60 protein-coding genes and 2 tRNA genes (1 of these 62 only partly in view) are annotated in these 57671 nt (G+C 35.7%); 21 read left to right on the top strand and 41 right to left on the bottom strand.

Translation table 11 applies throughout. The annotated features are described in order from the left end of the window. Window positions 1-91: 91 nt before the first annotated feature. The 15 genes from I7X29_RS01665 to I7X29_RS01595 all read right to left on the bottom strand — a co-directional run bounded on the left by I7X29_RS01665 (window position 92) and on the right by I7X29_RS01595 (window position 11823). On the bottom strand, window positions 92-961 hold the full coding sequence (locus I7X29_RS01665; protein WP_009751078.1) for a mechanosensitive ion channel family protein: 870 nt from the start codon (window positions 959-961) through the stop codon (window positions 92-94). A gap of 138 nt (window positions 962-1099) precedes the next feature. Beyond that, window positions 1100-2569, bottom strand: coding sequence for an IMP dehydrogenase (guaB, locus tag I7X29_RS01660; RefSeq protein ID WP_198472568.1), 1470 nt, complete (start codon window positions 2567-2569; stop codon window positions 1100-1102). A 173-nt stretch (window positions 2570-2742) separates the two neighbouring features. Next, window positions 2743-3615 carry an outer membrane beta-barrel protein gene (locus I7X29_RS01655; RefSeq protein ID WP_198472567.1) on the bottom strand — a complete coding sequence of 291 codons (873 nt, stop codon included), beginning with the start codon at window positions 3613-3615 and terminating at the stop codon, window positions 2743-2745. A gap of 7 nt (window positions 3616-3622) precedes the next feature. Further along, window positions 3623-3964 carry an arsenate reductase (glutaredoxin) gene (gene arsC / locus I7X29_RS01650; RefSeq protein WP_198467018.1) on the bottom strand — a complete coding sequence of 114 codons (342 nt, stop codon included), beginning with the start codon at window positions 3962-3964 and terminating at the stop codon, window positions 3623-3625. Window positions 3965-3994: 30 nt separating this feature from the next. Beyond that, entirely contained in the window at window positions 3995-4759 is a 765-nt protein-coding gene (locus I7X29_RS01645) for a DeoR/GlpR family DNA-binding transcription regulator (protein ID WP_198467019.1), read from the bottom strand. A 172-nt stretch (window positions 4760-4931) separates the two neighbouring features. Beyond that, window positions 4932-5192, bottom strand: a complete 261-nt coding sequence (locus I7X29_RS01640; protein WP_009751073.1) for a hypothetical protein — start codon at window positions 5190-5192, stop codon at window positions 4932-4934. 338 nt (window positions 5193-5530) lie between these two features. Further along, complete coding sequence (dnaX, locus tag I7X29_RS01635; protein WP_198472566.1) at window positions 5531-6622, bottom strand: DNA polymerase III subunit gamma/tau; 1092 nt, start codon at window positions 6620-6622, stop codon at window positions 5531-5533. A 2-nt stretch (window positions 6623-6624) separates the two neighbouring features. After that, the gene (locus tag I7X29_RS01630; RefSeq protein ID WP_088594335.1) at window positions 6625-7143 is read right to left on the bottom strand and encodes a hypothetical protein; all 519 of its coding nucleotides are present in this window, start codon (window positions 7141-7143) and stop codon (window positions 6625-6627) included. A gap of 55 nt (window positions 7144-7198) precedes the next feature. Next, entirely contained in the window at window positions 7199-7534 is a 336-nt protein-coding gene (locus I7X29_RS01625; protein WP_088594336.1) for a 2Fe-2S iron-sulfur cluster-binding family protein, read from the bottom strand. Further along, complete coding sequence (locus tag I7X29_RS01620) at window positions 7535-8644, bottom strand: RHS repeat domain-containing protein (RefSeq protein WP_009751068.1); 1110 nt, start codon at window positions 8642-8644, stop codon at window positions 7535-7537. A gap of 42 nt (window positions 8645-8686) precedes the next feature. Beyond that, the gene (locus I7X29_RS01615; protein ID WP_198472565.1) at window positions 8687-9745 is read right to left on the bottom strand and encodes an NAD(P)/FAD-dependent oxidoreductase; all 1059 of its coding nucleotides are present in this window, start codon (window positions 9743-9745) and stop codon (window positions 8687-8689) included. A gap of 63 nt (window positions 9746-9808) precedes the next feature. Beyond that, on the bottom strand, window positions 9809-10423 hold the full coding sequence (locus I7X29_RS01610; RefSeq protein WP_198472564.1) for a DUF4230 domain-containing protein: 615 nt from the start codon (window positions 10421-10423) through the stop codon (window positions 9809-9811). A gap of 11 nt (window positions 10424-10434) precedes the next feature. Then, window positions 10435-10809, bottom strand: coding sequence for a fluoride efflux transporter CrcB (crcB, locus tag I7X29_RS01605; RefSeq protein WP_088594339.1), 375 nt, complete (start codon window positions 10807-10809; stop codon window positions 10435-10437). Continuing rightward, window positions 10806-11234 carry a hypothetical protein gene (locus tag I7X29_RS01600; protein WP_198472563.1) on the bottom strand — a complete coding sequence of 143 codons (429 nt, stop codon included), beginning with the start codon at window positions 11232-11234 and terminating at the stop codon, window positions 10806-10808. The genes crcB and I7X29_RS01600 overlap by 4 nt, the downstream gene beginning before the upstream one ends. Next, window positions 11215-11823 (bottom strand): NUDIX hydrolase, encoded by a 609-nt coding sequence (locus I7X29_RS01595; RefSeq protein ID WP_088594341.1) that lies wholly within the window; start codon window positions 11821-11823, stop codon window positions 11215-11217. The genes I7X29_RS01600 and I7X29_RS01595 overlap by 20 nt, the downstream gene beginning before the upstream one ends. Window positions 11824-11829: 6 nt before the next feature. Between I7X29_RS01595 and pyrE the strand changes: the two genes are divergently transcribed. From pyrE to I7X29_RS01545, 10 genes are all read left to right on the top strand, one after another. Further along, a complete protein-coding gene (gene pyrE, locus I7X29_RS01590) occupies window positions 11830-12471 on the top strand; it encodes an orotate phosphoribosyltransferase (protein WP_198472562.1) in 642 nt (213 codons plus the stop codon). A gap of 313 nt (window positions 12472-12784) precedes the next feature. Then, entirely contained in the window at window positions 12785-13558 is a 774-nt protein-coding gene (locus I7X29_RS01585; protein WP_198472941.1) for a DUF695 domain-containing protein, read from the top strand. Window positions 13559-13600: 42 nt separating this feature from the next. After that, on the top strand, window positions 13601-13993 hold the full coding sequence (locus tag I7X29_RS01580) for an SRPBCC family protein (protein ID WP_198472561.1): 393 nt from the start codon (window positions 13601-13603) through the stop codon (window positions 13991-13993). Next, the gene (gene aroC, locus I7X29_RS01575) at window positions 13993-15051 is read left to right on the top strand and encodes a chorismate synthase (RefSeq protein ID WP_198472560.1); all 1059 of its coding nucleotides are present in this window, start codon (window positions 13993-13995) and stop codon (window positions 15049-15051) included. Before I7X29_RS01580 ends, aroC begins: the two co-directional genes overlap by 1 nt. A gap of 76 nt (window positions 15052-15127) precedes the next feature. Next, the gene (gene fbaA, locus I7X29_RS01570) at window positions 15128-16195 is read left to right on the top strand and encodes a class II fructose-bisphosphate aldolase (RefSeq protein WP_002678943.1); all 1068 of its coding nucleotides are present in this window, start codon (window positions 15128-15130) and stop codon (window positions 16193-16195) included. Between the two features lie 105 nt (window positions 16196-16300). Beyond that, on the top strand, window positions 16301-17086 hold the full coding sequence (locus I7X29_RS01565; RefSeq protein WP_198472559.1) for a Bax inhibitor-1/YccA family protein: 786 nt from the start codon (window positions 16301-16303) through the stop codon (window positions 17084-17086). Window positions 17087-17227: 141 nt separating this feature from the next. Beyond that, a complete protein-coding gene (locus tag I7X29_RS01560) occupies window positions 17228-18367 on the top strand; it encodes an AAA family ATPase (protein WP_198472558.1) in 1140 nt (379 codons plus the stop codon). After that, window positions 18364-19452: a CapA family protein gene (locus I7X29_RS01555; protein WP_088594347.1), complete on the top strand. Its 1089-nt coding sequence runs from the start codon at window positions 18364-18366 to the stop codon at window positions 19450-19452. The genes I7X29_RS01560 and I7X29_RS01555 overlap by 4 nt, the downstream gene beginning before the upstream one ends. Window positions 19453-19474: 22 nt before the next feature. Continuing rightward, window positions 19475-21544: an alpha-L-fucosidase gene (locus tag I7X29_RS01550; protein ID WP_198472557.1), complete on the top strand. Its 2070-nt coding sequence runs from the start codon at window positions 19475-19477 to the stop codon at window positions 21542-21544. A gap of 4 nt (window positions 21545-21548) precedes the next feature. Further along, complete coding sequence (locus I7X29_RS01545) at window positions 21549-22430, top strand: CPBP family intramembrane glutamic endopeptidase (protein ID WP_198472556.1); 882 nt, start codon at window positions 21549-21551, stop codon at window positions 22428-22430. Here the strand turns inward: I7X29_RS01545 and I7X29_RS01540 are convergent. Together I7X29_RS01540 and I7X29_RS01535 are read right to left on the bottom strand one after the other, a co-directional pair. Beyond that, window positions 22420-23076 carry a potassium channel family protein gene (locus I7X29_RS01540; protein ID WP_009751053.1) on the bottom strand — a complete coding sequence of 219 codons (657 nt, stop codon included), beginning with the start codon at window positions 23074-23076 and terminating at the stop codon, window positions 22420-22422. The genes I7X29_RS01545 and I7X29_RS01540 overlap by 11 nt on opposite strands. 3 nt (window positions 23077-23079) lie before the next feature. Beyond that, window positions 23080-24408: a TrkH family potassium uptake protein gene (locus I7X29_RS01535; protein WP_198472555.1), complete on the bottom strand. Its 1329-nt coding sequence runs from the start codon at window positions 24406-24408 to the stop codon at window positions 23080-23082. Window positions 24409-24699: 291 nt separating this feature from the next. Between I7X29_RS01535 and pta the strand changes: the two genes are divergently transcribed. The 4 genes from pta (at window position 24700) to I7X29_RS01515 (ending at window position 29595) form a co-directional block, all read left to right on the top strand. Continuing rightward, the gene (gene pta, locus I7X29_RS01530) at window positions 24700-26775 is read left to right on the top strand and encodes a phosphate acetyltransferase (RefSeq protein WP_198472554.1); all 2076 of its coding nucleotides are present in this window, start codon (window positions 24700-24702) and stop codon (window positions 26773-26775) included. Between the two features lie 63 nt (window positions 26776-26838). Next, window positions 26839-28044 carry an acetate/propionate family kinase gene (locus I7X29_RS01525; protein ID WP_009751050.1) on the top strand — a complete coding sequence of 402 codons (1206 nt, stop codon included), beginning with the start codon at window positions 26839-26841 and terminating at the stop codon, window positions 28042-28044. Window positions 28045-28913: 869 nt separating this feature from the next. Continuing rightward, window positions 28914-29339, top strand: coding sequence for a hypothetical protein (locus tag I7X29_RS01520; protein WP_225883638.1), 426 nt, complete (start codon window positions 28914-28916; stop codon window positions 29337-29339). A gap of 182 nt (window positions 29340-29521) precedes the next feature. After that, window positions 29522-29595, top strand: a tRNA-Met gene (locus tag I7X29_RS01515). A gap of 91 nt (window positions 29596-29686) precedes the next feature. Here I7X29_RS01515 and I7X29_RS01510 read toward each other — a convergent pair. From I7X29_RS01510 to bshA, 20 genes are all read right to left on the bottom strand, one after another. Continuing rightward, window positions 29687-30259: a DUF3109 family protein gene (locus I7X29_RS01510; RefSeq protein WP_009751048.1), complete on the bottom strand. Its 573-nt coding sequence runs from the start codon at window positions 30257-30259 to the stop codon at window positions 29687-29689. 110 nt (window positions 30260-30369) lie between these two features. Then, window positions 30370-30894: a tetratricopeptide repeat protein gene (locus I7X29_RS01505; RefSeq protein ID WP_198472553.1), complete on the bottom strand. Its 525-nt coding sequence runs from the start codon at window positions 30892-30894 to the stop codon at window positions 30370-30372. Window positions 30895-30953: 59 nt separating this feature from the next. Then, window positions 30954-31706, bottom strand: coding sequence for a tRNA pseudouridine(38-40) synthase TruA (truA, locus tag I7X29_RS01500; RefSeq protein WP_198472552.1), 753 nt, complete (start codon window positions 31704-31706; stop codon window positions 30954-30956). A 94-nt stretch (window positions 31707-31800) separates the two neighbouring features. Next, window positions 31801-33057, bottom strand: coding sequence for a tetratricopeptide repeat protein (locus tag I7X29_RS01495; protein WP_198472551.1), 1257 nt, complete (start codon window positions 33055-33057; stop codon window positions 31801-31803). 172 nt (window positions 33058-33229) lie between these two features. After that, window positions 33230-34177, bottom strand: coding sequence for a DUF4421 family protein (locus tag I7X29_RS01490; RefSeq protein WP_009751044.1), 948 nt, complete (start codon window positions 34175-34177; stop codon window positions 33230-33232). A gap of 100 nt (window positions 34178-34277) precedes the next feature. After that, complete coding sequence (locus I7X29_RS01485; protein ID WP_198472550.1) at window positions 34278-35669, bottom strand: type III PLP-dependent enzyme domain-containing protein; 1392 nt, start codon at window positions 35667-35669, stop codon at window positions 34278-34280. Window positions 35670-36121: 452 nt separating this feature from the next. Then, the gene (gpmA, locus tag I7X29_RS01480; RefSeq protein WP_009751041.1) at window positions 36122-36868 is read right to left on the bottom strand and encodes a 2,3-diphosphoglycerate-dependent phosphoglycerate mutase; all 747 of its coding nucleotides are present in this window, start codon (window positions 36866-36868) and stop codon (window positions 36122-36124) included. Between the two features lie 23 nt (window positions 36869-36891). Beyond that, complete coding sequence (locus tag I7X29_RS01475; RefSeq protein ID WP_198472549.1) at window positions 36892-39570, bottom strand: AsmA family protein; 2679 nt, start codon at window positions 39568-39570, stop codon at window positions 36892-36894. A 54-nt stretch (window positions 39571-39624) separates the two neighbouring features. Next, complete coding sequence (locus I7X29_RS01470) at window positions 39625-40191, bottom strand: NfeD family protein (protein WP_198472548.1); 567 nt, start codon at window positions 40189-40191, stop codon at window positions 39625-39627. A gap of 23 nt (window positions 40192-40214) precedes the next feature. Then, window positions 40215-42935 carry a hypothetical protein gene (locus tag I7X29_RS01465; RefSeq protein ID WP_198472547.1) on the bottom strand — a complete coding sequence of 907 codons (2721 nt, stop codon included), beginning with the start codon at window positions 42933-42935 and terminating at the stop codon, window positions 40215-40217. A gap of 155 nt (window positions 42936-43090) precedes the next feature. Further along, window positions 43091-43618, bottom strand: coding sequence for a 50S ribosomal protein L9 (gene rplI, locus I7X29_RS01460; RefSeq protein WP_198472546.1), 528 nt, complete (start codon window positions 43616-43618; stop codon window positions 43091-43093). An 18-nt stretch (window positions 43619-43636) separates the two neighbouring features. Next, window positions 43637-43915, bottom strand: coding sequence for a 30S ribosomal protein S18 (gene rpsR, locus I7X29_RS01455; RefSeq protein WP_198472545.1), 279 nt, complete (start codon window positions 43913-43915; stop codon window positions 43637-43639). Between the two features lie 4 nt (window positions 43916-43919). Continuing rightward, entirely contained in the window at window positions 43920-44261 is a 342-nt protein-coding gene (gene rpsF / locus I7X29_RS01450; protein WP_002679068.1) for a 30S ribosomal protein S6, read from the bottom strand. A gap of 123 nt (window positions 44262-44384) precedes the next feature. Continuing rightward, a complete protein-coding gene (locus I7X29_RS01445; protein WP_225879504.1) occupies window positions 44385-44924 on the bottom strand; it encodes a hypothetical protein in 540 nt (179 codons plus the stop codon). A 5-nt stretch (window positions 44925-44929) separates the two neighbouring features. Further along, entirely contained in the window at window positions 44930-45862 is a 933-nt protein-coding gene (locus I7X29_RS01440; protein ID WP_198467046.1) for a leucine-rich repeat domain-containing protein, read from the bottom strand. Continuing rightward, window positions 45863-46306, bottom strand: coding sequence for a hypothetical protein (locus tag I7X29_RS01435; protein ID WP_198472544.1), 444 nt, complete (start codon window positions 46304-46306; stop codon window positions 45863-45865). After that, entirely contained in the window at window positions 46303-47046 is a 744-nt protein-coding gene (locus tag I7X29_RS01430) for a class I SAM-dependent methyltransferase (RefSeq protein WP_198472543.1), read from the bottom strand. The genes I7X29_RS01435 and I7X29_RS01430 overlap by 4 nt, the downstream gene beginning before the upstream one ends. A gap of 18 nt (window positions 47047-47064) precedes the next feature. After that, the gene (locus tag I7X29_RS01425; protein ID WP_198472542.1) at window positions 47065-47400 is read right to left on the bottom strand and encodes a cell-division protein; all 336 of its coding nucleotides are present in this window, start codon (window positions 47398-47400) and stop codon (window positions 47065-47067) included. Window positions 47401-47402: 2 nt separating this feature from the next. Next, on the bottom strand, window positions 47403-48317 hold the full coding sequence (locus I7X29_RS01420; RefSeq protein ID WP_198472541.1) for an NTF2 fold immunity protein: 915 nt from the start codon (window positions 48315-48317) through the stop codon (window positions 47403-47405). Between the two features lie 6 nt (window positions 48318-48323). Next, the gene (gene bshA / locus I7X29_RS01415; protein WP_198472540.1) at window positions 48324-49448 is read right to left on the bottom strand and encodes an N-acetyl-alpha-D-glucosaminyl L-malate synthase BshA; all 1125 of its coding nucleotides are present in this window, start codon (window positions 49446-49448) and stop codon (window positions 48324-48326) included. A 99-nt stretch (window positions 49449-49547) separates the two neighbouring features. Between bshA and I7X29_RS01410 the strand changes: the two genes are divergently transcribed. The 3 genes from I7X29_RS01410 to I7X29_RS15290 all read left to right on the top strand — a co-directional run bounded on the left by I7X29_RS01410 (window position 49548) and on the right by I7X29_RS15290 (window position 50736). Further along, entirely contained in the window at window positions 49548-49973 is a 426-nt protein-coding gene (locus tag I7X29_RS01410) for a hypothetical protein (protein WP_088594387.1), read from the top strand. Window positions 49974-50295: 322 nt separating this feature from the next. Next, window positions 50296-50460, top strand: a complete 165-nt coding sequence (locus I7X29_RS15295; RefSeq protein ID WP_225883637.1) for a hypothetical protein — start codon at window positions 50296-50298, stop codon at window positions 50458-50460. Window positions 50461-50472: 12 nt separating this feature from the next. After that, window positions 50473-50736 carry a hypothetical protein gene (locus tag I7X29_RS15290; protein ID WP_225883636.1) on the top strand — a complete coding sequence of 88 codons (264 nt, stop codon included), beginning with the start codon at window positions 50473-50475 and terminating at the stop codon, window positions 50734-50736. 66 nt (window positions 50737-50802) lie between these two features. Here I7X29_RS15290 and I7X29_RS01400 read toward each other — a convergent pair. Further along, window positions 50803-50887, bottom strand: a tRNA-Ser gene (locus tag I7X29_RS01400). Window positions 50888-51043: 156 nt separating this feature from the next. Then, window positions 51044-52705, bottom strand: a complete 1662-nt coding sequence (gene rho, locus I7X29_RS01395) for a transcription termination factor Rho (RefSeq protein ID WP_198472539.1) — start codon at window positions 52703-52705, stop codon at window positions 51044-51046. A gap of 220 nt (window positions 52706-52925) precedes the next feature. Here rho and I7X29_RS01390 point away from each other — a divergent pair, with 220 nt between their 5' ends. Continuing rightward, the gene (locus tag I7X29_RS01390; RefSeq protein WP_198472538.1) at window positions 52926-53900 is read left to right on the top strand and encodes a deoxyhypusine synthase family protein; all 975 of its coding nucleotides are present in this window, start codon (window positions 52926-52928) and stop codon (window positions 53898-53900) included. Between the two features lie 40 nt (window positions 53901-53940). On the opposite strand, the gene I7X29_RS01385 is transcribed toward I7X29_RS01390, so the two are convergent. After that, window positions 53941-54450 carry a hypothetical protein gene (locus I7X29_RS01385; protein WP_198472537.1) on the bottom strand — a complete coding sequence of 170 codons (510 nt, stop codon included), beginning with the start codon at window positions 54448-54450 and terminating at the stop codon, window positions 53941-53943. 112 nt (window positions 54451-54562) lie between these two features. Here I7X29_RS01385 and I7X29_RS01380 point away from each other — a divergent pair, with 112 nt between their 5' ends. The 3 genes from I7X29_RS01380 to I7X29_RS01370 are packed head-to-tail and all read left to right on the top strand — an operon-like array spanning window position 54563 to window position 56691. After that, window positions 54563-55162 carry a SprT-like domain-containing protein gene (locus I7X29_RS01380; RefSeq protein WP_198467054.1) on the top strand — a complete coding sequence of 200 codons (600 nt, stop codon included), beginning with the start codon at window positions 54563-54565 and terminating at the stop codon, window positions 55160-55162. A gap of 27 nt (window positions 55163-55189) precedes the next feature. Then, a complete protein-coding gene (locus I7X29_RS01375; RefSeq protein WP_009412093.1) occupies window positions 55190-56263 on the top strand; it encodes a mannose-1-phosphate guanylyltransferase in 1074 nt (357 codons plus the stop codon). Further along, on the top strand, window positions 56248-56691 hold the full coding sequence (locus I7X29_RS01370) for a retropepsin-like aspartic protease (protein WP_009412094.1): 444 nt from the start codon (window positions 56248-56250) through the stop codon (window positions 56689-56691). Before I7X29_RS01375 ends, I7X29_RS01370 begins: the two co-directional genes overlap by 16 nt. Window positions 56692-56763: 72 nt before the next feature. Here I7X29_RS01370 and I7X29_RS01365 read toward each other — a convergent pair whose 3' ends face one another. Further along, a protein-coding gene (locus I7X29_RS01365; RefSeq protein ID WP_088594393.1) for a TolC family protein crosses the window boundary here: on the bottom strand, window positions 56764-57671 show its 3' portion. 439 nt of this gene lie beyond the right edge of the window; 908 of the gene's 1347 nt are visible here — the last part of the coding sequence; its start codon lies beyond the right edge, outside the window; the stop codon is at window positions 56764-56766.

Below are 57671 nucleotides of genomic sequence, written 5' to 3'. Positions count from 1 at the left end.
TTTGTAGGAATAGAAAGTTTATAGAGTGCAACACAAGAGAAATTTAAAAACTTTATAGAAGTTCAAAGATTTTTTAACATTGGGTCTATTTTTATTGTTTATCCATCTGAACAGTGCGAATAGGAAATGGTATATTTATATTATGTGCATCAAAACACTTCTTGATAGCCATTATAGCTTCTGATTTATACAGAAAAGACTCAGAAAGTTTCTTGGAAGGAATGGTAAAATATACGCTAAAATTGATAGCACTATCTGCGAACTCAGTATAATAAAAAGAAATAGCCGTATCAAGCTCTTTTTGTTGCATCATCTTCCGAATAGTAGTCTCAGTGAGTATTTTCACCTGTTCTAAATCCGATTCATAACCTACACCACAAGTTACTAATACATTGGCTGTATCACTTTCAGAATAATTTTTCATAGGATTATCTACTATAAGCTTATTGGGTATAGAAACATAGTTCCCGTCAGCCATTTTAAGCTTGATAGTACGCAAATTTATATCTTCAATAGTTCCTGTATAGCCCATAGTTTCAATTTGATGCCCTATACGAATGCTCTTGCTAAAAGATAAAGTAATGCCTGAAAAAGTATTGCTAAGCGTTCCTTGTAAAGCCAAACCGATAGCTAATCCAGCTACTCCAGCCCCTGCCAAAATGGTTTTGAACATATTTTCGAGATCTAAAATATTTAGCGAAAACATAAAGAAGGTAATAACTACTAAAACAGAAATAATATTACCAAGCATTATGCGCGAAGAAGGTTTTACACCGCGCCTTTCTAAGATACGAATGGCTATTTTTTTGATAAGTCTAGAAAGATAAAAGCCCAAAATAAAAACTAATAAAGCTATTACAATATTAGGTGTTTTATCGATGAAGAGTTGAATCCATAGATGTATTTTTTTAGTGAATACTTCTATAATATTAATATAATCATTTACTATTCCGTTTTTCATTGAGTCTAATGAGTTTATTTTATCAGCTGGCAAAAGTACAAAATATATTGTTGATAGTCACTTTTTTGTTATTTATTACATAAATGAGGCTGTCTGAAAAGATTAGACAGCCTCATTTATGGAAGTTATATTCGTTTATTAACGTGAATAATTAGGAGCTTCTTTGGTGATGGTAATATTATGGGGGTGGCTTTCGGTAATTCCGCTTGCAGTGATGCGCACAAAGCGACTCACGGCTTGCAACGTTTCGATATCCTTGGCACCACAGTATCCCATACCTGCGCGCAAGCCTCCGATGAACTGATGCATACTTTCTTGTAGTTCGCCTTTGTATGCCACGCGCCCTACAATGCCTTCGGGGACAAGTTTTTTGATGTCGTCTTCTACATCTTGGAAATAGCGGTCTTTACTACCTTGGTTCATCGCTTCTACCGAGCCCATACCGCGATAAGATTTGTATTTTCTGCCCTCAAAAATGATAGTTTCCCCCGGTGATTCCTTAGTGCCAGCAAGCAGAGAGCCAAGCATCACACTATTGGCACCTGCGGCGATAGCTTTTACGATATCGCCGGTGTAGCGAATGCCTCCGTCGGCAATCACAGGGATTCCTTTGCCTTTAAGAGCGTTTGCAACGTTCATCACCGCTGATAATTGAGGATAACCCACGCCTGCCACCACTCTGGTAGTACATATAGAGCCTGGACCTATGCCTACTTTCACTGCATCGGCGCCATTTTCGGCTAAATAAAGGGCGGCCTCGGCTGTGGCAATGTTTCCTACCACTACTTCTAAGTCGGCAAACTTGCTTTTTACGGCATTAAGAGCATTCACTACGCCTTTCGTATGTCCGTGAGCTGTATCGATAACTACGGCATCAACTCCTGCTTGTACAAGGGCTTCGGCGCGGTCTACCACATCGGCAGTAACACCTAAGGCTGCTGCTACGCGCAAGCGCCCTAAGTTATCTTTGTTAGAAATAGATTTTTTTTGCAAGTTGGCAATGTCTCGGAAAGTAATAAGACCTACTAATTTGTAGTTTTTATCTACTACGGGGAGTTTTTCTACCTTACTGCGTTGTAAAATACCCTCAGCCTCCTTCATAGAAGTGCCTTCGTTGGCAATCACGAGGTTTTTAGAGGTCATTACTTCAGTTATAGGGCGATTATTATCGTGTTCAAAGCGTAAATCGCGGTTAGTTACAATGCCTTTTAAGATTCCGCCGGCATCAACAATGGGGATACCACCAATATTATTTTCTTTCATACAGCGTTTTGCATCACTCACCTTGCTGTTTAAGGGAAGCGTAACAGGGTCGATAATCATACCGCTTTCGGCGCGTTTTACTTTGCGTATTTGTTTGGCTTGCTCCTCAATAGTCATATTTTTGTGGAGCACCCCTATGCCTCCTTCACGTGCCATAGCTATAGCCATAGCAGCTTCAGTTACAGTGTCCATTGCCGCTGAGATAATAGGCACATTCAGGGTGATGTTACGGGTAAAACGTGAGATTATCGATACTTCACGAGGTAATATCTCAGAATAATTGGGGATAAGAAGGACATCATCATAGGTAAATCCTTCATTAATAATTTTATCTTGGAAATTCATTTTAAAAAAGAGAATTTAGTTGCGTGCAAATGTACTTCTTTTTTTATATACGAAGCAAATTTTTTCTGAGTATTTTTCTTTTATTGACTGTTTTTTGGTAAGAAAAACACCTATCAGTTTCGGTAAACTTTTAACTGATAAGTGTTTTGTTATATGATAATGAAGAAAATTTTTTAAAAAGTATAGGTTACTCCAAAATGAACTCCTATAGATGAGTAAGGCGCATCAGGAGCTCCCTTGCCTTCCCAACTATAAGTATCTTCCAATAGAGGTGATATTTGAGTTGCTAATTGTTTCAACGCTACTGTTTGAGGAGATGCTGGAGCATTTTGTAGAGTTACCATATAACCTTTGAACTCTTGAAGACTAATTGTAGAAGTAGTGCCTGCTATAGTGCGAGTAGCTGAGAAATCTTTTAGTTTAGATTCCTTGCGAGGTACATTGATGTTAAGATATTCTCCTTCTACAAAAAAAGCTACTTTATCAGCTACTTTAAAACGATAGCCTATTCCTCCTATAAAACCAAAAGGCATTTTTCCGTGGAAATTATTATTAAAATCAGCTTTCATATCTACCATAGTTGTTGAAGGAGCCATTGGGTTAAACATTCTCAAAGGTAATTTAGCATTAAGTTCTGTTTGTATTTCGGTTTTACCACCTATTTTGGTAACACCTCCAGCACGTACATACAAATTATCAGTAATATTGAATACTAATGAAAGGGAAGCTCCATAAGCACGACCGTGTCCCTTCATATTCAATATTTGGTTTTTATTGGTAGGCATATCCTCACCGTAGAGATAACCTAAAGCTAATTCAGCTCCCCAACGTTTATGGAAGAAATAACCTCCGCGCAATTGCGCTTGATAACCTTCTCCATAACTTCCTTTTAAATCGGTGATAGCAGTAGCATTAGTAGCGTCTCTACCTAATGTCTTTTCATGAGCTTTAAATCCATACCCACCACTCACTGAAATGTATGCTTGTGAGTAGATAGCTGTTGCTCCCCAAACGAAAGCAATGACACATAATAATGTTTTTCTCATTTGTTAATTATATAATTTCATTTATTTTTTCAGTAGGGCGCCCTATTACAGCTTTATCCCCTACCACAACAATAGGGCGTTCAATAAGCTGAGGGTATTCTACCATCGCTTCTATAATTTGTTCATCAGTAAGTGTTTTTTCTTTAAAATGTTCTTTCCAAACATTTTCTTTAGTACGAACTAATTCAATAGGAGATAGTTGTAATTTAGTAAGTAGTTCTTTAATTTGTTCTTTAGAAACACCTTCTTTGAGGTAATCTACTACTTTATATGCCTTATTAGCTTCTTTTAAAAGCTCCAAAGCACAACGTGATTTGGAGCATTTAGGATTGTGATATATTTGTATCATAAACAATTTATTGATTTGTGAATTTGCTAATTAGCAAATTACTACTTCTACCCCTCTTTTTTCGAGTTCTTCTACAAACTCGGGGTCTACATTATTATCAGTGATGAGCATATCTATTTTTTCGACGTAACAGATGAAGCCAAAACCGCGTTTATGTATTTTTGAGGAATCGGCGAGGACGATAGTTTTATCTACACGTTCCATCATTTTTTTGTTAAGATGAGCTTCTCCTACATTGGTAGAACTCAATCCATAATCGAGATCTATACCTTCTATTCCTAAGAATAAAGTAGTACAAGAGAAGTTGCTAAGAGTTTCTTCGGCGAGTACACCTATAGTAGAGGTAGAGTTTTTGCGTACCTCACCTCCTAAGTGGATGGTGTTTACATTAGGGTTTTTACATACTTCTAAGGCAACCCTTAATGAAGGGGTTAACACAGTAAGATTACGGAAACCATAAAGTTTTTGAGCTAATAAATTAACTGTAGTTCCTGATGAAAGTATGATAAACTCATTTTCTTTGATAAAGTCTAACGCTTTAGTAATAATACGCGTTTTTTCCTCTACATTTTGAGTTTCTTTCTCAGTTATTGTTTGATCAAACACATAGCGCATTTGTTTGCTAGCACCTCCGTGAGTACGGTGGAGGTAACCTTCTTGTTCTAAGAGCGTTAAGTCTTTACGTATAGTAACTACCGAAACTTTAAGCTTTTCACTCAGTTCATTTACGCTGATGTACTTCTTGGTTTCTAAGCTCTCCAAAATCTTAGACTGTCGTTCATTAAGTACTTTCATATTTTATAATTTTATTAATATTCGTGTTGGAAAAAGTTCATTTAAAAAAGTCTTATATTAACATTTTTGGGGCAAAATTAAACATTATACTGAAAAAAACAAAAGTTTTAGAAATAAAAAAATGCTATTGCACTTAAACACAACAGCAATAATATTTTTATAATACAGATAATTAAGGTTTTAACATTAAGCTAAAAGCATTTCTAAAATCTTGTAACAGAGGGTTTTCTTCTAATAATCGTTCATATTTATCCTCAGGACTTACTGCTATTTTTTTAGCAATTTCTTCATTCACTTTTATTTGAATATTCATATCATAGTTGCGTAATGATCTATGTAGATAATCCAACAAATGATGTTCTATATTCAATATTCCTGTTTTTGCAGTATTACTTGATACTTCTAAATCAATAGTAGTTCCTTCTAATTTCAAATTAGCTATTTTTAGAATGGAGGCTTGTATACGCTCTCCTTTTGCAAGTAATTCTTCTATATAATTATCCCAATAGTGTTGAAAAGTTTCTTGAGTAAATGTTTCTTTAGGTAAAGAATTAGGGTCTATTATAATCTCTTTATTGTTCTTTTGGTGTTCCGTTTTTACGTGTACACTTTTGATAGAAAATCCAGAAACTACATTATGTCGTTGTTCTTTACTAATAGAAGGAATATTAGGAATAGGAGAAGCGGTAGTTATAGTAGGCTGTGATGGTTGGACTACTTTTGTAACCTCATTAGAGGGTTGTTCTTGTCTATTAAAAACGTAAGCCGGAATTACGAAGCGTCCATCATTTTTTTTTTATCTCCTTGGTAGGTTATAGAGGCAAGTTGCATTAAAGCTATTTCTACCAATAGCCGCTGGTTCTTGCTGGTGCGATATTTCAGATCGCAATCGTTTGCAATAGCAATGGCGTCCATTAAGAAAGGAACAGTAGCACGAGCACTTTGCTCGGTATATTTTTTCTGAGTCTCCTCTCCTACTTCCATTAGAGTTATGGTAGTAGGATTTTTACATACCATTAAATCACGGAAATGGCTTGCTAAACCAGCTATAAAGTGATTGCCATCAAACCCTTGTGCTATCGTATCGTTGAATGCTACTAACAACTCTGGAAGTTTATTGTCTAAAATAAGGTCGGTTACTTTAAAATAGACTTCATAGTCGAGTACATTTAGTATTTCGGAAGTAGCTTGTCGAGTAATTTTATCTCCTGAAAAACTCACTACGCGGTCAAAGATAGAAAGGGCATCACGCATAGCTCCGTCAGCTTTTTGTGCGATGATTTGTAATGCTTCATCTTCGGCTTCTATTCCTTGTTGTTGGGCTATATACTTTAGATATTCTCGAATATCATTAATTGTAATGCGTTTGAAATCAAATATTTGACAACGTGATAAAATGGTAGGGATAATTTTGTGTTTTTCCGTAGTAGCAAGGATGAAGATAGCGTGTTTAGGTGGCTCTTCTAAAGTCTTTAGAAAAGCGTTGAAAGCAGAAGGAGATAACATGTGTACCTCATCAATAATATATACTTTGTATTTGCCTACTTGCGGAGGAATGCGTACTTGTTCAATGAGTTTGCGTATATCGTCTACACTATTATTAGAAGCAGCATCGAGTTCAAAAATATTGAAAGCAAAGTCATTTTCATCTTCCATTCCAGAAGTTTGCTCATTTATTTTTTTAGCTAAAATACGTGCACAAGTAGTTTTTCCTACACCACGTGGTCCTGTGAAAAGAAGTGCCTGTGCCAAGTGATTGTTTTCAATGGCGTTGAGGAGGGTATTGGTAATCGCTTGTTGTCCTACCACATCACGAAATGATTGAGGACGATATTTGCGTGCTGATACTACAAAGTGGTTCATTGTTATTGTTTGTTAGTTTGATAAGTACCAAAGATGAGGTTAGATTCCACTAACTTATTACCATCTTCTTTTAGGAGTACTAAGTTACTAATTGTTATTTGATGATCATAACGCAATAAAGTCCCTGTATTTTCGTTGTAAATAGGACGAGTTGCGATAGTAACTGTTCCTCCTGTAGCTTCGCTATTAAAAGTAATCTGAGGAGAAGCTGGGTATATGGTATTACAAAAATAACTACTGTTTACTGCATCACTAAAGGTGCGGTAATAGAGCTTATAGTTATTGGGTATTGTACCTGTAACTGTTTTTTCTTTATTTTCTAAGACACCTGCAGGAATTGTGAGATAAAGAGCTTGTTTTTGATTATACTTATACAGAAAATCAACAGCGGTATCATTTGCTCTACAAGAAAGAACATCAGAATTTTCAAAAGAGATAGATTCGACCTCCATATCACCATCGTTGCAAGCCATCGCGAAAAGCCCTATTATAAAAGCAAATAAAAGTATTTTTCTATTCATTCAAGTTTAATATTTTGGCAAAGATATAAAAAAATAATATATAAAAGCCTATTATTTAAGAAAAAGGAGCTAACACAACTTCTAACCCGTTGATTTCAGGGGTAATAGGTATTTGACATCCTAACCTACTATTAGGTTTTACGTGAAAAGCTTCAAAAAGCATTGCTCGTTCTTCTTCACCCATTTCAGGTAGTGTAACTTCGTTTTCATTTTGTACATAACACTGACAAGAAGCACACATTGCCATACCTCCACAAATACCTATTTCGCCATCTTGAGCGATTTCATAAGCACGCATTACTTCCATTAGGTTCATATTCATATCGGTAGGGGCTTCTATTTCGTATAGAAGCCCCTCGCGATCGGTTATTTTTAGATGTATTTCGTTCATTTATTTAGCAAAGTATTCTATTTTGCGAACACGGGCACAAATTGGTTTATCATTTTCAAACATTAATATTTGAGTCCAATTTCCCATTTTGTCAAAAGTATAACGATACTTATAGTTAAGTTCTTTTGTAATATATGAGGTGAGTAGATTATGTTCATCATATACTTTAGTAGAGGCTACTTCTGTACGGGTTTTTATTACTTGAGTTTCTCCAGATTTATTGAACATATAGTTGGTTTCTATATAAAAATTGGGGTCATCGGTAGCAGTACAAATTGATTGGATAAGACGTCCTGCTTTATTATATTTATAAGTACAGATAGTTTCTTGACTTGAGGCGTTCAGGAATTTAGCTTTAGAAAGTAACCCTTCTTTGTTGTATTCGTTTTCGGTTTTCAAATACACATTTTTGTTTAGTACTTTATCCTCTGTTTCAGAGACTTTATTAAGTTGGTTGTACTTGTAAGATTTTTCACGTGTATACTCTGGACGTATTTTCTTTTCTAACACGAGATTTTTTTCTTCATACAATTGTATATCTTTTTCTAAAGCTGAATTACTCGCTACTTTGTTTCTCTCAATACAATTGCCTAAATCATCATATTTGTAGGTAATAGTAATGAGCCATTCATTGGTATTGCCGTCAGTTTCATCTATTTTTACTAATCGGTTTTTCTCGTTGTAAAAGTATTGTCGGTTTACTAAAAGTTCACCATCTCCTAAGGAAAAAGAGGATTGACTTTTGTTTACTCTACCTTTCTTATCGTAGTAAAATCGCATTCCACCAAAAGGTTGATTCTCGGCATTGTAAGTGATTACTTCGAGATTGCGACCTGTATTGTCGAAAATATAGGCAATATTGGTTTTAGAGAATTTATTTTCATCTTTTTCTATATTCCAATCTTCGGCATAAGGAAAAACGCTATAAGTTTTTCCATCGAAAGTTTTAGTACCTTTAGGGTCAGGGTCGAGAAAAAAAGAATAATCTTCTACTTTTTTAATTTTGCCTTTCAATAGTAATGTTTTGCTGCTAATTGTATCAATTTGGGCATTTAGCGAAGCAGAAAATGCTAAAAAAGTGCTTGCTAATAGTACATTTATACTCTTCATTTTATTTAGTTATTAGTATTTACTATAAGATATATTCACTGTTTAAATTGCTTTTACCACAGCTTTTTCGGCTTCTTTTCTACTGCCATCAAAGCCGTCAATTCCGACTACAGTAGTGTACTTTAATACATATTTTTTATTAGGATAAATTCGGTTGTATATACTTTGGCACATTAGGGTTGCTTCGTGAAAACCACAGAGGATGAGTTTAAGTTTTCCTGGGTACGTATTCACATCACCTATGGCATATACCCCCTCTATACAAGTTTGGTAGTCTAAAGCATTATTTACCTTCACAGCGTTTTTTTCGATCTCTACCCCCCAAGTAGCAATAGGTCCTAATTTAGGAGTAAGACCAAAGAGTGGAATAAAAGCATCGGCTATAAGAGTTTCTTTATTACCTCCTTCTTGCTCTAACACTAATGATTCCAAATGCCCATTTCCTTCTAATCCTACTACTTCATAAGGAGTTTTTAAATTGATTTTACCAGCCTCTTTTAACGCTCTTACTTTCTCAACTGAATCTAAAGCTCCTCGAAATTCATTGCGACGGTGTACTAAAGTAACTGAAGCAGTAGCTACTTTTTCAGCTAAATAAATACTCCAATCTAAAGCAGAGTCCCCTCCTCCTGCAATTACGACGTGCTTACCTGTATAGTTTTCTGGATTTTTGACAAAATAAGTCACCCCTTTATTTTCATATTGTTCAATATTAGGTAATTCAGGCTTACGAGGTTTAAAAGTACCTAATCCACCAGCTATAGCTACGGCTTTTCCTTTTATTTGGGTACCTTTTTCTGTAGTTACTATGAATGTATCATCATTATTTTTGGTGAGTGTCATTGCAGTTTCTCCAAGAGTAAATTCAGGTTGAAACTGCTTAATTTGCTCCATTAGGTTATCTACTAATTCAGAAGCTCCTACAGTAGGATATCCTGGTATATCAAAAATAGGTTTTTTAGGGTATAATTCAGTAAGCTGTCCGCCTACTTGTGGGAGTGTATCTATCAAGTGGCATTTTAAACGAAGGAGCCCTGCCTCAAATACTGCAAAAAGCCCCGTAGGTCCTGCCCCTATAATAATGATATCTGTTTCTTTCATTTATTGCTATTTTGGGGGCAAAGGTACAAAATAATTAACAATTAGCAAGTAACAATAAACAAATTATGGTTTCAGAAGTTTAAAATCATCTTTGTTTTCAATAGGTGTGTTTTGGTATTCTAAAGTCCAACCTACGGCACGGGTAGCAAAGATAAGGTTAGAAAGCTCAGTAAGCAGTCTGTTTTGGGCATTGCTCTTCAAAGTAGAAGCATCTACCTTGCGCTGTAATTCTGCTTTCACTTTTTTCTGTATTTTTTCTACATCATCAGGGGTAAATGGGTTTACTTGACTCTGACTCACATCGTAATACTTCATTGTAGGGTAAATCTTCACCTCAGCTTCTGGTAACGATTTAATGATAACTTTTTTTTGTTCTTCGTTTACTTCATAGTCGATTTTGTGTAAGTCATAAGCTACTGTTACATCGGCATTTACTACTGTAAGGATTTTCTTATCAAACGATAGCAAATCCATAAAGTACTTTTGAGTATCGGTATACGAGAGCACTTCGGCAAAATGCCCTTCGGTAACTACCAATTTGCTCACATTTGCGATTTGTGTTTGTATTAGGGTTGTATCAGCCTCTAATCGTTCTTGACTTTCTTTTTTATCGCTAAAATATTTTATAAGTAGCAATACAGCGACCGCTACGACTACTCCTAATAAAAATTTCTTCATTTTTTTATACTTTATTTATTACCTACAATACACCCCAAAAAGCACGCCAAAATACCAATTCCTACACTAACTATTACATAAAGAATAGCTTTTAGTAGTTCATTTTGTTGATATAACTGCAGTACCTCCAATGAAAAAGTAGAGAATGTTGTAAAACCTCCCAAAACACCTGTCATCAGCAATAAGGGTAAAAGGCTCTCCCCTACTCTATTCTTAAAATAGCTATACAATACACCTATAAAAAAGCATCCTAATACATTTACTACCAAAATGCCTATCGGGAATGTACAAGTGCGCACTATCTTGTTGAAGGCTATTGAAAGCATATAGCGCAATGTACCTCCTATAAAGCTACCAAGGCCAACTATTAGTATATCTTTTATCATATCAACGCAAAATCAGCACAATCTTCATACGATATATATAGAATCCACTTCATACTTTCAGATAAAAAGTAATGATGTTCAGGTATATTATCTAATATATCTACAATGACTTTGTCTAAATATTTAAATGAGAATATATAGGTTAAGTTCGATACATTATCTCCTAAATAAACTACTTTTTCATCTGGCTCTATCCCCACCTCCATTGCAATACTCTTTACAAAAGCTACAACGGCTTCGTTCTCATCAAAAAATATTCTTTGATGCTTATCCAATAGCTCAAAATAAACTCTACTTCCAGCAAAAGGTGAATTAGCATTCACCTTATCAACATAAATATCAGAGTTTATTATTTGAAAATCTTCATTTTCTATATGCTCTTCTAATATTTTGATAAGCTCTAAATCATAAAAATTCTTTTCCATTTCTAACACCTAACACCAACTGAATATTCTTATACGAGTTCTTCACCAATTCCTTTGCCTCTGCCTCATCTTTCCAACATACTTTCTCTATATCCTCCTCTGTTTGAGGCACTAACTTTTTCTTGTAAGCCGTGGTCATATCATACCAATAGGTTTCTTTCAAAAAATAGTGTCCATCGCGTTTGAATAGGTGGTAAGTAATCGTCCTAAAACGCTGTATTAGGAGCTTTTTTACCCCCGTTTCTTCCTCCACTTCACGCAAGGCACAAGTAGCAATATTTTCACCCTTTTCTTTCTTTCCTTTGGGCAAATCCCACTTGCCGTGTCGCTTGATAAGCAGTACTTTTCCTTCCTCATTATACACCACGCCTCCTCCCGCTTTTATAGTGGGTACAAGTTTCTTAAATTTCTTCATAAGTTTCTCTTCCTTAGGATGATAGAGATATATTCTACTTACCTCTTTACGACCTAATTCCTCGATGATTTCATCAAAGGTTACATCTTTTAATGGAAAATATTTGACGTTCTCAATATTTTCTCGTACATTTGTCAAAATAATCGACTTATCGTCTAAAAAAATTTCATACATAAGCTTATGATTTTAGATAACATTACGGCACAACATACTGCCGAATTTTTACTGCAAATTAACGCAATAAAATTGAATTCTGAAAATTATTTTACGTGGGCAAGCGGTTGGAAATCGCCTATTTATTGCGATAATCGTATAATCCTCTCATTTCCAGAGGTTCGCAATTACGTAGCCAACACTATGGCTACCTACATAAAAAGCTATTATCCCACTGCTGAGGTGGTAGCTGGGGTTGCTACAGGGGCTATCGGAATGGGGATGTTGGTAGCCAATGCTCTCGATTTGCCCTTTGTCTATGTGCGTCCTGAACCTAAAAAACACGGTCGCCAAAACCAAATAGAGGGATTACTCTCTGCAGGACAGCAAGTAATCGTTATAGAAGACCTCATCAGCACTGGTATGAGTAGTCTCAATGCTGTAAAAGCCCTTCGCGACTTCGGTGCTGAAGTTTTAGGCATGGTGGCTATCTTCTCGTATAACTTTGAGGTAGCCAATGCCAATTTTGCTTCCGAAAAACTCTCCCTTCATACCCTCAGCGACTACGACCATTTGCTTATCAAAGCCTTAGCTATAGGCTACATCAGCGAGTATGAACTGGATACTCTCAAAGAATGGCGCAAAAGCCCCAACACATGGCGTAATTAACAAATCGGTAAATTATTAGTCAAAACATTGCGAATCTTTCAATAAATTCTCTAATCGATAAATGGGTAAATCAATAAATTAAATAGCTTGATAATCAGTGTTTCACTTTACTACCTTTCCTTTTTTCCACTGAAGGAACAATATAGAAAAAACGAAGGAAGAGCGAACACATACTGAACACAAAGCGAAGATAACACGATACAACACTAACAATCAATAGCTTAAATACTTTATCTTATAATTGAAAAATTCGCAATAAAAACTAAAAAATATTAACAATTTTGCAAAATAGATAAATCGACAAATAAATATGATTCAAAAAACAGAAATCCCCGAAAACTGGGCAGTCTATATCGGTAGAGTGGAAGATAAGCCCGCTGTGTTTCGCGTCAATTTAGGTATAGGCGAAACCGATTCCCCTATAGAGGGTTATACCCAATGCGTAAGGCTAAACCTTGTCCTTAAAGCACCCGATGAGTATGGTTTTACTACCAATGAGGAAAGAGAACGTCTCTATAACATTGAAGATATTATAATGCCTTCACTAAAAGAGACCGATTTTTTAGCAGGAGTTGTAACTTATCAGGGCAATACAACTTGGTTTTACTACACTCAAGAGGCTCCTCTATTGGTAGCTAACATCGAAAAGGCTTTCACAAATATCACCGACTACGAACCTGAAATACGTATCGTAGATGACCCTAATTGGGAAATATACTCCGACTATCTTTACCCCAATATCTACGAACATCAAAGCATCAAAAACAGTGCAGTACGCCGCCATTGTGAGCAGTCTGGTGACCATACCGATCAAGAGCGCCCTATAGACCACTGGTTGTATTTCAACACTGAAAAGGATATGGCAGAAGCTATCGATAAGATGAAAGCCTTAGGCTATGAAATACAAGAAAGTCGCAAAATAGAACCCGAAGAAGGCGATGACCCTAACGAAGATTTAGGCTACCAATTGATAATTACCAAAGTAAATACTGTAGAGGCTATCGACCCCGACACTTGGGACTTGATAGATGTAGCTCTCGATACCAACGGCCAGTACGACGGCTGGGAAACCATTTTAGTAAAATAACAAATTGCCCGTGCGGCTCGTACCAAATTGACAAATTATCCAATGAATTTAGAAACCCAAAAAACAATTATCCCCAAGAGTGCTAAAGACCTCTTTACTCTCTTAGAAAAAGTAGAAACCTTTGAACGCTTGATGCCCGAAAACATCAGCAAATTTGAAAAACTCAGTGACACTTCTTTTGTGTTTGCCTTAAAAGGAATGCCTGAGATTTATTTAGAAAAGAAAAGTAGTACCCCCCATAGCCAGCTGGTATTAGGAGAAGCTAATGGGAAAATCCCATTCCAACTCACTACTAATATTACTGAAATATCAGATAATGAGAGTGAAGTACAACTACTCTTCAAAGGGGATTTTAACCCCATAATGGCAATGATGGTCAAAACGCCCATCAGCAAGTTTATAGAGGTATTAGTAACAAAAATGAAAGACTTATAATGGCAGGCAATAGCTTTGGCACACTTTTTAGGCTTGCCTCCTTTGGTGAGTCGCACGGCGAGGCATTAGGAGGCATTATTGATGGCTGTCCTCCTAATATTCTTTTAGATTTTGAAGCCATACAGCACGAACTCGACCGCCGCCGTCCGGGGCAGTCAGCTATTGTTACTCAGCGAAAAGAGGGCGACAAGGTACGTTTCCTTTCGGGTATTTTAAACGGCAAGACTACAGGTACCCCTATTGGCTTTATCATTGAAAACGAAAATCAACATTCAGCCGATTATGCCCATATAGCCGAAGTATACCGTCCCAGCCACGCCGATTATGTATATCAACAGAAATACGGTATTCGTGACTATCGTGGAGGCGGACGCTCTTCAGCACGCGAGACCGTAAGCCGTGTGGTAGCAGGAGCTATTGCCAAACAAGTACTCAAAGGAATACAAATCAACGCTTATGTATCGAGCGTAGGCGAGCTTTCCCTTACTAAACCCTATACCGATCTCGATTTAGCCATAGCCGAAACCAATGCCGTGCGCTGTCCCGACCCTATCTTAGCAGAACAAATGGAAGCTTATATCAAGGCTATTCGTAAAGAAGGCGACACAGTGGGCGGAGTAGTAAACTGTGTAGTAAAAGGAGTGCCTATAGGTTGGGGCGAACCTGTGTTCGACAAGCTCCACGCACAGCTCGGCAAGGCGATGCTCTCTATCAATGCTGTAAAAGGCTTTGAATATGGTAGTGGCTTTGCAGGTACTACAATGCGCGGTAGTCAGCACAACGACCTTTTCAACCCCGATGGCTCTACACAAACCAACTATTCAGGCGGTATACAAGGGGGCATCAGCAATGGTATGGATATTTATTTTAGAGTAGCTTTTAAGCCCGTAGCTACCCTTATGCAAGAACAACCTGCCCTCGATAGCAAAGGCAACATAGTAACTATGCAAGGTAAAGGCAGGCACGACCCCTGTGTAGTACCCCGCGCTGTACCTATTGTCGAGGCAATGACCGCAATGGTACTATTAGATTTTTGTTTGTTAAATAAAAAACACTAAATTATTTTGATAGTTCAATAGATTTTTTATATCTTTGCGGTCTCAATTTGAAAACTAATTATATCTTAATAAAGAAATGGCACATAACATTAAAAAAGGCGTAATTCTTGGAAAAGAAGTACAAGAAGTATTTAAATACGCCAAAGAAAAAGGCTTTGCTCTTCCTGCAGCCAACGTTATCAGTTCTAACTCTATCAATGCTGCTTTAGAAACCGCTGTAGCAGTAAACGCCCCAATGATTATCCAATTCTCTAATGGCGGCGCTCAGTTTATGGCTGGTAAAGGTCTCTCTAACGACAACCAACGTGCTTCTGTTCTTGGAGCTGTAGCTGGAGCAAAACACGTTCACCAACTCGCCGAAGCTTATGGCGCTTCTATCATCTTGCATACTGACCACTGTGCTAAAAAATTGCTTCCTTGGTTAGACGGTATGCTCGAAGCTTCTGAAAAACACTTCAAAGAAACAGGAAAACCTCTTTTTAGCTCTCATATGATTGACCTCTCTGAAGAGCCTATCAAAGAAAATATTGAAACTTGCAAACGTTACCTTGAACGTATGAGCAAAATGGATATGACTTTGGAAATCGAACTCGGTATGACTGGTGGTGAAGAAGATGGAGTGGATAACTCTCACGTTGATAGCAACAAACTCTTTACACAACCTGAAGATGTAGCTTTCGCTTATGAAGAACTTTCTAAAGTAAGCTCTCAATTCACTATCGCTGCCGCTTTTGGTAACGTTCACGGTGTATACAAACCTGGTAACGTAAAATTAACTCCTAAAATCTTAAGAGATTCTCAAGACTACGTTTCTAAAAAATACAACTTAGGTCATAACGCCCTCGACCTCGTATTCCACGGCGGTTCTGGATCTACTCTCGAAGAAATCCGCGAGGCTATTTCTTACGGTGTTATCAAAATGAACATCGATACCGACTTGCAATACGCTTTCACCGAAGGTGTTCGCGACTATATGAAAGCCAAAGCTGCTTACTTGCAAGGTCAAATAGGTAACCCTGAAGGTCCTGAAGCTCCTAACAAAAAATATTACGATCCTCGTGTATGGCTTCGTGAAGGTGAAAAAACTTTCGTTACCCGCTTGAAAAAAGCTTTCGAAGATCTTAACAACGTAAATACTTTATAGTATTCCCCTTGATAAACTTTGCCAAAAGGCTACTCAGTATCAGGGTAGATCTTTTGGCAAAGTTTTTGATTTACTAAAAAACAAATACTTTTTAAATAGAATTTTATGAGCAACAACAATTACAATCTAAACAACAATAGTAATAGCAATAATGGCTATAACTTAAATTTCAACAACAACTACAATACTAACTATCTGAACAACAACGCTCCTGAATTAGTATCGTATGCAACTAATATAGAACAAGCTACTTTCTATCGTAAAACCTACTCTCACGTAGCAATAGCACTTTTGGCCTTTATAGTAGTAGAAGCTATTTTGATAAATACAGTGCCTGAAAGTTTAATTTTCTCTATGGTTAGTAGTCCTTTCGTATGGTTATTTATTTTAGGCGGGTTCTGGTTAGGCTCTATGCTTGCTAATAAATGGACTCAAGCACAAGATAAAAGTACCCAATATAGAGGCTTAGGCATTTATGTACTTTTAGAAGCAATCATCTTCTTACCGATGATTTATATAGCAATAGATCTTAGTGATGGCTTAGCTATCATTTCTCAAGCGGGTATCATTACCTTGTCATTATTTGCGGGACTTACCGCTGTAGTGTTTCTCACTCGTGTAGATTTCTCATTCTTGCGTACTATATTGGTAGTAGGTGGTTTTTTAGCCTTAGGATTAATCGTTGCAGGAGCTTTGTTTAGGTTTGACTTAGGACTTTGGTTTTCAGTAGCAATGGTAGCTTTAGCTGCTGGAGGAATTCTATACGAAACCTATAACATCAAAAACGTATATAGCACCGACCAATATGTAGCTGCAGCCTTACAATTGTTCTCATCAGTAATGTTACTATTCTGGTACGTATTGAGAATCTTACTATCAAGAAGAAACTAAGAATTAGCCAATTTGCTAATTTGCTAATGAAAAACAACTTATTGAAACTTTGCTGAAGGTCGTCCTTTAGCAAAGTTTTTGTTTTATAAAGTTTGCTAATTTATAAATTATATACTACTTTTGCACCTTATTATTTTGCTTATGAAAATAAAAGAATCTAAATATTACCACCCTGTTAATATCCTACAACTCGATAATGACGACCATATAGATGTATATGATAAATATCGCCTCCTTACTTTTTCAAATCCGTTTCGCTCTTTGCTCGATGATTTGATGGCTCACATCTATCTGGGAAGTGATGATTTAGTAATCCAACGTGATAAACTGAAACATTTTGAAAAATGCACAGATTATTACACTATAGACTATGCCTCTAAACAAAATGAACTTTACGAATCCGAAGAATGCTATTATCATCCTGACTTAGAAGTTTTTCTATTGATTGACAAAAATCTTTCTAATGAGTATGACAATCAGATTTTTGAAGATGGACTCTACAGAGTGAGTTGTGTACATTACCAAAATACCAATCCTAAAGCAAAGGAACATCTCAACGCCCTGTTTTCTGAATATATCGAAAAATATGTTTCTAAAGATTCTAAGGTATCTATCTTATTAAAAACCCAAGTGGGGCTCGAAGTGAGAACACATACTATCAAGCCTTATCGCATCGACTTTGAAACGATGTATAATGATGATTTCTTTGAGGTACACAATAGAGTGAAAAACGCCCTTACCAATGAGAATAAAGGAGTCGTACTCTTTCACGGAATTGCAGGATCAGGAAAAACTAATTATATCAAATGGCTTACAAGTCAAATCCCTAATAAGAAATTTATCTTTGTGCCTACCTCAATGATTGGATCTCTTACCGACCCTGCCTTTATCGGTTTGCTAATAGACAATAAAAATTCAGTATTAGTACTCGAAGACTGTGAAAACTACATAGCCGAACGCACTGCTCTCAATAGCAATACCGATGTCGTATCCTCTATCCTAAACATTGCCGATGGTATGCTCTCCGATGTCTTGGAATGCCAATTGATATGTACTTTCAATTCCGATATTTCTAAAATAGACTCTGCCCTATTGCGCAAAGGAAGATTAATAGCCGAATATAAATTTAAAGAACTAACAGTCGAAAAATGCAATAAGTATTTACAATCTACTGATAGAGAATTCATTGTAGATAAACCTTATTCTTTGGCTGAACTCACCAATATAGATGTAAAAGAACTAAAAGAACAAAACAAACAAACTAAAATAGGTTTTAAATGATACGCATATTACTCACTTTTCTCTTCTTTTCAATAACCTTTGCTCAAGAAACTGGCAGCCGAATGTCGTTGCTCTTTATGGGGGATGTAATGGGGCATATCCCTCAAGTAGAAGGAGCTTACAATGCTGATACTAAGCAATATGACTATATGCCCGTGTTTGACAAAATTAAACACAAATTCGCTCAAGTAGACTTTGCAATTGCCAATCTGGAGGTTACTTTAGCAGGAAAACCTTACAAAGGATACCCTCAATTCTCCTCTCCCGATGCCTTGGCTGCCGCCTGTAGAGATAGCGGGATAGATGTGTTAGTAACTGCTAACAATCACACCTGTGATAGAGGTAAAAAAGGAATCATCCGCACTTTAAATGTGCTCGACTCTCTTAAAATAGCTCATACAGGCACTTTCCGCAACAAAGCTGAGTTTGATAAAAAAAACCTTTTAGTGCTTTCTAAAAATGGCATTTCAGTAGGTATTCTCAACTACACCTATGGTACTAATGGCTTACCCGTCCCCGAACCTACTGTCGTAAACCGTATAGACTTCAACCTGATGAAACAAGACATCGAGAAAGCTAAAAAAGCACAGCTCGACAAACTGATAGTAGTGATTCATTGGGGAATAGAATACCAACAAAAACAAAACAAAAATCAAGAAGAAGTAGCTCAATTCCTTTTTGATAACGGTGTAGATATCATCATAGGTGGGCACCCTCACGTGCTACAACCTATGTACTATTATCCACAAACAGGACTTCATAAGGAACAGCTTGTTGTCTATTCTCTCGGTAATTTTATATCTAACCAACGTAAATCCCCTTCCGATGGAGGCGCTATGGTAGAACTAACTCTCTTTAAGGATGCGCGAGGCACTCACATCGCCGATAAAGGATATTATTTAGTTTGGGTGAATCGTACCCTTAAAACTAATAAAAAATACCTTTTTGAAATATTGCCTTGCAAAGAATATGAAACAGCTTCCTACAAAGAGCTCTCCGAGACTGCCAAAGATAGTATGAATATCTTTATAGACAACTCGCGTAAACTATTTAAAAAGAATATTTTTATCAACGAAAAAGAATAATCATCATCAATCATTCACAATTATGAAAAAATTTTTATTTTTAGCATCAGCACTTTGCTTGATAGCTTGTAAAAATCCTGAAGCTCCAAAACCTGTGGGAGCTCTTCCTCCTTCATATCAATTACCTTGGCACGAAATGGAGTACTACGCTTTTATCCATTTCAATATGAACACTTTCACCGATATGGAATGGGGTACAGGGGGTGAAGATCCTGCCTTGTTTAACCCCACAGTGTTAGATGTAAATCAATGGGTGAAAGTAATTAAAGATGCTGGTATGAAAGGGGTTATTATTACCGCTAAACACCACGATGGCTTCTGCTTATGGCCATCAAAATACACAGAGCATTCTGTAAAAAACTCCCCTTGGAAAAACGGTAAAGGCGATGTAATTAGAGAACTTTCCGATGCTTGCAAAAAAGCAGGACTCAAGTTCGGTGTATACCTCTCCCCTTGGGATAGAAACCACGCCGAGTATGGCAGACCCGAATATGTAACCTATTTCCATAACCAACTCCGAGAATTACTCACCAATTATGGCGAAATATTTGAAGTATGGTTCGATGGAGCTAATGGCGGTTCTGGTTATTATGGTGGTGCTAACGAAACCCGCACTATCGATGCTCATACATATTACCAATGGGATAAAACATTCGCTATAGTACGCGAATTACAGCCCAATGCCACTATTTTTGGCGATGAAGGTCCTAATATTCGATGGATAGGCAATGAGTTAGGCTATGGTACACCTACTAATTGGAATCCTTTTACCTCTAACCCTTCCTTACAAGGAAAAGACCACTTACATCACTTAGGCGAAGGCGATGAAAATGGCATCAATTGGATTCCCGCTGAAGCCGATGTGTCTATCCGCCCAGGTTGGTATTACCACGCACGTGAAGACCACCAAGTGCGCCCCTTAGAAAAAATGGTTGATATATACTACGCTTCAGTAGGTCGTGGTTACAATTTATTGCTGAATCTCCCTGTTGATAGACGCGGTTTAGTACACGAAAACGACATCAAGAGATTAATGGAACTCAAAAAAGTTATAGAAGCAGATTTTGCACATAACCTCGTAACTGATGCCTCTATAACGGCTTCTAATATTCGCGAAAATCACAAGTTTTTCAGCGCTGAAAAAACTATTGACAACGATAAAAATACCTATTGGGCAACTGATGAAGGCCTAACCAAAGCTTCCATTGATATAAACTTTACCAAGCCTACAACCTTCAATCGATTTATGGCTCAAGAATACATCCCATTAGGACAACGCGTAAAAAAATTCAAATTAGAATACCAAAAAGATGGAAAATGGGAAACTATAGATGAACAAACTACTATTGGCTACAAACGCTTATTGCGTTTTCCGCCTGTAACAGCTACTAAAGTACGCTTTACAATATTGGACGCCAAAGCCTCTCCTCTCATTAGCAACATAGGGTTGTATAATGCTCCTGCCCTATTAGTAACACCTCAGTTCAGCCGTGATAAAAACGGACAAGTAACTCTTACCCCAGCCGATGAATCTACCGAAATTTTCTACACTTTAGACGGCAGTAAACCTAATGATAAATCGTTGCGTTACACTACTCCTTTCTCTGTTACTCATCCTACAACTCTCAAGTTTGTAGCCTACGACCAAAGTAAAAAATTGTATAGTGAAGTAGCTTCTTATTCCTTAGATATTCCTAAAACAAAATGGAAAGTACTCTCTACTATCAATGATATTCAAAAAATAGTAGATGAAGACCCCATTTCTTGGTTTATCCAAGAAAAAAGCAAAACTCCTACAGCTGTTACTATTGATTTAGGAGAACTTTTAAACCTAAAAGGATTTATCTATTTACCTTCACAAGACCGTTGGGCAGAAGGAACTATCAGCCATTATATTTTTGAAGTAAGTACTGATAATATTCATTGGAAGAAAGTAAGCGAAGGAGAGTTTGGTAATATAAAAAATAATCCTATTGAACAACGTATTACATTTGCTGAAGAAAAAGCTCGTTACATCAAACTCACAGCTGTAAAAACAGTCGATGATACCAATAGAGTATCGTATGCCGAAATAGGAATCATTACACAATAAAGTTATGTATCTTACAAACGGAAGATTATCACAAAGCCCAAAATGGCTTTATATTATAGTTCCAACCCTGTTCTTTGCTTTTACAGGGTTGAACTTTTTTGTAGCACAATTTTTAGACACTACAGCACTTATCCAGCAAGAAATTTCTCAAAAAGGAGAATTACAATTCTTATTTGAAAATTTAGTAGTCTTTGCTATTTTCTTAGGATTATTATTGTTATGGGTAAAATACGTTCATCGTCAGCCGTTAGTAGCCCTCATCACCGCCCGACCAAGCATCAGTTGGAAACGATTTTGGTTTGCTTTTGGATTATGGGGAAGCATAACCATAGCAACGACTTGTATAGACTATTTATTCATCAGTCCCAATGATTATATTTGGAACTTCCAATGGATACCTTTCTTAAAATTACTTGTAATAGTAGTATTGTTCATCCCTTTACAAACAAGTTTTGAAGAAATATTCTTTAGAGGCTATTTAATGCAAGGCTTAGGACTTGCAACGCGCAGTGCGTGGTTTCCGTTGCTTTTCACCTCTATTACTTTTGGTTTAATGCATATAGCCAACCCCGAAGTAGAAAAATTAGGCTACAGTTTACTTATTTATTACATCGGTACAGGTCTGTTTTTAGGTATCACAACCCTAATGGATGACGGTTTAGAATTAGCCTTAGGGTTTCACACCGCTAATAACCTTTTTACTGCCCTTTTAGTCACCTCCGATTGGACAGTATTTCAAGTACCTTCTATACTACGCGATATTTCAGAACCAACCTTAGGTTTCAGTATTTGGATGCCTTTAATATTGTGTTTCCCCCTTTTATTGTATATCTATGCTAAGAAATACAGTTGGAAAGAATGGAAAAAGAAACTTTTTAATCCTTAGTAACTCTGTCGATTACATTTTCATTAGAGAGTATAATCAAAAGGTCATCTTTATTGAGTTTAACATTAGGGTCAGGGGTAACATTCATTTTGCCATCAGAATGTTTTACCGCAAGAATATTTATCTCATATTTGTGCCTCAAATTGAGTTCCATCAACGATTTTCCCACGTAACTTTTCGGTACTTTTACTTCGTAAATAAAATAATCTTCAGCAAATTTAAAATATTCTATAATGGTAGGTCTCAAAACCGAATAGGCTACTTTTTCGCCCATTAATTCTTCAGGAAATACTACTTGTGTAGCACCTATTTTGTATAAAACCTTTTCTTGGGTGTGGTTTACAGCTTTGCAAATCACATTCTTCACTCCCATTTCTTTCAACTGTAGTGTGATGAGAATACTTGCCTGAATATTATCACCTACACTTACAAAAGCAGTGTCAAAATCGTCTCGCACCACTTTTTTTAAAGCTATCTCATCTGTAGCATCTAAAATGATTGCTTCTTCAATCATTCCCTCGTTGAGAGCTTGTTTGATTACGCCTTCACGCGAATCTATTGCCAATACCGTGGCTTTGTTTTTATAGAGCGTTTTAGCTACCGATTTGCCAAACTCTCCTAATCCTATAACTAAAAAATTTTTCATAATCTATCCTATTAAAATATTTTCTTTGGGATATTTGTAATTTCCTTCAGCACGTGGTCTTGAAAAGGCAAGCATAATAGTAAGAGGCCCTACCCTACCAATAAACATCGTAAAAATCAATATTAACTTAGAAAAAGTACACAATTCTGGAGTAATTCCCGTTGAAAGCCCACAAGTACTAAATGCCGAAATAAGCTCAAAAGCTATTTTGGTAAATTCTATGTTAGGTTCTAAAGCGGTAAGAACGATAGTCATCGTTAGCACATACATCATCGCTATAAAAACAAGAGCTGAAGCTTTGTTAAAAAGTTTCCAAGAAATACGCCTTTTAGAAAATTCAATATAATTCTTGTTAAACAACGCTGTTTTTATCCCTAAAAACAAAATACCAATAGTAGTAGTTTTAACCCCAGAACCTGTTGAATTAGGTGAGGCTCCTATAAACATAAAAGTTACACAAAATAGAATAGTAGCACTACTCAAATGTTCTAACGGAATGGTATCAAAACCTGCTGTACGCAAACTCACCGAATGAAAAAAACTAATAAGCAAACGATTGAAAGTACTCTTACCATATAAAGTGTAATAATTACTGTATTCCAAAGTAAAAAACAGAAAAGTCCCCGCTAAAAGCAATATAATTGTAGTAATAATCGAAAACTGTGAATTGATATCCAACCTCCGACGCTTTTTGCGTAAATATTCATACGATTGAATAATAGTAGTAAAACCTAAACCTCCAAAAATAATGAGTAAAGCAATCACCCCATTCACAAAAATATTATAGGTATAGCCCTCAAAACTATTAGAAAATAACGAAATCCCAGCATTACAAAATGCCGAAACCGAGTGAAATACCGCCATAAACAATGCCTGCGCAAAGGAATAGTCCTGAATAAATGAACAAAACAAAAATAACGCCCCTACAGCCTCAAAAAGTAGAGTTATAAGCACTACACGCTTAGTAATCGCATAAATATCATAAGTCTTGTTGTGGTTGAGCCCTTCAGCAACCAAACGTTTAGTATAAAATCCAATACGTTTAGCTATAAGTAACACCAAAACAGAAGAAATAGTAAGCACTCCCAATCCTCCAAACTGAATGAGCACTAACAAGATAAGTTTTCCCCAAATAGTAAATGTAGCCCCAATATTTATCACCGAAAGCCCTGTAACTGTCACTGCCGAAGTAGCTGTAAAAAATGCCTCTAAAAAAGATAGGTCTTTTTCTGCTATATGTGCAAAAGGCATCATCAGCAGTAAAGCTCCTAACACTATCAAAGCAAAAAAGGAAAGCATTATTAGCGTATAAGGGGATATTCTTTTTAACATCTGTTACATTTATTTTCAGCAGGCAAAAGTACAAAATAATTTCAAAACACAAGACTAATTTGTTAATCAATAAGTTATTTTTACTAATCTTCTATTCAAGATACCAACTGTAAAATGTTAGTTAACTAAAGTAAGCAAGTGTTTTTCAAAAGAAAATAACAACTATCTCTATCCAAAATAAAAATGAATTATTTAGGTATTAAAAATAAAAATACCTTTTTCGCTTGTTTTCTTAAATTATATTATTACCTTTGCAACTTATAACATTTAACACTAAAAAGTAAATAAAAAATGAATAAATCTGTTTATGTCATTGCTGCAAATACCCATAGTGGTAAGTCGGTAGTGAGTTTGGGAGTCTTGCAAATGATTATGCGCAACACTGCCAAGGTAGGTTACTTTAGACCTATTGTAGAAAGTAAATCTAAAAAAGATACTTTCATCGATACTGTTTTAGAACATTTTAAACTCGATATGAGTTATGATGATGCCTATGCCTACACACGTCAAGAGGTTATCGCTCTTAAAAACGAAGGTAATATAGGCGAAGTGTATGATACTATCATCAAAAAATACAAAGCCTTAGAAAGTAAGTTTGACTTTGTATTAGTCGATAGCTCAAGTGCCGTAGACGATAGCTATTTCGATGCAAACTTCAACGCTTCAGTAGCTCAAAGTCTCAATATTCCTGCATTGGTTGTTCTTAAAGATAATTTTTCTTCAGAAGATGAACTCACTAACCAAGTACAAGCTACACTAAACAATTTTATAGAAAAAGATGTTCGCGTACTCAGTGTGTTTGTAAACAAAGCTACTAATGCTACTGCTGCTACTATTAGCCTTTTAGAACAACGTTTCAACGATACTACTTTTACCGTTATTCCGCGCAAAGAAGAACTCTCTCGCCCTACCATTCGCGAGATTGCTAACGCTCTCAATGCCGAATTCCTTTATAAAGGTGATAATATCGACGTTACCACCAAACGCACTATTGTAGGGGCTATGCAGTTATCTAACTATTTAGCTAAGCTAAACGAAGATACTTTGGCAGTACTCCCTATCGACCGCATCGACCTCATAGCAGGTTCTTTGGTAGCTAACTATTCTAACTTCTCTAACATCAAAGGGGTAGTGCTCTACGGCGACCTACCTCTCAACCCTTCTATGAGTAAGATTTTCGACGGTATCCAAAAGAATATCCCTATAATGGTAGCTAAAACTGATACTTTCGAAACTGCTAATATCATCGGTAATACCCAAGCTCATATCTACCCTGAAAATACTGAAAAAGTAAAAATGCTTCTTCAACTATTTGATGAAAATGTAGATGCCGAAAAACTCAACAACAGTATCGCTTCTTTCAAATCAGAAACTATTACCCCTCGTATGTTCCAATACAATATGGTACAGAAAGCTCGTGCCGGACAAAAACGCATCGTGCTCCCTGAGGGTACTGACGACCGTATTCTTACAGCTGCCTCACAATTAGCCGAAGATGAACTCGTTTACCTCACTATCTTGGGAGAACCCGAAGCCATTAAAACTCGCGCTAAAAACATTTTGGGCTTAAAATGGAATGAAGAACGTATCAATATTATCAATCCCGCCGAGAGTGATAAATATGAGGCGTATGCCGAAAAACTATACGAATTGCGCAAGAGCAAAGGTTTGGAACTTTCACAAGCTAAAGATCTAATGCTCGATGCATCTTATTTTGGTACAATGATGGTATTCCTCGGTGATGCCGATGGTATGGTATCAGGAGCAGTGAATACTACTGCTCACACTATCCGTCCGTCTTTGCAATTTGTAAAAACTAAACCAGGGGTAAACACCGTTTCCTCTGTATTCTTTATGCTCTTGCACGACCGTGTATTGGTATATGGCGACTGTGCCGTAGTGCCTAACCCTACCGCTGAACAGTTGGCTGATATTGCTATCAGCTCTGCCGACTCTGCTATTGCCTTTGGCATCGAACCTAAAGTAGCCCTCCTCTCCTACTCTTCTGGTAATTCTGGTAGTGGTGCCGATGTTGATAAAGTGCGTGAAGCAACAGCACTTGTAAAAGAACGTCGCCCTGAGTTACTCGTAGAAGGACCTATACAATATGACGCTGCGGTAGACCCTAAAGTAGGAAAACAAAAAATGCCAAATTCACCCGTGGCAGGACAAGCCAATGTGCTTATTTTCCCAGACCTTAACACCGGTAACAACACCTATAAAGCGGTGCAACGTGAAACAGGAGGTTTAGCCATAGGTCCTATGTTACAAGGTTTGAAAAAACCTGTAAACGACCTTAGTCGTGGGGCTCTTATCCCTGATATTTACAACACTGTACTTATCACTGCAATACAATCGGAATTTTAGTATATCCTCCCTACCCCCTCTTTTAGAGAGGGGGAAACTAACGACTAATAACAAAAGACTAAAATGGAAATATTAATCATTAATTCAGGGAGTTCATCTCTCAAATATCAGCTTATTGACTCTAAAACAGGAGAATCAAAAGCAAAAGGAATTGTAGACCGCATCAATATTAACGGTAGCTACGTGAAATATGTAGCTGTGAAAAACGGCAAAGAAGTAGAAGTAAAAAAAGAGCAACCTATCCCTACTCACGAAGTGGGTATGAATTTGGTAGCTGAACTTCTTACAGACCCCGAAGTAGGCGTTATCCACAACCCTAACGAAATCAAAGGGGTAGGACACCGAGTAGTACACGGAGGTGAAAATTTCGTACAACCTACTGTAATTACCGATGAGGTAGTAGCCGAAATCAAACGCCTTATTCCTCTATCTCCTTTGCACAACCCAGGACATTTAGAAGGAATACGCGTAGCACAAAAACTTTTTGACAAAGCTACCCACGTAGCCGTGTTTGACACTGCTTTCCACCAAACTATGCCTGCTAAAGCCTTCCGCTATGCCATTCCTAATGAATACTATGAAAAATACGGATTGCGCGCTTATGGATTCCACGGTACCAGTCATAAATATGTAGACGCTCAAGCTCGTAAATACCTCAACAACCCACATATCAAAAACATTACTATTCACTTGGGAAATGGAGCGAGTATGGCAGCTGTAAACGAAAAAGGACAATGTGTAGATACCTCAATGGGACTTACTCCACTCGATGGACTCATTATGGGAACTCGCACTGGGCAGATAGATGCCTCTGTAGTTTTCTTCTTGGGACAAGAATTAGGTATGAACTATGAAGAAGTGAAAACACTCTTTAACAAGAAGAGTGGTATGCTTGGGCTCACAGGACATTCTGATGCTCGTGATGTAGCAGCTCTATATCGTTCAGGTGATGCCAATGCAGCTCTTTGCTATGAGATGTACGGCTACCGCATTCAGAAGTTTATAGGCGCTTATACAGCAGCTCTTAATGGTTTGGATAGCATTGTATTTACCGCAGGTTTGGGCGAAAACGATGCTCTTACCCGTTCATTTGCTTGTAAGAATATGGATTTCTTCGGAATCAAACTCGATGAGAAGAAAAACGAAGAGCTCAATCATCCTACTAAACCCGTAGAGATTCAAGCTGCTGATAGCCGCGTGAAGATACTTATCATCCCTACTAATGAAGAATTACAAATAGTAAATGAGATAGTAAATTTGGTTAAATAACAAAAATAACAAATCATTAGACTATACTGAGGCTTACTAAAAAGTCTCAAAATTGCCTTTACGACACTAAACTTTGCCAAAGTGTAAAACTTTGGCAAAGTTAATTATACTGATAATCAATTATTATTAGTTATATTATAGAGGGTTAGCAAATCGCCCTCGCAAAACAAAACTCTTCGAATAGCCTCTTTTTTTATTAAATGTTTAAGCCATTATAAAAATACTCCTATTTTTCAACGATTCTTATAAAGATTAGCCATCTGAAGTTGACTTAAGAAATTAATTCATATTTTCTCTTCTTCTACACAAAACTTTATAAGTCTTATTACTTTTAGGTATAGTAATACACCACGAAAACTTTCGCGATTACTTAGTATAGTAAAAAAGTAGGTTCCAACAAGAAAAATGTTTAACATATATGCTGTCAGAATAGCTATCAACTATATTCTATTAAGCTTAATGCAATTGAAAAAAGATATTAGTTGTATAAAAATGTAATTATCTTAACACGTAGCTGATTGTTTTATTTGCAATATAAACAAAATATATTCAAGTACATTCGACTAAAAATCAATATAACTTACTAATAATTAGCTGGTTAAAAAGGATTTCTTTTTTTAACAGAACAGTAGTAGACTTTATTATATATAAAACCTAATTTTTTGTTAAAATATTTTTTCCATCGTATAATAATATTTCATATCTTTGCAACCGATATATTAAATAACGTCAGTTCAATATAACAAAACACTGATTTACAACTATGAAAATCAATAAATTACTCACATTGAACTCACGTTAAATAACAAAAGGCGATAACCCGAAAAGCCTTTAACAGAGTAGGGAAGTAATTTTAATTTTCAGTTTTTATGGAAGAAAATACAACTTCAACACAAGAGCAAACAGTATCTCAGGCACAGCAACAAGCTCAACAAGTTGCTAAAGAAAACAATCCTCCTACTATCATTATCCAAAATACCCATTCTTCTAATAGTAATGGGATAGGTACAGCTGGTTTTATATTAGCTTTAATAGCTATCTTTTTAGTATGGGTTCCTTTCTTAGGATGGATCGTTTGGATTTTAGGACTTATTCTATCAGGAATAGGCGTTACCAAAACAATTAGCTATTGCAGGACTTGCTATTTCTCTAATAGGTCTTATTTTCCTTATCCTTTTAGCTACTTTTTTTGTAGCAAGTACTGCTGTTTCTTAACTTATACTCAAACTAAAAATACCTCCAAAATTCAAATTTTGGAGGTATTTTTCATTATTTTCAAATTAAAAAAGATATAAAACTTTATTCAAACCCCGAAAAAATTAAGGATAAGTAATGCTTTTCTATTTTATAATCTTTTGATAATTAATTACTTTTATATTTTTCATATTTCAAAATCAAAAATAAATAAATATTTCTTTGGTAGTATAAAAAAAAGTAGTACCTTTGCAACCGCAAAAGAGAAAAGATATAGATTAATGGCGAGGTAGCTCAGGTGGTTAGAGCGTTGGATTCATAACCCAAAGGTCACGGGTTCAAATCCCGTCTTCGCTACAAAATAGGCGTAATTAGTTTGATAATCAACTAATTACGCCTAATTTCTTAAAATAGCTGTGTCAGTTTTTAGATTTCTCTATGTTCATTATCACTTTTTCAAATGTTCTGCTATAAGTTCTAATTCTTTATACCATTCTTCTCCAAATTTTCTAATAAGGGCTTCTTTTACAAACTTATAAATTGGCATCTCTAACTCTTTCCCTAAAGTACAAGCTTCATCACATATAGGACTCCAACGATGATAATTTACCGCTGTAAATGAACTATACTCTTGCAAACGTATGGGATATAAATGACAAGATATAGGTTTCTTCCATTCTATTTTTTTATCATTATATGCTTGTTCAATAGCACAAAGTGCCCAACCTTTTTCATTTCGTACTACATAAGCACATTCTCCCCTATTTATCAATGGGGTTTCCCATTCTCCGTCTTCTCCTTTTACATATATTCCTTGCTCCTCTATAGCTCTCTTTCCTTCTTCAGTAAGGTATGGTGCCACTTCTGGATAAATACGTTTCATTATATTGAGTTCTCGCTCTTCTATAGGCGCTCCCGCATCTCCTTCTATACAACAAGCTCCTTTGCAGGCGCTAAGGTTACAAACAAAATCTCTTTCTACTATATCTTCTGAAATAATAGTATTAGCTACTTGTATCATTTTATTAAATTATTATGTTAACAATAAAAAAATAAAAGAGTAAAATGTTACTTTTAACTCTTTTATCTGTTTTAAAATTTTTAAAATCAATATACTGACCTATTCTTTATTTAGATTTTCTTAAGTTGTTGTTGCATCATTCTTATTTGTTCGGTCATAAGATTTTGCTTGTCTAACTTTTTAGCTTCTGTAAGAAGCTCTTGGGCTTCACGTTTTTTGCGTTTTTGCATCATTATACCTGCTAAACTCAATTTTGCCATTGCTACATCGTAATTCATTGTGAGCCCTAATTGTAAGGCTTTACGAAAGTATTTTTCAGCTTGTGTAAGGTTTTTTTGCGAATAAATAATTCCGTACATATAGTTGTAATACCCTTGTTGTTTGCGTAATAAGGCTGTTTCTGGGTCTACGATTTTGCTAAGCCATTTTTCCATTCCTGCAAAATCTTGTTTTCGCAAACGCAAAAAGGTAAGCAATATAAACTCATTGCGAAAATACAATAAAATAGGAATAAGTGATAGAAAAATGAGAGCAATACCATTCCCTATATTTCCTCGAGTGAATTGATATACTGCCCAAGCTACAATAAGGACAGCTACAACTATTTTTAAGTATTTGTTTTGTAGATATTTCATTTATAGTTTTATTTAAAAAGTTTGCAAAAGTAGTGAATTTCACTGAATAATACTAATATTTAATTGATTTTTTGAATAAAAAGATCTTCAGGATACTCTATATGAGTGAGAAACAATCCACAAGCTGGCACTGATGCTCCTGCTTTATTTCTATTCTTGCTGAGAATAATATCTTCAAAGTCTGTAAGTGATAGCTTTTGTAATCCAACATCTATAAGAGTTCCTACAATAGCACGCACCATATTGCGCAAGAAACGATCGGCTGTGATGGTAAAGATAAGTTGTTTGTCTATTTTCTCCCAATGTGCTTTATAAATTCTGCATATAAAAGTCTTTACATCGGTATGAGTTTTGGAAAAACATTGAAAATCACTATAATCAAGAAGAATTTGAGCAGCTTCATTCATTATTGTCAGATTTAATGGATGAGTGAAAAACATTGCATAATCATACGCAAAAACATCTTTTTGAGTATTAATATGATACTGATAGGTACGTTTGAGAGCATCAAAACGGGTATGAGCATTTGGTTTCATCTCATATATATTGTGAACGGCAATATCTTTTGGTAAGAAAGCATTTAATCTGTGTACAAAGTTGGCAGGCAAAGGTTGTGTTACATCAAAATGAGCAAACATTTGTGAAGCGTGTACACCACTATCGGTACGTCCTGCTCCTACTACACTTATAGGGGTTCGAAGGATTGTTGAGAGTCCTTGCTCTAAAACTTCTTGTACAGAAATAGCCTTGGGTTGAGATTGCCAGCCGTGATAGTTTTTACCAAAGAAAGAGAGTTCTATAAAATAACGCATTTCGACAAAATAGAATATTTTATTGAATAGGAATAAAAAAATAGGAATTAGAGAGAAAAGTCTAATTCCTATTTTTTATTTTCATAGGATTCAATTATTGCCCTAAAAGTTTTTTTACACGTTGGAAATTAGCACTATCTCCTAAAGCTCCATAGATGTTTTTCAATTGTTCTAAGATGTTTTCAACATTACCATTTGCTTTAATATAATTCTCTAATACTTCAGCACCTTTTTTGAATAAACCATCTTTTTGGTCTCTTAATGCTTCAAATTTAGCAATATCAGCTTTAGAGTTTCCTAATTTGTTCATTTGCTCAATCAAACTATTTCCCTCGTTGATGTAGGTAGTAGAGATATTCAAAGCGGCATCGGCGTAGTTAGGTTTAATTTTAAGTGCTTGTTCAAAACCTTTGCGAGCTTCTAAAATATTACCTTGTTGCATATTGATTACCCCAATATTGTAGTGAAGGTCAGCATTATTTGGATCAAGTTGAGCAGCTTCTTGCATTAGTTGTTTAAATTTTTCTTTATTGTCTAACTGCAAGTATACATTAGCTTCAGCAAGGATGATGTTCGCATCTTTAGGATATGCTTTTTTAGCATCTTCAAACGCTTTGATAGCCTCATCAACTTTCTTTTGTTCTACATAGATAAAGGCTATGTTTTTTATGATATCGGCGCGTTTAGAAGGTGTTTTTTCAACTCTTGCTTTTTCGTGAGTCCCTGCTTTTACCATTAGTTCAGCTTGGTTTTTATCAGCGAAAGTCTCATCTTGTTTAGTTTGTTTATTGGTTGCGATATAAAGTGTTTCAGCTCCATCATAACCAAGGTCTTTAAGTTCTGAGTACAATTTCACGGCTTTATCATAGTCTTTACCTTCCACTGCTACTACAGCAGCATTGTACAAGAACACAGTATCGCGAGCGCTAAGACGATATACTTGTTCAAAAGCTATTGAAGCATTTTTGTAATCCTTAACTTTGTACTTCTCTTGAGCTTGCCCTACTGCAAAGTTTATAGCTTCATCAGCTAATGATTGTAACTGATTAGTATATTTTCCTTTACCGCCTTCTAATTGTTTTACTTTAGCAAAAGCAGCGGTAGCGTTTTGCAAAGAAGCTAAACTTTTGTTTTTCTTAGTAAGCTCAATATTAGCTTGAGCTTCTAAGAAATAGAACTGAGGAGCGAACTCAGTACCTTCTATACTTCCTTTAATGGCATTTAAACCACTTTGAGCTGATGTTAAATCACCTTTACGGATTTGTTTTTCAATCTCTTTAAGTTCTTTTTTTTGTCCGAATGCGACTGCCGAAATAAGTAGAGCAGCAGCCATTAATAATGGTTTTCTCATATTGTTTTGCAATTTTAAAACAGTTTTTTGTTTTTATGTATTCATTTATAAGTCGCAAATGTAGTGCTTTATTTTAAAAATACCAAATATTTTTAACTTTTTATTTAGAAACAAATATTATACCAATTGTATTATTTTGATTATTAGATTATTGCTTTTTCAAAGGAATAGACTACATCCCTAAGAACCTCATCACTTTGTTGTTATGACGAGTAGTAACATTGAGTTGTTGTGTGAAACTAATTCTAAAAGTAGAGTTTTTAATACTTACAAGGTCGGAATCATTAAAATATACACGCTTGTTGTTATGCAATATTGAAAAATCTATTGTTGAACTTTTAATTTTGTAAGTAAGAGCTATGTTATATCTAAAATTTACATATTGATTGATTTTCATTTTACTTATAGGAGCTGTTTCTCCACCAAAATAAAATCCTAATCCTATTAAGCCACTAAAAGTGAGATTGGGAGCAAGTTGCCAAAGATTGGCTACCCCTCCACTAAATCCAGCTTGTATATGTTTAAAATCGTCAGTTCTATCTGGATCCACAAGAGGCAAGCTGAGTTTATGATGGAAAACACCTCCTCCAAAATAGAAACTGAAGAAAGGTTTTAGTGGTTCACCTTCTGGATTAAATATATTTTTTAAAGAGGTTTCTCTCCATTTGGTAAAATACAAAAATTCACTTCCTATCTGTTGTACACGAGCATCTTTGAGAAGGTGTATATTTTGACCATTTTCATAATAGAAACCTTTATAACTTTGATAATAAATGTCTAACAAAAACTTATTGCTAATAAAGGAATGTAATTGAAAATCAAAATAGCTCGTTTTTCCATATTTATTTTCGTTGCGCAAAGGCATTAAACCTCTAGCATAATCAAGGTTTACATAGGTATTATGTACTCCTAACCCCAACCCCATTGTAAGAGGATAGTTAGGTAATATTGTTTTATTTTTCAAATCTTTATTAATAGGAGCGTCTTCTATATCAACTGCGAGATAATTGATACTCAATGAAGGTTTTATCCACACTTTATAGTGGTATCTTTTAGTAGCTGTGGTATCTTGTGCCCATAAAGTAGTGATTGATAAGAAAAAAAGAATTATGTATTTCATTTTGTCAGAAGTTAAAGAAAAAGGAGTTAGGGCTTGTAGAACCTTTGTCAAAGTCGTAAAGGACTTTGACAAAGGTTCTACAAAGTTTATACCTTAAATTTTAGTAACCTAAGATTTTTAGCATTTCATCAGCTTTTTGTTGTTCCATAAAGAGACGGGAGGTAAGGTTACCATTTCTATCTTTATCGATAAGTACGATTTTAGGTTGTGGAATGAGGCAGTGTTGCAATCCCCCTACCCCACCAATACTATCTTGGTATGCTCCTGTATTGAAGAAACCTATATAGAGTGGTTTATTTTTGTTATATTTAGGCAGATAGATAGCGTTCATATTTTGTTCGCTGTTGTAATAATCATCACCATCACAAGTGAGTCCACCGAGGAGTACGCGTTCGTACTCATCATTCCAACGGTTGATAGGTAATAATACAAAACGTTTATTAATAGCCCAAGAATCGGGTAAAGTAGTAATGAAAGAGGAATTAATCATATTCCATTTCTCGCGGTCGTTTTGTTGTTTTTGGTACATTATCTCGTAGATAGCGCCGCCTGCCTCACCCACTGTAAAACTACCAAATTCAGTAAAAATGTTGGGTACGGGTACTTTTTCTTGGTCGCAAGTAATTTTTATCTGACGGATAATCTCATCAACCATATAGGCGTAGTCGTACTCAAAAGCTAACGAACTCTTGATAGGGAAACCTCCACCTATATTAAGGCTATCAAGTTCAGGAGCTACTTTTTTAAGTTGGATATAGACGCGCAAACACTTCAAGAGTTCATTCCAATAGTAGGCATTATCTTTAATACCTGTATTGATAAAGAAGTGCAACATTTTGAGGCGTACTTTAGGATTATCTTTAATCTCACGATTGTAGAAAGGTACAATATTTTTGTAGCCAATACCTAAACGACTGGTATAGAACTCAGAACGAGGGTCTTCTTCAGAAGCTATGCGAATACCAATATTGTATGAGCCTTTTATTTTTTCTTCAAACAAATTGATTTCCTCATAGTTATCAATGATAGGAATACAATTTTGATAGCCACGATTGATAAGATCGGCAATGCCATCAATATAAGCATCACGTTTGAAGCCATTACACAAAATATAATTCTCTTTGGTAATCAATCCTTCGCTGATAAGGTTGTTGATAATGTTGATATCAAAAGCTGAAGAGGTTTCCATGTGGATATCATTCTTCAAAGCTTCTACCATTACGTGTTTAAAATGAGAACTTTTGGTACAATAACAATAGTTGTAAGCCCCTTTGTATTTGTGTTTTTTAATCGCTTTTTCAAACCATTTTTTGGCACGTTGAATATTCTCAGATATTCTGGGTAGATACATAAATTTGAGGGGAGCTCCATACTTGCGTACAAGTTCCATCAAATCAATATTGTGAAAGCGAAGTTCATCGCCATCTAAAGTAAATTCATCTTGTGGAAAATAGTAGGTTTGGTCAATTAGGTCGATATATTTATTTTTCATTTGTACAGTGTAAATTAAATAATGAGTAATTTTTAGTAAAAAACATTTGAGGTAACCTTAATTTGTTACCTATTTATTACCTAACTACACCTGATTCAAATACGAAGTGGTGAAAGACTACTTTTAGCCTTAAATTTAATTTGTAGAGAATGAGTGCGTGCAGAGTGAAAATAACTTAAAAATAAAATGTTCATTTTCAACGACCAAAGGTTTTAGTAATTAAATTATCTTATACTTCAGAAATAGTATATTACTATTTGAGTGCAAAAATAATTATTATTTTTGAATTACAAACACATTGAATAGAAAAAAGTGAGGAATATTTTATAGTCTGGAACATTCATTTAGATATTTTTAAGGTTCAAGTTGTGGAATATACTCATTTTATAGAGGACAAAAATACCTCCAGAAAGGATAAAATTTCTTGGAGGTATTTTTTATAAAAACAAATACTATTTTGATTTTCCTTGATTTGCAACGCTGTTAATAGCAGCTGCAATTGCTTCTTGGTCACCTAAGTAATAGTGTTTGATAGGTTTTAAGTTAGCATCAAGTTCATACACCAAAGGTACCCCTGTAGGGATGTTAAGTTTAAGGATTTCATCCTCAGAAAGTCCATCAAGGTATTGAACTAATGAGCGCAAACTATTACCGTGAGCTGCAATGATCACACTTTTACCAGCTTTGATGTCAGGAGCTATCTCGTTGAACCATATAGGCAACATACGATCATAGCAATCTTTAAGGCTCTCTCCGGGAGTTTTTTCCTCTTTAGTAAGTGAGTTGTAACGACGGTCGTGTGAAGGGTGACGTTCGTCGGATTCTTCGATAAATGGAGGACGTACATCGTAAGAGCGACGCCATAAAAGTACTTGGTCTTCACCATATTTAGCAGCTGTTTCAGCTTTGTTTAAGCCTTGTAATGCTCCATAACTTTTCTCGTTGAGTCTCCAGCTTTTGTGAGTAGGTACCCAAAGATCACCCATTGCTTCTAAAGCATTGTTCAAGGTTTTGATAGCTCTTTTAAGTACAGATGTGTAGGCAACATCGAATTTGAAACCTTCTTCTTTCATAACACGTCCTGCTTCACGAGCTTCTTGTACTCCTTGCTCAGTTAAATCTACATCTTGCCACCCTGTGAATAGGTTGAGCTTGTTCCATTCACTTTGTCCGTGGCGTAAAAGTACTACTTTATACATATATAATTCAATTAATTTTGTTTTTATTCGCCTTCATTTTTTCCTCCTAAGCCTTTAAGGAAGTTACCTAATTGTTTTTTAGCTTCCTTTTTAGCCTCTTCTTTGGCTTTTTCTTTCACTTTAGTCATTGTGCTATCTCTGTTTTTCATCAGTCCACCAACAGTTTTTGTGATTTCGCCTGCTGTACCTGAACTGGTTTTACCTCCTAAAGCCTTTTGTAAAGCGTCGGTGCCTTTAGCGGTAAGGTTGTTAATTTGGTTTTTAGCTATTTGGGTAGCCAAATCTTTTACTACGGTTTTGGCATCAGTGCTTACTTGAGGTTTTTTGAAAGTTCCACCTACGGTTGCTACCACAGGCAAGTTGGTTATTTTTTTCTGATTTTCAGGAGTGAGTTTTGACAACAAACCTTCAGCCTCTTTACCTAACATTTGAGGAGGAACATTGAAAGTGAGCTTATAATTCATCTGCTGGTCAAATCCGTGAGAACCTGCTACTTCTATGGCTACATCTTTATATTTGATAGTAAAAGGTTTAATTTTTACTTTTCCATCCTCAAAATCAACCGCTGCTTTTACATCTTTCAGGTTGAGATTGGCTAAATTTAATCCTGTAAACTGACTATCTAAGGCTGAGAGTAGAGGAGAACCGTGGCTGTCAATCTTAGAGTCTATAAGCGCGGCAAATAGGTCGCCAGAGATACTGTTAATTTCAGGAGTTAAATCGTTTTTCAAATTACCTTTTACATTGATAACTGTATTCACTTTTCCTTGTACGGCTTTTGCAATAGGAGCTATCTTTTCGAGCATAGTAATTTGTGTAAAAGCATCGGATATGTTAAGGCGATTGAGGTTCAAGTCTACGTCAAAGGTAGGTATTTTTTCTTTGGTAGACACATCACCTGTAAGTGCTATATTCCCTCCAAAAATATCTGATTTTAAGTTTTCTAAAGCCACTTTTTGGTCTTTTATAATTAGCTTACCTGATACGTTGCTTAATTTTAAATTGTCGTATAACACCGTATTAGCTTTGGCAGTAAGTGCACAATCTAAGAAAGCGGGTACTTTTATAGCTGATTGAGCAGGAGCTTTAGCAGTTGTTTTAGGAGCTTCTTTAGTTTCTTGTTTAGGAGTTGCTGTTTCGGCAGTAGCAGGTTGCATAAAATCATTTACCACCAATTTGTTAGAAGAAAGGTTAAAGTTTCCTTTGAGGATTTCTTTTCTGAAAGCAAAACCATATAGATTATCGATTGTTCCTGTGAGATGCAAATCGGTTTCACCCGTACGGGCATCGAATTGAGACAGCCCAATGTGTGAAGGACTAAATGCTACATTCAAATTATCGATATGGAAAGGTTTTACAAACTCTTCGCCTGCGTATACAAATTGAGAAAGCGACAAATTACCCTGCGCTTTGATATTTTGGTAGTTTTTAGTTTCTACTGATTTCATATCCAACTGTGTAGCGATATCGGCACGAAGAATACCGGAGAACTTCTTATCCAACGAAATAGGATAAGCTTGTGATAAGTTAGCCAAATTGATAGTACCTTTTATCGCTAAATCAACAAATGGATTTACTACCATATTGCTCACATTGGCACGGGCTGAGAAGTGGTCTTGGTCGATACTCATTGTAAATTTATTGAGGTTTACTTTGGTATCATTAGTAATACCTGTAGCATTATTCACTTTGAGGTCGATAGTGATATCACGCACTGTTTTAGGGAGGTTTGGATATTTGAAAGAAGCATTATCAGCATACATTTCAAGACCAAAAGTAGGGATTTTATCACCTACCATATCTCCCTTAGCAAAGCCTTTGAGTGTGAGATTACCTGTAGTTTTTACATTTTCAATACTTTTAGCATACTCTTCAGGGATAAGAGCTAAGAAGTTTTGAAATGAATTAGTAGGGGTGCTAAAAGTAAGGTCGTAATGTTGTCCTTCCTCTAACAGTTGAATAAAACCATCAAATACTAAATCTAAGCGATTTATGGTAGCTTTATTTTGTTTGAAAGTGTACTTTTGATTTTTTAGGTCGATACCTAAAATAGCTTGAAGTGTAATGGGTACTTGTTTCATAAAAGTACTTTTATCCATTGCAAAAGTTACATTGGCTTTTGTTTGTGTATCTAAATCTAATACTTCTTCAGCAAAGTTACCTTTTCCGCTATGGTAGATGTCGGCTACTTCCATAAATAGGTTACCATCATCCATTTTGAAAGTGAATTTCAAATTCTCGATGTTGTATTGTTGAATATCAAGTTTAATAGGGGCAGATTCTTCTTCAGGTTTATCGGAAGGGATAGCGATATCAAAGTTACCAGCTCCTTCTTTATTGAGGTGGATGTATACAGAAGCATCTTTTACATTAGCTCCTAACAAATTGTAGTTACCCGCTAATAAATCTTTGATACTCAAAGTTACATCAATATGTTTAGCAGCAAAAAGGGTATCGCCTACAAAAGGCTCTTTATTTACTAATACAAAATTGTTGAGAGTAACGCGTGCCTTAGGAAAGTTCTTAAACAAACTAATATCAACATCTTGCAATCCGATGTTCGCCTTTAAGTTTTCATTTGCCATCTCAATCACCTTTTCTTTAATAGTATCTTTAAAGAAAAAAGGGATAGCAAGCATTGCAATAATGAGGAGTAAAAGTGAGATACCTCCCCATTTCAGTATTTTTTTAGCTATTTTCATTGTGTTTATGATTATGTTTTATAGAGGGCAAAGGTACAAAATAATTTTGAATTGTTACAATCGTTCTACAAATAAAACAGTATCATCTACAGAAATTATTTTCACGATGGTGTTAGAAGGGAGGCGTTCACCGGTGGTCATAGCATCTAATTCGTGTATAGTACCGCGCACACTAATGGTTACTTTGCCTCTTCCCTGTTTGTATTCAGGAATAGGGATATAGACCTCGGCAGTTTTGCCTATGGTTTCAGAGAATTTGAAAGTATTATCTTCTGAAAGTTTCATCAGAGCTCTGATAATAAGGAAGAAGAGATATACAAACAAAGCTCCTACTATAGTAGCTAAAGCTATGAATAAGAGCTGATTGTGTATAATTTTATAAAATGAAATACCAGTCCAGCTAAATCCTAACAAGAAGTTAATCAAATTGCGGAAAGAGAAAAGCTGGAAAGGTGTGTCGCCTCCGTTGAGATCACCGTCAAAATCGGCAGAAGTACCATCGGAGGCGTCACTTCCTATGAATGTAAGAATCATTTGAATGATAAAAATCACTGAAGTAGGAATTGCTATCATCCAAAATCCTTTTAAAAGAGTATCAAGGTTATTGAAAACTTCTAACATAGTATATTGTTTTTTATGGTTATTTATCGTATTGATTTAGGATCTACGCCTGTATTGATAATCGCTTGACGAATATCGGTAAAAGTTTTTAGATTTGCTTTTCCTTTTACAATATCGAAATTATTTCCTTTTTTAAGGAAATAAATAATATTTGATTGTCCACCAAAATAAGGAGGTTTAAGATTATCAATACTACCTCCTGTTCTTACAGCTGTAAAGAAAGCTACGTATTGTTTGACACGTTCTTCGATTTCGTTTTTATTTTGGTTAAAATCGTAAGATACCACTTCCCAGTCACTATTGCTTAGGCGTTTTGCATTGATTTTTACCTTATCTACCACACTTTCAGAGCAAGATGGAGAGTTGAAACGTTTCAAATCAGCAATAAACTCTTCGGTAAGGCTTACATTTGTAGCTTGAGGCCTTGCACCTGTTCTGATGTGTCTCACTACAGTTTTACCATCAGTTTTTTCTACTATAGTTGTAGTAGTTCTTTCGACAGGGGGAGTATTCTTAGGTTCAGGATTATTTTTAGGAGCTGCAACAGGTTTAGGTTCTCTTGTAGGTTCAGGTGCAGGAGTAGCTATTTCTACCACATTATCCTCCTGACTTTCACGAATTTTAGTTTGAGAAATAATCTGTTCTAAATCTTTTTGATAAGATTTCAACTCGGAAGCTCCACCTCTTAAATAAGGGCGTAAAAGGCTATCAACTTGCTCACTATTGTAGGCAGAATAATCAAAATCTTTTAAGAAATTTTCCCATACAGCTTTTTCAAATTCAGGGCGCAATTTTTCGGTGAGGTAATTGCGTTTTTTTGCTTCGGCTAAGAAAAGAGTTCCTTTAGGGTCGGCATGAGTACTTTTCCAATTCTGCACTTCAGCAAGGAAGAAACGAGCTGGAGATACTACATCAATTTTAAGAGTATCTTTATTGCCTTCCTGTACCATTGTAGCTAATTTAGCAAGTTGTTCTTTATTGAACACAACAGTATCTTTTCCTTCTTCAGCAAAAGTAATTACCAATTTAGTTTCAGTTTCAGGTAAGCCTTTTTTGAGACGAATGTAAGTACTATCAATTTCATAATTATGTTCGTCTATGTTTGTTAAGAAATGGATATCTTCGATTTTGCTTTCCGATTTGAAAGCAATGTATGCCTTGGTAGGGTCTTTAAGCATAGGGAAAATAAACCAATAACCTATTCCCACTAATGCCAAAACAAACACCACTATAGATGCTATTTTGAGCCAGAAGAAGCGAGATTTGTGTATAGGTTCATTTTTATTGTCACCCACAGTAGCTAAGCTGTTATTTATCACAGCAAGTTGATTTTTTGCTCTAGGACTTTCGGAAGCAAGCATTTGAGGATTGTGTACATTACCCTCGATTTCATAGTTTATTTCACCACTTTTAGAGATACTTATCACTCTTTTAGTTTCCTGATTTTCAAACTCAAAGTGATATAAGTGTTCAGGGAGAACTATCTCTATAGGCGAATCACTACGCAAAGAAGTGCTAAACACAATCCCGTTGATTTTCAATGCTACAGCTACTATTTTATTAGAAACGACTGTAAAGTGATATTGCTCAAAAGGTATAGTGAGAGGGATTCTCTCATCCACTACATAATTACTTCTAAAGACAATGCCATTATAGCTAATATTAAATATTTTTTGAGCCTCATCACCTTTGAAAAGGAAATAAAAGCCTTTGCTATCACTATGAGGTTTTATCTTGAAACTACCACTTTCTAAAGACAAGAAAGTGATGTATTTTTGGAAGTCGTACTGAGGAGTTTCTACATAGAGTTTGGTTTCCTTTTCTACAAAAGGAATAAATTCTAAGCTATAACTATTATTAGTACGCTTGATATATCCTTTTTTGATTGCTTTCTTAACGGTATCGTTATAGGAGAACATTTGGTAATACTTAGACTTCTCGAGGAGTAACTCTATAGTATCATCATCAGAGAAAATCTCGCTTTCATAAGTAGTACTCACATCTCTACCATTTCTCATAAAAGCCAGAACTTTGATTCTCTTGTCGGCAATAGTAAAGTGAGATGTACCACTATTATTAGTAGTTGCAGTTGTATTTTGCTGAGTTCTATATTCAGGAAAGAAAAGTTCTATACTATAAGCACGAGGATTCTCTACAAATTCTTTTCTCAAGAAAACAACGTCCTGAATATTATCGAACTCTGGGCGATAAGGCATATTGAAATACTTATCTACTTCATAAATATCACTATAAGGAAAAATTTTAGGAGTATATGGCATTTCTAAAGTACAAGGCTTAGGCTGAAGTTCTTCAGTAAGTTGTTTTTCATAGCCACGTAGGAGATTGAAATAAGGGAAGATATCTTCTTTTTCGTTGAGCAAAGGCGCACCATTCTCGTAATTGATATGTTCAGCGAAGTACATATCCATCAATAAGTTGAGTACTTGTCGTATTCCACGCCATTGCAAAGTGTGAGGAACATACAACGATATAGCAATATACACTCCTGTTTGACCATTTACTTCACGAGAAGAACGGTACTGGGTGTATATTTTGTAGTTTTGCGTAAATTGAAGTGTGTAGAAATCTACACGAGGAGTGTGGATACGAATAAAAGCACTAAGGTCTTTTAATCTATCTTTAACCTCTTTAAGTTGAAAATTAACTCCTTGAGAAGCTAATACTTTACAACCTTGTTTGTAGCCCCATATAGTTAGGCCGACTGTATTAATTTTTGATTCCATTGTAATAAGAAACTTGCTAAAAAACGAGGCAAAGGTATATATTATTTTTGAGAAAAAAAAATATATTTGTAAAAAAAATACCTACCAAAGATTTCACGTCTTTAATAGGTATCAAAAATTATAATTGATATGAACTATTTACTACTTATAATTTATTAGTTTTCAGCAGATTGCTCAGCTGGAGACTCAGTTTTAGGTTCCTCCACTTTTTCAGCAGGTTTAGCTTCAACTTTGGCTACTTCTGCTACAATTTCGAATGGGAAATCAACGATTACTTCACGGTGTAAACGGATAGCAGCGCTGTATTTACCTGTACGTTTGATAGTGTTACCTGCGATAGAGATAAATTTTTTATCGATATCGTGACCAGCTTTAGCTAATTCTTGAGCAACATCAGCGTGATTAACAGAACCGAAGAGTTTATCACCTGCACCTACTTTGGCTACAATTTTCACTGCCAAGTTAGCAAGAGCTTTAGCAGTTTTCTTAGCTTCTTCGATGATGTGTTGCTCTTTATAAGCTTTTTGTTTTAAGTTTTCAGCTAATACCTTTTTTGCTGAGGGAGTAGCTAAAATTGCGAATCCTTGCGGAATGAGGTAATTACGACCATAGCCATTTTTTACAGTAACGACATCGTCTTTAAAACCTAAATTATGTACGTCTTGTTTAAGTATAATTTCCATAGTTTCTACTCCTTGTTATTATTTTAATAAATCGGCTACATAAGGCATTAAAGCTAAGTGGCGAGCTCTTTTCACAGCGATAGCCACTTTGCGTTGGAACTTCAATGAAGTACCAGTAAGGCGACGAGGTAGCAATTTACCTTGTTCGTTCACAAACTTCAAGAGGAAGTCAGCATCTTTGTAATCAATGTATTTAATACCTGATTTTTTAAAGCGACAATATTTCTTTTGTTTAGAAGTGTCGATGTTTAGTGGAGTGAGGTATTTGATATCTCCTTTTTTTTGTTCTACTGCCATTTTCTTACGCTTTTTTAGTGTTTAACTTAGCTCTTCTTTTTTCAGCCCACTCGATGGCGTGCTTGTCTAATTTCACAGTGAGGTAACGCATAACACGTTCGTCACGACGGAATTCCAATTCGAAAGCGTCGATTACTTCACCAGCTACTTTAAATTCAAAGAGGTGATAAAATCCACTTTTTTTGTTTTGGATTGGGTAAGCTAATTTTTTCAAGCCCCAATTCTCTTTTGCTACAAATTCTGCCCCCCTTGAAGTAAGAAAATTTTCAAACTTTTCTACTGCTTCCTTTATCTGTGTTTCAGATAAAACGGGATTCAAAATGAAAACAGTTTCGTATTGATTCATAAAAATAAAATGATTAAATGATTTTTAATTCAGGGCGCAAAAGTAGTATATTTATTTGAAGTAACAAAATAAAATACATTTTTTTTTGCAACAAATCAAATTAATTAACTGATAATAAATATATTAATATTCTATTTCTTTCTCTATTAACATCTCTCCCCTATATATTTTTTGGTAACGAATGAGTAGCTCCTCTTTGTAATAACCTATATAGTAGGCACGTTCTTCTTGGTGTGCCTCAGCTTCCTGCTGACTTATTTCATCATAGAGATAAGTAGGGAGGTCTGTAGCTTTTTTGTGTAGGTCAGAACAGCTAAGGAAATAACGCAGTACGATATCTCCCTTATACAAATAGAGTTTTTGTCCATTCATAGGGATTTCGGCAAAGACTCTTTCTTGTTCAACGGGGGTAATAGGTATTTTAGGCTCAAAAGAGGGATCAGCGTAAAAAGCATATTGAGGATCAATGTGTATTTCTGAGCTTTTTATTTTGAACACTTTACGCTCCCATTGGTTGCCTAATAAGAAATACTGAAAACCATCCTTTTCTCCACAATACTCATAAGTAAATAAGGATTGCAAGGGAAAGGCTTCGGTGGCTTTTCGCTCTTCTGGGGAACTTTTGCAAGAGAATAAGGCTAACAAAGGGGCTAATAAGGTCATTTTCTTCATTCTTTTTTACTAAATATATAGGTATCTACTTCTTGAAAATTAGGGTATTGTCCTCCAAATACTTCTCTTATTACACTCTTACCAAGGTAACGTTCTAAAGGTAAGTAGATATCCTTAGCATCTGTACAAACAAACTCTAAATTAGGCATTTTTAGCAAAGGAGAAGCGTCTTTTATAGGATTAAAACATATCTTTAGATTTCTAAGTGTTTCTATACCTACCAAATCGCTAAGGTCTTCTATCTTGTTTTGCTCTAAGTCCAATTCCTCTAAAGGTAAATGCTTCAGAGGAGAAAGATCTTTCACCTCGTTGTGATATAAACGCAAGGTAGTGAGTTTTTTGAGGGCTCTCAGAGGAGATAAATCGCTGATTTGATTCCTCTCTAATTGTAAATATTCAAGATTGGGCAACCACGCCAAAGGGGATATATCGGTGATTTGGTTTCTATCCAACCAAAGTTCGGTAAGGTTTTGTAATCGTTGTATGCCCTCCAAAGAAATGAGTTTATTGCACGATAGTTTTAACTCTTTCAGTTTTGTAAGTTCACAAAAAGGGGCTATATCGCTCACCCCACTGTCATAAACCTCTACTTTTTTAAGTTTTTTGCATTTAGCGAGAGGCGTATAATCCGTTGCCTTGACATTCAAATAGAGTTTTTGTAGCTTTTCCAAGGGTAGCAAGGATTCTAAATCGGTAATATTCTCCGATAGCAACTCTAATTCCTTTATATTTGGGAACATTTGCAAGTCGGCTAAGTCTTCTGAGTGCAAATCATCGTTATGAATGAGCATTTTGGTAATCAAAGACGCTCCTTCTTCTTTGACCAATACCCTCCTTCCCTCTTTTACAAGAAGGTCAGCGTGTTTCTTTTTCAGATATTGCTTTACTTTTTGCTCTATGAGCTTGCTTTTAAAGGTAATGTAACTCATTTAGTTTAATTTCAATACTTCTTCAAAACTAAGTATCTCGTATTCTTCGTTCAAGTGATATTTTTCTTTGGTTTGCTTATACCAAACGTCGTGTTCTTCCTGAAAGCTATTAGTATCAGAGGGCGTTCCGTCCTGCCAATACATATTTCCTTTGGCTATCTCCATTGCGTTGTGATAGGTGAGCTCGTGCGTAATGCAAAATAAATTCTCAAGATCTTTAGGTGGGGTTGTAAACAGGCTATTTTGAGCTAATTTTTCAGTAGCTTCTTCCCTGCTAAGTCCTGCATAGTGCATCATATTGTGCTTAAGCCATTCGCAATAGGAATAGTGGTTATAAATCCAATAACATTGGGCTTCTGAGTCTTCATATACTATTCCATCACACAAGCCATTTTCGTGAGGTTCCGTTCCTATTTGTGCTAATCGTTTTTGTAAGGCATTCATTTAGTTGTTTTTCTAAAAGTAATTCCATAAAATTTGTTATTCCAGAACAATTCTGTTTTCTTTTCAGTCACTGACGCTGGGATACATTGTTCTATGGCGTTCAAATCAACCGTTTTGCCTTCAAAATAGGATTTAGAAAAGACGCTTTTCTTGTATTGGATCTCCACAAAGTCGGCTGTCTCATCAGCGATAAGGAGTTTACTACCTGGTTTGGCAACTCGGAGCATTTCGTTCATAGCAAGGGCTTTATCGTTGAAAAAATTGATACCTCCGTTGTGAAAAACAATATCAAAAGTATTATCGGCAAAAGGCAATTCCTCGGCAGGGCACTGCACAAGAGTAAGGTTTGTTTTCTTTTGCCACTGCTTCTTACATCTTTTGAGCATTCCCATAGAAATATCGGCTCCTACAAGGTTTATTGTTTTCAAATCAATCCCTTGGGGTAGATAACGCAAGTCCGCTCCTGTACCTATGGAAACATAAAGCACAGAAATATTATTTTTCCATTCCAAACGGCTCATTAATTCCGTACGCAGGCGGTCAATGGCGTTTCCATACTTGATTTTTCCTATCCATTTTTCTCCAAAATCATAAAAGAAAGACATCCAATCGTACATTTTCATATACTTTTGATTGTCTCCACTGACAAAATGGTCATTCATACAGCAAAAAATACCATTTTCTTGTTTTACATCTTCTATTTTTATAGAAGATTTGAATATTTGGGACATATCTTTCATTATATTTATATTTTCGAATTATCTTTTCTTAATCAAAATATCTCCTTCACAAAGCCAAATGGGTTTATTTTCTATCTTTAACTCCTCCCACCATTGTTTTTCTTCTGTTTCAGCATCATCTACAAGACGGAAATTAGAAAAATCTGTACGAGGCGGAGGCAATACAATAATACGCTCTATAGTTGCGGATTCCAAATAATAGGTATCTGAAAGTTTTTTGAGGAACAATAGTTGTTCTAACTCCTTTTTATAGCTTAGAAGTGCTTGTTTCTCCTCTTGCAAAAGAGAAACTTCTTTAAGCTGATGAATTATTTTCTGAAGTTCGTCTTCTATAAGTTGTTTTGCTGTTTTCATTATTATAATCCGTATTTAGTCCAGCCCCCATCGTGCCATTGACATTCGTCAATCTTCCACTCCCCCTCTTTTCTGATGATGAGAAAGCGAAACTGACAATTATGTCTGTCTTGAGTGTAGAGGTATATCTTATTCTTAGTAACCACCTCACTATCGATAATTTGATGTTCACCATAGGTACCGCTTTTATCTAAAGAATAACTAATTCCTTCAGGGCGATAGCCTGTCCTACGCTTGTCGGTACAATACTTTTTGAAGAGGTCTTTGCATTTTTCTCTTACCAAAAGATCGCCCTCTTGGGTATCGTCATTTTTGGTAGCGAAAGCCTCCCACTCGGTCATTGCCACAAAGAAATCTAAGAGTAATTGCTTTACTACAGGCAGATCATCGGTAGGAGTTGTCGTTGGTTTCTTCTTGCCTGCGGTGCGTTGGGCTTGTTCAAAGGCTTTTATCTGATCGGCGGTGAAAGGTTTATCAAGGTAGAAACTCACCTTGTTGTAATGTGCCGCAGCCATTAGCCCCTCAAAAGTAACCCGTGTTCTCTTTAGCGAAAGAGACTTTAGGCGTGGTACTTGTAGGACAATTTTTAGTGTCTCATCAGTTACGGGGCAACCGTCCAGCGAGATATGGTTGATAGGTTTGTCGACAAAGTACTTAAAGCCTTCGCCTGTAACTTGCTTATTACCCTCTAAGAAAAGGAGTTTTAGTTTGGGCAAAGTCGCCAAGTATTGTAGTGCTTCATCAGTAATCGCGGTATTGATAAAGCCCATATTGACCAACGACTTTACTTGTACGATCTGTTCAACCATCTCATCGGTCAGGGCGACATCCTTGTAATGATGTCCTTTACAAAAGCGCTCCTCGGTTACTTCTTTAAGAGCGGCTTCTAAGGTAATAGGGTGTTTATAAGCTGCCATAATGTTTTATTTATCTTTAATAGCATTGTAGTAAAGAGCTTCATACATCGGTACAATTTTCTCTTCATCAAAACGAGCTGCTACTTTGCGGGCATTCTGTTTGAATTGTGTCAAGCGGTCTTTGTCACTTAAAATATAAATAGCTTTTTCAGCCATTGTTTGCACATCGCCTATTGGACATAAATAACCTGATACACCTTCTTCATTTACCTCCGATAAGCCTCCTGCATTACTTGATACTACGGGTACACCTGCAGCCATTGCCTCTAAGGCTGAAAGTCCAAAGCTTTCGGATTCTGAGGGGAGTAAAAACAAATCTGTAAAACATAATATACGGTCTATATCAGATGTATTTCCCAAGAAAAGCACCTTTTTCTTGATACCTAAATCCTTACATAGCTGGTCGGCTATCTCACGCTCAGGTCCGTCACCTACCATTATCAATTTGGCAGGAAGTTGTTGCTGAATGCCATAGAATACCCTTACCACATCGTCTACACGCTTCACTTTCCTAAAGTTGCTAATATGAGTTACAATTACCTCATCGGGAGTTGCCATTACTGTTCGTTTGCAAGGAGAAATAGATTCAGTTTTTTTTAAGGCAATAAAGTTTGGAATAACTTTTATATCTTTATTTACATTGAAAAGGCGCAATGTATCTCGTTTCAAACTCTCGGATACCGAGGTTACCACATCCGATTCGTTGATGCTAAACGTTACTGCTTCTTTATAAGTAGGGTGATTACCTACAAGAGTAATATCTGTGCCGTGTAAAGTGGTAATCATAGGCACTTCTATCCCTTCACGTTTGAGCATCTGCTTTGCCATATAGCCTGCATAAGCGTGTGGAATAGCGTAATGCACGTGCAAAATATCAATGTTGTAAGTCTTTACCACATAAGCCATTTTGCTTGATAACGCTAATTCGTAAGGTTGATAATGAAACAAGGGGTACTCCTCTACATGTACTTCGTGAAAGTGAATGTTCATTTCCAAGAAGTCTAAACGCACAGGATAACTATAAGTAATAAAGTGTACCTGATGACCTTTACGGGCTAAGGCGATTCCTAATTCGGTAGCAACTACACCGCTACCTCCAAAGGTAGGATAACACACTATGGCTATATTCATTTTTTGATGTATTAGATAGGCAAAAGTACTATTTTTCTGTTGGGTATAAAAAATATTAACAAAAAATTATATCTTTGCAGTTGAGTAACAAGTGATAAAATGAAAAAAACAGCTTCTTTTTTAAACATTCATAATGGAGATTTCCTTCTCATAGAAAGTGAAACTATTACAACTAATACAACTTTTTCTAATCTTAGAGAACGTTTTCCAAATAATAAAATATGGGAGGTAGGTACAGGATACTATTGGCTATATTTTTACAATTGTTCTTTTGAAGGAAAACTCTTTGATGTTTCACTTTGTTTTAAAGGTGAGCAACTTGAATGTTTATGTTTTGCGATGAACGAACGACAGACTTCGTGGGAAGATTGGAGTGAAGAATACGAATTGAAAACTGAAAAATATTACAAACAATGGCTCACAGCCCACATAGGTGATAATCACTCTTTTGATTGGGGAAAGATTGAGGCTCTTTATGACCGTAAAGGAGGGGGTACAGCTATTTGGTTAAGTTACAAAAGATGAAATATTCAAACAAATTAAGTCCTTATATAGAAGAAGCCTATAGCTTTTTTTTCTTATTCGATTGATAAACATTTATCAGTATGTGATTGTGACAATTGCATTACTCCTACTGAAATAGATAATTTATGCCGTATTCCCCTTAGGGAGCTCTCACTTCAACAAATTAGCACCTATGTAGAGCTATGTTAGTGAGTACAGTTAAGGCTATTGTAGAAGTTCATTATTTTTTACCACGTATGCTTGAACTCCTTTGTGAGGGTAAAATATTTTATATAGACGAGGGATTATCGCTCTCTAAATGCTATTTTGAACGTCTTGACTTGTGGGAAGCTCCCGAAATAGATTTTTAAAAGCGGTTTTCTCTTGCTTTTTTGAAGAAGTTCTCAGTGAAAAATACTCCGAAATCACCACGACTGAAGATTGGTTGGTTTGTTTTGGATTAGCAGGATTGCCCATTCAGCCTTTATTAGACTTGCTGGATAGCTAATGCTTATAAAAAATGAATGCAATTCGTTATTTTGAAGAAATTTTTATGTATAGCTTACAAGCTAGAGGAATAGAGTATCATCATACCTATTTTAAAGACAGACACAGAGAACTGAATGTACAAATTACAGAATGGCTTAACAATTGTAAAACATTAAAGATTTTTTATAAAACTGTAGAAAAATTATTATTATCAGATATAGTTTTAAATGAAAAAGTAGTATATCAACTTGAAAATATGTATAATATATTAGAATTTGAATTAAAAAATCGCTAATTATCAATTATTAATAATAAAAAAATCCATTATAACACTTTATTTTGTTATAATGGATTTTTTTTGCGGAGAGAGAGGGATTCGAACCCCCGGAGGTATTACCCTCAACGGTTTTCAAGACCGCCGCATTCAACCGCTCTGCCATCTCTCCAATTGCACAATTGCTATTGTTATTTCAATTATGCGGGTGCAAAGGTACAACTATTTTTATTACTTGCAAATTTTTGAGACAAAAAATTGCGATGTTTTTTTAACTTATTTTATAACTTATTGTTTTACAAGAAATACAAAAATAACTTTTTAATAATTAGTTATTCATTGTCGCTAAAAACTCTTCGTTATTTCGAGTTTGTTTGATTTGTTTTTCCATAAATTCCATTGCTTCTATAGGATTCATATCGGCTAAATATTTACGTAATACCCAGATGCGATTGAGCGTATTTTCGTCTAAAAGCAAATCGTCGCGACGAGTAGATGAAGCCATTAGATCAATAGCAGGGAACACACGGCGGTTGGCAATACGGCGGTCTAACTGCAATTCCATATTACCGGTTCCTTTAAACTCTTCAAAAATCACCTCATCCATTTTAGAACCTGTTTCGGTAAGTGCGGTAGCTATGATAGAAAGAGATCCTCCGTTTTCTATATTGCGAGCAGCCCCAAAGAAACGTTTGGGTTTGTGAAGTGCATTGGCATCTACCCCACCTGTAAGCACTTTACCTGAAGCAGGCTGCACAGTATTGTAAGCACGAGCCAAGCGTGTAATAGAATCTAACAAAATTACCACATCGTGACCACATTCTACTAATCGTTTGGCTTTTTCAAGAACTATATTGGCTATTTTCACGTGTTCAGAGGCTTCTTTATCAAAGGTAGACGAAATAATTTCACCACGTACACTTCGTTGCATATCGGTTACTTCCTCAGGGCGTTCATCAATGAGAAGCACCATCAAATATACTTCAGGATGGTTTTTGCTAATAGCATTAGCTATATCCTTTAGTAACATTGTTTTCCCCGTTTTAGGTTGTGCTACAATCATCCCACGCTGTCCTTTTCCTATAGGCGCAAAAAGGTCGATGAGGCGTGTAGAAGGCGTTGCTCCTTTTCCTGCTAATTCAAATTTTTCAGTAGGAAAAAGTGGTGTAAGGTGTTCAAAGAGCACGCGATCTCGTACCACTTGAGGGTCTAAACCATTAATTTTGATTACTTTGAGAAGAGGATAGTATTTTTCACCATCTTTAGGCGGACGCACTTCACCGTGAACTGTATCACCTGTTTGTAAGCCAAACAAACGGATTTGAGAAGCTGATACATAGATATCATCGGGAGAAGCTAAGTAGTTATAATCAGACGAGCGCAAGAAACCATACCCTTCTGGGGTAATATCTAAAACTCCTTCGCAATCTACAATACTATCAAACTCAAAATCAGGAGCTCTATAACGATTCTTTTTCTCCTTATCAAAGTTTTCATTATTGATATTCAAATAGTTATTGCTGTTATTGTTTGCAATATTACCATTATTATTGTTATTGTTGTTATTATTTGAAAGGGGGAGTGTTTTAGATTGATTATTGTTAGTAGAAGAAGGGGTAGGAGAATTATTTTTTCGTTGAAAATTAGATTTAGTATCTGTTTTTATTTCTACTTTATTATCTTCTGCAGTTTCTTTATTTATTGTATTTTTAGACAAATTTTCTTGTTTAGAGCTTCCTACTTTTTGAGGGGCATCTATTTTTTTCTTTCGTTCTTTTTTAGATGGTGAATTAGTGTTTTCGGCTGTTGTAGCAGCATTTTTTTTAGGAAGTTCTTGAGAAGTTTGATTGGTTTGTTTTTCTTGAAAATCAATAATTTGATTAATAAGTTCAGGCTTGTTTAAGTAGCGATACTTAGGCACATTTAGCCCCTTTGCTATTTCCTGCAATTCAGGTAGCTTTTTAGATTTTAAATCTGTAATGTTAGACATTTTATAAAATAGTTGTTAATAAAGTAAATGATTTTTTTCAGTAGAATAAGATAGTGTTTTTCCTCTTTTTAAATTAAGATATTATTGAATAGAATTTTGTAGAGGGACTGAAAACGCGGCAAAGGTACGAAATATTTTTGATATACAAAATATTAATTTGCTAAATTGATAGATTATTTATATCTTTGCCGAATAATTTAGATTTTTAAACTAATCAAAGATGAGTAAAGGACCTATTTCTCAATTCATTGAGAAAAACTTTTTACACTTCAATGCAGCAGCTTTAGTAGATGCTGCTAAAGGGTATGAAACCCATATTACTGAAGGCGGAAAAATGCTCGTGGCACTTGCTGGAGCAATGAGTACGGCAGAATTAGGAATTTCACTTGCTGAGATGATTCGCGCAGGTAAGGTAGATATCATCTCGTGTACAGGAGCTAACCTTGAAGAGGATGTAATGAACCTTGTGGCACACTCTCATTACAAACGTGTACCTCATTATCGCGACCTCACTCCTGAGCAAGAAAGAGAACTCCTTGATGGTCATTACAACCGTGTAACTGATACTTGTATTCCTGAGGAAGAAGCTTTTCGTCGTTTACAAAAGCACTTGGAAGATGTATGGCACGCAGCCGAAAGTAAAGGTGAACGCTATTTTCCTCACGAATTTTTATACCAAGTAGTAAAATCAGGAGTATTAGAGCAATATTACGAAATTGACCCTAAAAATTCTTGGATATTAGCAGCTGCCGAAAAGAATTTGCCTATCGTTTGTCCAGGTTGGGAAGATTCAACCACTGGTAATATTTTTGCAGCCAATGTAATCAAAGGGAATTTAAAAGCCTCTACTGTGAAAACAGGTATTGAATATATGATTTGCCTCACCGAATGGTATCGTGCAAATTCAGGAGGTAAAGGTGTAGGTTTCTTCCAAATAGGAGGTGGTATTGCTGGAGATTTTCCTATTTGTGTAGTACCTATGATGTATCAAGACTTGGAATGGGAAGATGTACCATTTTGGTCATACTTCTGTCAGATTTCTGACTCAACCACTAGCTATGGCTCATACTCAGGAGCTGTACCTAATGAGAAAATCACTTGGGGTAAATTAGATATTGACACCCCCAAATTTATTGTAGAATCGGATGCTACTATTGTAGCTCCACTTATTTTTGCCTATCTTCTTGGCAAATAAGAAATAGAAATAAGAGGTAAGATTTTATCTTTCTTACCTCTTATCTTATATAAAAAACCTCTTTAGGCTGTTCTCTTCTTATAAAAATATACCCTTGATAATATACATTTATACAAGCAGTAACTTTTTCATTTTCTATAAGTTTTCTCCATAAAGATTCATTTTCTTTTCGGTGAATATTATTGATGATGAGAATACTATCATTGTGCATATAATTCAGATAAAAATCCAAATTCTCTTTGGGATAATTGATAAAAATAAGATCGTAAGTAGTTGCAGTTTGTAATTCGGTTATAAGACTGCAATTTTCGTTTATAGAGAGTCCCTTTTCATCTGTAAAAATAGTTTTTACTTCCAAATAACGAATAATCTTCAGCAATGAAATAAATTGTTTTTTAGATATAATTGATGAATAATCAGTAATTTCACTTGGTTTTACCAACTGTTTATTGTACAAGCAACGAGTTACAAAGTTGTAGATAAAAGGAGAATGCACTCCGTGTTGATTCGTTGATTTTATAAGAAATTTTAAATAACTTATGAGCGACATATTTTTCTTTGTTTTACAAACACGGCAAAGATAAAGAAAATTCACGAGTTTATAAATTTACAATTGATTATTTTTTTGCGGATGTAAAATATTATTTGTACATTTGCAGACTATGAGAGAAATTTTATTTAAATATTTACCCGAAAACGCTGTAACTCCTTGTTTCGAACTCATTAAGGCAAACAATATTTATTTGCGTATTGTAAACGAGCGAAAAACAAGGCACGGAGATTATCGGCAACTTCCTAACGGGCAACATCTCATTACAATGAATGCTTCTGCTAATAAATACCGCTTTTTGATAACCTTTATTCACGAAGTAGCACATTTGATAGCTTTTGAACGGTTTGGCAGACTTATCAAGCCACACGGTAATGAATGGAAATACACTTTCCAACAACTAATGAGACCTTTTATCACTCCAGAAATATTTCCTCAACAATTATTAGGCGTATTGCAACGACATTTTTTAAACCCTATGTCCAGCAGTGATGTTGACCCTGTGTTGGCTATAGCCCTCAAACAATTTGATACGAGTGAAAATGTAAGTTTTATTTATGAAATTCCAATAGGAAGTACTTTTCGTATCAAGGATGGACGTGTATTTCGCAAAGGGCAACGCCGTGTGAAATGTTATGATTGTGTAGAAATAAGCTCTGGCAAAAAATACATCTTTCAACCTCACGCTGAAGTTGAACTTATTAAAAGTTAAAAAACTGAATTAAAATATTACAAATATATGGTGAACAATTATTATGCAGTGATTATGGCTGGGGGAGTAGGTTCGCGCTTTTGGCCTGTAAGTACTACTGAATACCCTAAACAATTCCACGATATGCTCGGCACAGGGCAAACACTCTTGCAACGCACCTATTCCCGCTTGCAGAAGTTTATCCCTCAGGAAAATATCCTCATTCTCACAAACGAGCGATACAAGGAAATTGTAGAAGAACAAATCCCTAATATATTGCCTAAAAACTTGGTATTAGAACCTTGTATGCGCAATACAGCTCCTTGCATACTCTATGCGGCAATGAAAGTGAACAAGCGTAACCCTAATGGAGTAATGATTGTAGCCCCCAGTGATGCGTGGATTGAAGACGAAAAGGCTTTTATGCACAATGTGATTACGTGTTTCAATGCTGCACAAAAGGCTAACAACATCCTCACTTTAGGAATCGTACCTACTTTCCCTAACACAGGTTATGGCTATATACAATACGACAAAGACGACAATACTAACATCAAGAAAGTAAATCAATTTCGTGAGAAACCCGATTATGCCACTGCCAAAGAGTTTTTAAAACAAGGTAATTTTTTATGGAATGCAGGTATTTTTATATGGAGTACCCAAACCGTACTCAACGCTTATAAAACCTATCAACCTGCTATGTATGAACTCTTTGAAAAAGGGGAAGACACTTATAATACCGAAAACGAAGTAGACTTTATAGCTAAAGCCTACCCTGAAGCTGAAAATATATCGGTAGACTACGCTATTTTAGAGCCTTCTACTAATATTTATGTACTCCCTGCCAATTTTGATTGGAATGACTTAGGATCTTGGGGCTCTTTACACGAGAAATCACCAAAAGATAGTGCTCAAAATGCCGTTATCAACGCAAGAGTATTACTCAAAGATGCTGAAAACAATATTATCCGCACTGAAGGAGCTAAATGTGTGGTAATAGATGGACTCAAAAACTACATTGTAGTAGATAGAGATGATGTGTTACTTATCTACCCCAAAGCAAAAGAACAAAACATTAAGGAAATAGTAAATGAAGTAAAAAGCAAATGGGACTTACATTAAACAAATTACTCATAGAGAAAGGATATATTGCTATTCCGCTTGAGTTTACTCTTACCCAACACCTTGTAGTGCAAGCTAAAATTAATGGTATTGAAGGACGTTTTATTTTAGACTCTGGAGCTTCTAATACTTGTGTAGGAATAGAGTGGATAACCTATTTCAATTTAGAAGCTGAAGCCTCAGAGATAAAAGCTGCTGGTGCAGGAGCAAGTGCTATGGAAACACAGGTCGCTATAAAAAATCACTTAGAAATAGGTTCATTAAGCATCCGTAGAGTTCCTTTAGTTTTATTTAATTTGACCCACGTAAACGAAGCATTACAACAATTTAATTTGCTTCCTGTACACGGTGTTATAGGAGCTGATTTACTACTGAAGAAAAAAGCTGTGATAGATTACTCAAAAAAAAAGTTATATTTACTTCGTTAAAACTTATAAAAAGAGGCTACCTGATTTTGTTTAGGTAGCCTTTTTTCTTCTATGATTTGATATGGGATTTTCTTACTTCATTGTCTCTAACTTCCCTTGTGATTTTAGCAGTTCAATTTCTGCCAACTTATAGTCTAACAAGGCAGTAGTATAGTTATTCTTAGCATCGGATAGAGAGCGTTCAGCTTCTAATAAATCAGTGAGAGAAGCTAACCCTTGTTGATAGTTGTTTTGAGTATTGAGTAACACCTCTTCAGCGAGTTTTACGTTTTCTTTTTGTGAATCAATAGTAAGGAGGTTGTTAGTGAGTTGGCTACGAGCATTTTCATAAGCCAAATCCATTGCCAAACGAGTATCTTTGAGTGTAGCTTCAAGCGCTTGACTTTCTATCTGAGCTTGACGTATTTTAGCACGTGTACCAAAACCTGAAAAAATAGGTATATTCACTCCTAAAGTGATAGCTGAATAATCAGAACCGTATACTTTATCTTTTTTACCGTAAAAAATTGGTATTTTAGGTCCCATACTCAAATAACCATAAGTTGCTTGCAATGCTAATGATGGATAGAGCGCTGCACGTTGTACCTTTACATTAATATCTAAAAGTTGTTTTTGTTTCTCAAGTACTTGTAACTCTATACGGTTATTGGTATTTCCTTTATCGAAAGCTAAATCATAATTAGCTTCAAATCCTTCTTTAGGCAATGTAATAGCCTCATTCATAGGCATACCAATCATATATTTAAGTGCATTTTCGGAAAGTTGTAATCCGTTAAGCGCTTGCTGGCGTGCCGATTTAAGATTGTTTACAGCTACTGTAGTACGATCGACATCTATTTTTTTAGATAAACCTGATTGGTTTAATCCTTTTACTACATTAGCTGTTTTCTCAGTAAGAGCTAAATTACTTTCTATATTTTCTAATGTTTGTCGGGTTTGGTATACTTGATAGTAAGCTTTGGCTACCTTTTCTATAATGT

This window comes from Capnocytophaga periodontitidis (assembly GCF_016126015.1).
Classification (GTDB): Bacteria; Bacteroidota; Bacteroidia; order Flavobacteriales; family Flavobacteriaceae; genus Capnocytophaga; species Capnocytophaga periodontitidis.
The sequence above is the reverse complement of the archived record's forward strand: the minus strand, read 5'-3'. Positions and strand labels throughout refer to the sequence as shown.

Excerpts from the sequence above, each read along its gene's own strand:
- I7X29_RS01430 (WP_198472543.1), bottom strand. The coding sequence starts at position 47,046 with ATGAAAGATATGTCCCAAATATTCAAATCTTCTATAAAAATAGAAGAT.
- rpsF (WP_002679068.1), bottom strand. The coding sequence starts at position 44,261 with ATGAATCAATACGAAACTGTTTTCATTTTGAATCCCGTTTTATCTGAA.
- I7X29_RS01595 (WP_088594341.1), bottom strand. The coding sequence starts at position 11,823 with ATGTATGAAATTTTTTTAGACGATAAGTCGATTATTTTGACAAATGTA.
- I7X29_RS01465 (WP_198472547.1), bottom strand. The coding sequence starts at position 42,935 with ATGGAATCAAAAATTAATACAGTCGGCCTAACTATATGGGGCTACAAA.
- I7X29_RS01370 (WP_009412094.1), top strand. The coding sequence starts at position 56,248 with ATGGGACTTACATTAAACAAATTACTCATAGAGAAAGGATATATTGCT.
- I7X29_RS01630 (WP_088594335.1), bottom strand. The coding sequence starts at position 7,143 with ATGAATAGAAAAATACTTTTATTTGCTTTTATAATAGGGCTTTTCGCG.
- I7X29_RS01540 (WP_009751053.1), bottom strand. The coding sequence starts at position 23,076 with ATGAAAAATTTTTTAGTTATAGGATTAGGAGAGTTTGGCAAATCGGTA.
- rplI (WP_198472546.1), bottom strand. The coding sequence starts at position 43,618 with ATGGAAATTATACTTAAACAAGACGTACATAATTTAGGTTTTAAAGAC.
- I7X29_RS01435 (WP_198472544.1), bottom strand. The coding sequence starts at position 46,306 with ATGAATGCCTTACAAAAACGATTAGCACAAATAGGAACGGAACCTCAC.
- pyrE (WP_198472562.1), top strand. The coding sequence starts at position 11,830 with ATGATTTTAGATAACATTACGGCACAACATACTGCCGAATTTTTACTG.
- I7X29_RS01535 (WP_198472555.1), bottom strand. The coding sequence starts at position 24,408 with ATGTTAAAAAGAATATCCCCTTATACGCTAATAATGCTTTCCTTTTTT.
- I7X29_RS01410 (WP_088594387.1), top strand. The coding sequence starts at position 49,548 with ATGAAAAAAACAGCTTCTTTTTTAAACATTCATAATGGAGATTTCCTT.
- I7X29_RS01440 (WP_198467046.1), bottom strand. The coding sequence starts at position 45,862 with ATGAGTTACATTACCTTTAAAAGCAAGCTCATAGAGCAAAAAGTAAAG.
- I7X29_RS01665 (WP_009751078.1), bottom strand. The coding sequence starts at position 961 with ATGAAAAACGGAATAGTAAATGATTATATTAATATTATAGAAGTATTC.
- gpmA (WP_009751041.1), bottom strand. The coding sequence starts at position 36,868 with ATGTATAAAGTAGTACTTTTACGCCACGGACAAAGTGAATGGAACAAG.
- I7X29_RS01470 (WP_198472548.1), bottom strand. The coding sequence starts at position 40,191 with ATGTTAGAAGTTTTCAATAACCTTGATACTCTTTTAAAAGGATTTTGG.
- I7X29_RS01625 (WP_088594336.1), bottom strand. The coding sequence starts at position 7,534 with ATGAACGAAATACATCTAAAAATAACCGATCGCGAGGGGCTTCTATAC.
- I7X29_RS01600 (WP_198472563.1), bottom strand. The coding sequence starts at position 11,234 with ATGGAAAAGAATTTTTATGATTTAGAGCTTATCAAAATATTAGAAGAG.
- I7X29_RS01425 (WP_198472542.1), bottom strand. The coding sequence starts at position 47,400 with ATGAAAACAGCAAAACAACTTATAGAAGACGAACTTCAGAAAATAATT.
- crcB (WP_088594339.1), bottom strand. The coding sequence starts at position 10,809 with ATGATAAAAGATATACTAATAGTTGGCCTTGGTAGCTTTATAGGAGGT.
- I7X29_RS01580 (WP_198472561.1), top strand. The coding sequence starts at position 13,601 with ATGAATTTAGAAACCCAAAAAACAATTATCCCCAAGAGTGCTAAAGAC.
- I7X29_RS01565 (WP_198472559.1), top strand. The coding sequence starts at position 16,301 with ATGAGCAACAACAATTACAATCTAAACAACAATAGTAATAGCAATAAT.
- I7X29_RS01655 (WP_198472567.1), bottom strand. The coding sequence starts at position 3,615 with ATGAGAAAAACATTATTATGTGTCATTGCTTTCGTTTGGGGAGCAACA.
- truA (WP_198472552.1), bottom strand. The coding sequence starts at position 31,706 with ATGCGTTATTTTATAGAACTCTCTTTCTTTGGTAAAAACTATCACGGC.
- dnaX (WP_198472566.1), bottom strand. The coding sequence starts at position 6,622 with ATGAACCACTTTGTAGTATCAGCACGCAAATATCGTCCTCAATCATTT.
- I7X29_RS01525 (WP_009751050.1), top strand. The coding sequence starts at position 26,839 with ATGGAAATATTAATCATTAATTCAGGGAGTTCATCTCTCAAATATCAG.
- I7X29_RS01445 (WP_225879504.1), bottom strand. The coding sequence starts at position 44,924 with ATGACCTTATTAGCCCCTTTGTTAGCCTTATTCTCTTGCAAAAGTTCC.
- rho (WP_198472539.1), bottom strand. The coding sequence starts at position 52,705 with ATGTCTAACATTACAGATTTAAAATCTAAAAAGCTACCTGAATTGCAG.
- I7X29_RS01545 (WP_198472556.1), top strand. The coding sequence starts at position 21,549 with ATGTATCTTACAAACGGAAGATTATCACAAAGCCCAAAATGGCTTTAT.
- I7X29_RS15290 (WP_225883636.1), top strand. The coding sequence starts at position 50,473 with ATGAATGCAATTCGTTATTTTGAAGAAATTTTTATGTATAGCTTACAA.
- rpsR (WP_198472545.1), bottom strand. The coding sequence starts at position 43,915 with ATGGCAGTAGAACAAAAAAAAGGAGATATCAAATACCTCACTCCACTA.
- I7X29_RS01380 (WP_198467054.1), top strand. The coding sequence starts at position 54,563 with ATGAGAGAAATTTTATTTAAATATTTACCCGAAAACGCTGTAACTCCT.
- I7X29_RS01385 (WP_198472537.1), bottom strand. The coding sequence starts at position 54,450 with ATGTCGCTCATAAGTTATTTAAAATTTCTTATAAAATCAACGAATCAA.
- I7X29_RS01555 (WP_088594347.1), top strand. The coding sequence starts at position 18,364 with ATGATACGCATATTACTCACTTTTCTCTTCTTTTCAATAACCTTTGCT.
- arsC (WP_198467018.1), bottom strand. The coding sequence starts at position 3,964 with ATGATACAAATATATCACAATCCTAAATGCTCCAAATCACGTTGTGCT.
- I7X29_RS01610 (WP_198472564.1), bottom strand. The coding sequence starts at position 10,423 with ATGAAGAAATTTTTATTAGGAGTAGTCGTAGCGGTCGCTGTATTGCTA.
- I7X29_RS01375 (WP_009412093.1), top strand. The coding sequence starts at position 55,190 with ATGGTGAACAATTATTATGCAGTGATTATGGCTGGGGGAGTAGGTTCG.
- I7X29_RS01615 (WP_198472565.1), bottom strand. The coding sequence starts at position 9,745 with ATGAAAGAAACAGATATCATTATTATAGGGGCAGGACCTACGGGGCTT.
- guaB (WP_198472568.1), bottom strand. The coding sequence starts at position 2,569 with ATGAATTTCCAAGATAAAATTATTAATGAAGGATTTACCTATGATGAT.
- I7X29_RS01505 (WP_198472553.1), bottom strand. The coding sequence starts at position 30,894 with ATGAAATATCTACAAAACAAATACTTAAAAATAGTTGTAGCTGTCCTT.
- I7X29_RS01420 (WP_198472541.1), bottom strand. The coding sequence starts at position 48,317 with ATGGCAGCTTATAAACACCCTATTACCTTAGAAGCCGCTCTTAAAGAA.
- I7X29_RS01550 (WP_198472557.1), top strand. The coding sequence starts at position 19,475 with ATGAAAAAATTTTTATTTTTAGCATCAGCACTTTGCTTGATAGCTTGT.
- fbaA (WP_002678943.1), top strand. The coding sequence starts at position 15,128 with ATGGCACATAACATTAAAAAAGGCGTAATTCTTGGAAAAGAAGTACAA.
- I7X29_RS01560 (WP_198472558.1), top strand. The coding sequence starts at position 17,228 with ATGAAAATAAAAGAATCTAAATATTACCACCCTGTTAATATCCTACAA.
- I7X29_RS01475 (WP_198472549.1), bottom strand. The coding sequence starts at position 39,570 with ATGAAAATAGCTAAAAAAATACTGAAATGGGGAGGTATCTCACTTTTA.
- I7X29_RS01485 (WP_198472550.1), bottom strand. The coding sequence starts at position 35,669 with ATGAAAAATAAATATATCGACCTAATTGACCAAACCTACTATTTTCCA.
- I7X29_RS01620 (WP_009751068.1), bottom strand. The coding sequence starts at position 8,644 with ATGAAGAGTATAAATGTACTATTAGCAAGCACTTTTTTAGCATTTTCT.
- aroC (WP_198472560.1), top strand. The coding sequence starts at position 13,993 with ATGGCAGGCAATAGCTTTGGCACACTTTTTAGGCTTGCCTCCTTTGGT.
- pta (WP_198472554.1), top strand. The coding sequence starts at position 24,700 with ATGAATAAATCTGTTTATGTCATTGCTGCAAATACCCATAGTGGTAAG.
- I7X29_RS01490 (WP_009751044.1), bottom strand. The coding sequence starts at position 34,177 with ATGAAATACATAATTCTTTTTTTCTTATCAATCACTACTTTATGGGCA.
- I7X29_RS01520 (WP_225883638.1), top strand. The coding sequence starts at position 28,914 with ATGGAAGAAAATACAACTTCAACACAAGAGCAAACAGTATCTCAGGCA.
- I7X29_RS01495 (WP_198472551.1), bottom strand. The coding sequence starts at position 33,057 with ATGAGAAAACCATTATTAATGGCTGCTGCTCTACTTATTTCGGCAGTC.
- I7X29_RS01645 (WP_198467019.1), bottom strand. The coding sequence starts at position 4,759 with ATGAAAGTACTTAATGAACGACAGTCTAAGATTTTGGAGAGCTTAGAA.
- I7X29_RS01390 (WP_198472538.1), top strand. The coding sequence starts at position 52,926 with ATGAGTAAAGGACCTATTTCTCAATTCATTGAGAAAAACTTTTTACAC.
- bshA (WP_198472540.1), bottom strand. The coding sequence starts at position 49,448 with ATGAATATAGCCATAGTGTGTTATCCTACCTTTGGAGGTAGCGGTGTA.
- I7X29_RS01510 (WP_009751048.1), bottom strand. The coding sequence starts at position 30,259 with ATGATACAAGTAGCTAATACTATTATTTCAGAAGATATAGTAGAAAGA.